Consider the following 57,671-nt stretch of genomic DNA (forward strand, 5'->3'; position numbering starts at 1 on the left):
GTGAAATCTTACAATTAAAAGTTAGTGATGTAATCGATGAAAATGAAAATGTTCGCCATTCCATTTTATTTTACAATGAAAAAGTGAAGAAACATAAATGGTTTGCTGTAAATGAAGACTTACAGCACGCAATCGAAGACTACATGAAAGAACGTAAAACTTGGAAACGTAATGAACCATTGTTAAAATCTCAAAAAGGAACAAAATCTATTACGAGACAACATGCATGGTACATTTTAAACAAAGCCGCAAAAGAAGTTGGATTAGAAGGGATTAGCTCACATACACTTCGAAAAACTTGGGGTTATTGTGCATACAAATCAGGTGTTGATATTGCGTTTTTACAACACTTCTTTGATCACAGTACTCCATCAAAAACTTTAAAGTATATCGGTATTGCTTAATAACTCTTATACATAAAAAAGGTTACCATTTTAAAATTTGGTAACCTTTTTTATATTTCATATTCTCTTTTCTTGTCTCTCCTATACTGTAGTGGTACTCTAATAATAAGGGGGAGAAATTATGAACACACTTACAATTGAATTACCAAAAGAAACGGCTGAAAAACTTGATTTATTAAAACAAGCTTATGAAAAGAAAACAGGTGCTTCTATCTCTGAGAGCACTCTCGTTCAAACACTTATCTCAAAAGAATTTATCCAAGCGATAACTCCTTTTGATTTACAACAATTCGTCAATGGAAAAGAACAGCATTAATCGCTGTTCTTTTTTTATCTCTATTTAAAATACACAAAGTTTTTTATATATTTTTAGAAAAACCATTGACAATGATAATGATAACCATTATCATTTATTATGAAGCCAACAATTGATGAATCAACCAAACGCTCAGTAACATTGTTACCCCTCTTTTTCATATAGAAAGGCACTGTACATTCCCCCTGTTTGTACAGTGCCTTTCTTGTTTATTATCATTCAAAAAAATTTAATTGCTCCGGCTTCGGCTCACCATATGTAATGTTCATCATTTTCATAAGCTGTTTCGCATTATCTGCTGCATCCCCACCTGAATTGTTGTTAAACAGTACGTATATATCCTTTGTTTTCTTTTTTAATTGCTCTAGTCGTTCAACCCATTCTTCGAGTTCTTTATTGTTGTAGCGATATAAACAGCGAACCGCTCTCCAATTTTCCCCTTTATCAAGCCAACCATGAACATTTCGACCGTGAAAACGTATTAATGCCATGTCTGAATTCGTAACCTCTAACACGAGTGGCACAGAACCTATCCCAGCCTGTGGTTCATCACAAATTGTATGAATCCATTTCTCCTGTTCTAGAAACTGTAACGTCTTATCTCTCATTTCTGGATAAAACCATGTTTGATTTCGAAATTCTATTGCACATGGTAAACCTTCCATTTTTTCTTTCGTATATCGAAGAAAATCTACATTTTTCTTTTTGCAATCAAACCATGGTGGATATTGAAATAAAATTGTTTTTAATTTATCAGCTTCTATTAAAGGAAGAATAGACTGTTTATACACATCAAACATCTCATCGAACGTAGAAAAAGGAATTTCACCTTTCATATGTCCTGTCATTCCTTGATACGCTTTTACGACAAAAGAAAAATCTTTCGGCGTTTCCATTGCCCATTTTATATAATTTCGTGCAGGTTGCATTGCGTAAAATGAACTATCCACTTCCACAATAGGAAAATACTCGCTATATGTTCGTAATTTATTTCTATTTTCATAGGGATTTATGTATAAAGAATCATGATCTCCCCATCCTGTCACTCCAATAAACAGCACATATACCTCTCCCTTTTAACTTCATCTTCAATTCACTTTCCAAACACTTTGCATCATGTAGCCTTTTCTTTAAGAGTATCCTTATAAAAATATGATATACTATATGGAAGAATTTTTAAAATGAGGGGTTATTTATTTATGCTTCCAAACGATGCTACTGTATCTCATGAAAAACGAATTGAAGAACTAGAAAATAAAGTACGTTTTTATGAAGAACTTGTGAATCAATTACCACATCATTTCACATACAAAAATCCACATATTGGTTTACGAATAAAGAAAACTAGAACGACTCATTCCATTCAAGAAATACCAAAAGAGAATAAAGAGGCTCATTTTCAACTTACTTGTGATTCATTATTTTTATTTGAACAACTTGAAAAACACTTTGTACATATTTTTGATGCCTTTTCACATCATGTAACCTTTATCGATAGTAAAGGGAATATTACTTTATGTAATCAAGTTGCTGCAGATGATTTCGGTGTGATACGAAATGATATTATCGGAAAACCGATTCAACAATTACTAAACTTGCCGGAAGAAAAAATTAAAGCAATTGAAACATTAAAAACGGGAACAGAAATATATAATGAAGAAGTTTTAGACAAAAACTATGGCATTATAAATAACCGAATTATTCGCGATTATAACGGGGAGATTTTTAGAGTTATTAGTGTCTTTCATTATTTAAATACAGAACGTGATGCTGAGAAGTTTTCGTTAGCAGGGCGAATCGCAGCTGGAATTGCACACGAAGTACGAAATCCTCTTACAACAGTACGAGGATACTTACAATTTTTACAAGAAAGCATTTCTCCATCAAATAAAGAGTTATTTAAAAACTTGCTTATCCCTGAATTAGATCGTGCAAATAATATTATTACAAAATTTTTAGCCATTTCAAAAACACGGGAATTTACAAGAGAACCGTTTCCCATCAATACATTTTTACGTGACTATATTCAACAGTTACTAGCTAGTGAAGTTTCCTTGCATAATATTTCAATTGATTATAACTTCTCTAATGAATTAGATGATATTTTAGTCAATATTGATCGACATGAACTTGTTCAAGTGTTTTTAAATCTATTTCAAAATGCCGTCGATGCTCAAGGCGACAAACCTCTTTCTATTCAAATTACTAGTTATCGCCTTAATAACTTCATTCGGATTACTTTCACAGATAATGGAATTGGTATTCCTCCAGCTATTCAAGAATATATCTTTGATCCATTCTTCTCAACGAAGGATTCGGGAACAGGACTGGGCTTGTCAGTAACAAAAAAAATCATCCAAAATCATAACGGCACATTAAAAATGACTAGTAATGAAGATGGTACAACTTTCACTATTTCAATTCCAATCTTACCTAAAACAACCCTTGAAAAATTAAATCAATGTAAATAAAGGACTATCCACGAACTACATGCCAATTGTTAAACACTCCCAACAATTAGCATGTAGTTTTTTATGTTGCACTTTTCTTTTTTACATTATATAAACCTTTCTCTATATCTTACTTATTTCTTTCTAGGTGGGCCAATTTCTTATTTTTTTAGAAATGGTAGTTTGTCCATCACGAATTTAGTATAAATTTCATTTTAATATATAGTAATGACTAATGATTCTATGAAAGAAAAGAATGAAAAGATGAACAATAAAAATAAAGGAAAAGTATTTTATGGTAATGATTGTTGCGAAGTCAGAGCTTGCAGTCATATTAACATTTCTAAGTCCGAACTTACAGAATTCGTTAGACTTCTTCAAGCTCTTGGCCAAGCTATTCTAGTTCAATATGGATTTGGTTGCCTAGGCGGAGGAACTACGGGGACTACTGGTGCTCAAGGGCCTCAAGGCGCTCAAGGACCTGCGGGCGATACAACTGCGACACTATCTGTCTTCCGAATTTACTAACCACAATTTCCGAAAATATTTTGGGAGGACTAAGCACATTTATAAGTAATAGATGTGATTTTGATTGTCTATTAAATCTCTCTTTTAATAAAAAGGAGCACTTGTTTGGGAGGATAAGTGCTCCTTCTTTACGTTTCTTTACCTCAAATTTACTCTATCTTAATCCTCATTTTGTATGATAAATAATGAAGTCAAAGATATGAAAGAGGGATGAAAAATGAGAGTTATGTCACCGATACGCATTTGGATTGCTCTTATGGTATGCATTATTTTATGTGTAGGATTTTTTTTAACTCTAAAATATTCCACTATTTCAAAAGCAGATAGAAAAACTGTTCCATACAAAATTTTGTATACGAAACAAAGCAACATCCCTTATTCCAATGCAACAAAAAATGAAAAGAAAGTTATAACGGGAATGCTTATTACGAAAGCTTCTAGTTCCGAAGCGTTACTTCAAATTGCTGAAACGATTAAAGATCAGTATACAAATAAAAAAATCGATGAAATTACACTTTCTATCCACAATGAAAATAATGGTAATTACGAAGAAGAATTACCTTACGAACCTATTAGTAAAGGAAAAATAATTGTCACATACGATTCTCAATCCTTTGGCAATACGAACATTATACTTAACGAGTAGTAACTAGTACGGAGAAGGGATAATTTCAATCGTTTAAAGTTTCATTTTGTTTTTCATACAAAAAAGAGGCGAATTTCATTATTCGCCTCTTTCTTTTACCAAAATGAAGGAATCCATTCTTTCACTTTATCAATCCACTCTTGTTGCTCTTTTTTTCTTTGTTGTTCCTCTTCTTTCCTTCTCTTCTCTTCTTCTTTTCTTCGTTTTTCCTCTTCTATTGTAGTCAATTGTTTTTTATAATCAGCCTCAGATATGAGCGATAACTGAAATGCTTTTTGAGCTGGATTTGCGTTCGCTTTTTTCATAATATCCCGGAACATTGTCGTCGTAATTTGACTACCACCCGGAACATAATGATCGCTATCTGTTTTATCATATCCTACCCAAATCGCACCTACCAAATCTGGTGTGTATCCAACAAACCATGAATCCTTTGCGCCGGTGCTTGGGCCATTTACAATTTGAGTAGTTCCTGTCTTACCGGCCGTATCAACATTATTAACTTTCGCCTTTTCGCCCGTTCCCTTTTCGACAACGCCTTTTAATAAATATGTCATCTTTTGAGAAATTTTCTCGCTTGTCACTCGTGTCTCTTTCTTATACCACTTTCCAATCGTTTCACCTTCCGCATTTTGTATCTCTCTAATCGCATGAGCTTCCACTTGAACACCATCATTTGCAAATGTACTATACGCTTGAGCCATTACAAATGGGGATGTTCCTACATGCATACCGCCTAAAGCGATTGGATACGTACGATCTTCTGGCACTAATGGAATACCAAATCGCTCTAAAGATTTCAATCCTTTATCTAATCCAATCTGTTCCAATAGCCAAACAGCCGAAACATTGTACGACTTTGCCACAGCTTCATACATTGTCACATCACCGTGAAAAGTATGATCGCTATTTTGTGGTTTATATTCTTTAATATTAAATGGTTCATCTTTCAATATATCGTATACTTCATACCCTTGCTCTAACGCGGGTACATATACAGCTAAAGGCTTTAACGTTGAGCCAGGTTGTCTTTTTAATTGGGTTGCATGATTAAACTGTAAAAACTGATACGGTCCTCTCCCTCCAACTAAAGCTGGTACACCACCTGTTTTTGGATTCATAAGAACTACACCCGTTTGCATCAGTTGGTCTGAGCCATTATCTTTGAAATAACTATCATTATTCACAACGTCTTCTACAGCTTGTTGTTTTTTCGGGTCAAGCTCTGTATAAATACGATAACCACCCGCTAAAATTTCATTTTGTGTCAATTCGTACTTGTCCATTGCTTCTCTAACAATATAGTCTACATATTGAGAATATTTTCCCTTGTATTTATCATCCACACCACGTTTTAATACAAGACCGCTCTCTTTTTCTTTATTATACTGTTCGTCAGAAATATACCCTTGCTCTTTCATTAAGCTTAATACGACATTACGTCTTTCAATTGACTTGTTAAAGTTTTTATAAGGTGAATATGCAGATGGTGCTTTAATTAAGCCTGCAATCGTTGCAGCTTCTGAAATTGTTAAATCTTTTACATCTTTATCAAAATAAGATTTTGCTGCCCTTTTTATACCCCAAGCACCTTCCCCAAAATAAATTTGATTCATATACATTTCAATAATTTCATCTTTTGTATAAGTACGTTCTATTTTTTTTGTTAAAAAGTATTCCTTTATTTTACGAGAAAATGTACGATCTTGTGTCAGAAATACATTCTTCGCAAGCTGCTGTGTAATTGTACTTCCCCCAGCTACAACTTCTCCTGCTGTAATATTTTTAAAAACCGCACTTATAATTCCACTATAATAAATACCATGATGGTTAAAAAACTCCTTATCTTCTACTGCAACAATTGCCTGAACCATAATATCAGGAATATCTTTTCTTTTAACGCCTTCTGTTTTCGAAGAAGCTAATTTAGTTGCGACCTCATTATTTGCATCATAAATTAAAGTCGGTTGTGGAACAGCTTGTTTTAGTTCAGATATGTCTTGAATGGAAATTATTATATTTACAGCAATAAATAGAGTAACGAATACACTTCCCAATACAATTAATGAATTACGAAGTTTCTTCCTCTTATTGAACCACTCAAGCATTTTTTTAAAATGAGTGTTCTTCAATTTCATTCGTTCACTTCCTTCATTTATTTACACTCTTCTTTTTAAAAGGAAGAATATACCGCCTTTTAAATTTATTATAATAACGTAGTCATTCCTATAGTGTAAAGCTTTTCTTTTACATTCATACTTTTTGCAAGAAAAGGACATTCTACAAGTAAGATATTCACTATTGGATATTAATATTATTAATAGAACAACGAGAGTTATGTTAAGTTTTTGTAAACTTTTCGATAAAATGTTTTAAAAAACGACAGTTTTTTGTTAGAATTGATTAGCCAATATATTTTACATATATTACTTTTGTGGGGGTAACAATAATGGTCTTTAAATCAAAAAAAGATAAATTTTCTGAAATGTTAATGAATGTTTCCGAAAATTTAAAAGAAGGCGCGCAGTTTTTCGTGGAGTATAAAATTAAAAATGCTAGCGATTTAAAAGAGTTTTCTATGCGCATGAAAGAGTATGAGTCAAAAGGTGACTCATTTATTCACGAAATCATTATGGAGTTAAACAAAGCGTTTATCACTCCGATTGAACGTGAGGACATCCTACAACTTGCAATGAGTATGGATGATGTATTAGACGGATTAGATCACAGTGCTGGTCTGTTCGAAATGTATTCTATTACAGAAGCAGATGAATACATGATTAAATTCGTAGAAGCAATTAATCAATGTGCGATTGAGATTGCAAACTCTGTTGAATTAATGTCTAACAAAAAATTAGTCGACATTCGTACAAATGCGATTAAGATTAAGGATTATGAATCACAGTGTGATGATATTCGCCGTCATGCGATTAAGAACTTATTCTCTCGTGAAAAAGATCCGATTAAGATTATTCAATTTAAAGAGATTTACGAAGAGCTTGAAGAAGTAGCTGATAGCTGTCAAAGCGTTGCAAACGTATTAGAAACAATTATTATGAAGAACGCGTAAGGAGTTTGATCATGGATACACTCTTGATACTGACCGTTTTAGTAGTCATTTGCGCTTTAGCTTTTGACTTTATCAATGGATTTCACGATACAGCAAACGCTATTGCAACGGCTGTTTCAACGAAAGCTCTAAAGCCTAGACATGCCATTATTATGGCGGCTATTATGAACTTTTTGGGCGCAATGACATTTACAGGTGTAGCAAAAACGATTACAAAAGATATCGTTGATCCATTCGCCTTACAAAATGGTTCTCTTGTAATTTTAGCTGCTTTGCTTGCGGCGATAGCTTGGAACTTAATTACTTGGTACTACGGTATTCCAAGTAGTTCTTCGCATGCAATTATCGGCTCAATCGCAGGTGCAGCAATTGCGGCCGCTGGGATTAGCTCGCTAAATCTTAAAGGATTTATTAAAATTATTGAAGCTTTAATCATTTCACCGATTATCGCTTTCGTTATTGGTTATACCGTATACAGTATTTTTAAAGTAGTATTTAAAAACTTTAACTTAACGAAAACGAATAAGAACTTCCGTATATTCCAGATTTTCACTGCAGCATTACAAGCCTACACACACGGTACGAATGATGCACAAAAAGCAATGGGAATCATTACGATGGCTCTTATGGCTAATAACTATCATACTTCTAGCGATATCCCGTTCTGGGTACAATTATCTTGTGCTATCGCAATGGGGCTTGGTACTTCTGTCGGCGGATGGAAAATTATTAAAACTGTCGGTGGACAAATTATGAAAATTCGTCCTGTAAATGGTGTAGCTGCCGATTTATCATCATCACTTGTTATTTTCGGTGCAACATTCATTCACTTACCGGTTAGTACGACGCACGTTATCTCTTCTTCTATTTTAGGGGTTGGTGCTTCTCACCGTGTGAAAGGGGTAAAATGGGGAACTGCAAAACGCATGTTAATTACATGGGTTATTACACTTCCTATTTCAGCTTCTTTAGCTGCTCTGTTTTACTACCTATTACATTTTGTTTTCTAATCAAAAGTCGTCTTCCTTATTTTTCTAGGAAGACGACTTTTTTGTGAACAAGCCTATTTCTCATTAAAAAGCGTGTATAATAATTGGTGGATAAGTTATTTAGAGGAGTTGGCAATTTTGGAATACATCATGTTACTTTTCATCGGACTAATCGCCGGAACAGTCGGCAGCCTAGTTGGGCTTGGAGGCGGAATTATTATTGTTCCGTTATTAATTGGATTACACAGTTTATCACCACAACTTGCAGTAGGGACTTCTATGGTAACAGTCGTTTTCACAGGACTATCTTCCACCCTTACTTACATGAAGCATAAGCGAGTAGATTATAAAAGTGGACTTATTTTATTTATCGGAAGCGGCCCTGGTGGTATTATCGGATCATGGGCAAATAAATTTTTAAACCAAGACACATTTTCTTTATACTTTGGGATTTTCCTTATATTCGTCTCAATTCTACTTATGCTTCGAGACAAATTAAAACCTCTTTCCCTCTCAAATACGTCTGTAATTAAGCGTTCTTTTATAGATAATGATGGAAATACTGTACACTACCAATTCCCACCGTTTCTTGCTATCTTTATCGCCTTTATAGTTGGGTTTATATCTGGATTATTTGGAATTGGTGGCGGTGCCTTACTTGTTCCAGCAATGATGCTTCTTTTTGCATTCCCAGCACATATTGCAGTAGCAACTTCAATGTTCATCGTATTTCTATCAGCAATTGTAAGTTCTGCAACTCACATCTCACTTGGAAATGTCAGCTGGATTTATGCATTAATCCTGATTCCGGGTGCATGGATTGGCGGAAAAATCGGGGCTTACATTAATACAAAACTAAGTGGTAACGCCGTAATTAATTTATTACGTATTACGTTGATTATTCTTGGAACTAGATTAATCATTATTTCCCTTTTATAACGTATTCTTTTTAGAATGCGTTTTTCTTATACACATGAATATAAAAATCCTCCGAGGAGAACAAATAAAATTAAACAAACACATAATAACATATAATTTGAAATATGTACTTTCTTCAAGTTGACCACTCCTATAACTGCGACTGTTATCTTTATGATAGCGAAAAAATAGTTCACTTGCAGTTACAGAGTGCTAACAATGCAAAATCAATTATTACAAATTTTATCCTTATATTTCATTTCTTTGTATATTCTATCGATTTAATAAAAAAAGATGTCATATTGACATCTTTTTTAATGAAGAAGTGACCACCCCATGAAGTCTTCATGTACTTGGCACGCCCTCTTATCGTTTCGATCATATAATTCAGCATAGCTATCTGTTTCTTCATCATAAGCCATCGTATAAATAATTTGGCCGTCTACTTCAACGGATAAAACGACTCCACCTTTCATCTCTTCTACATGAATGATAGCATTCGCCGGAATTCTCATATCCGTCATTCTCATCGCATCTAACAATATACTAAACCCCCTACAGCGTATTCATTGCTAGTACTATTACACACTAAATAGTATACTACTGTAATAGCATACATTTCGTCAATGAAATTGCTGTTGAAATAGCATATTGTCTATATACATATACGCTAAAATAGAAGAAATAGAAACATATTAATGGGGGGCTAACATTGATTCTACACAAAGGAGATGTACTATTCCGTCAAGGCGAGGACGGTCCTTTATACTTTATAAAAACAGGCTTATTAAAAGTAGTTCGGCTAGAAGAAGACGGAACACCATTTTTATTCAACATTATCGTTCCAGGTGAAACGATACCTCATCATTCTTTAATTTCACCGAAAGAATATCACGGTACAGCTATCGCTTTAATAAAAACAGAAGTGGAACCGATCACTAATAGTGAATGGTACGAGAGACTTCAAGCAAATCCCGAATCGTATGCTAACATCGCTATGCAATTGCAATCTAAATTAAGAATGATGCAACAACGAATTGATCAATTGACAACCGTCTCTCCGAAAGAACGTCTTCATCGTTTACAAGAATGGTTCGCCCTATATTTAGGTGACATTCCTATATATGAAATATTAACACAAACCGAAATTGGTCAACTGATAGGTATACGTCGTGAAACAGTAAACCGTTTATTACGAGAACAAATAAAAAACGAGGTAAAATAAATACCTCGTTTTTTTGCTTATTGTAAGCTTGTTGCTGGGCCGAAAAATTCATAATGAATATGCTCTTGTTTCACACTTAAATCAGTTAGTGCAGCATTTATATGCTTCATAAATGCTACTGGACCACAGAAATAAAACTCTGCTTCAGTTGTCGGAATAATAGTTTTTAACCATTCACTTTCAATGAAACCTTCTTTATCAAAGTTCTTCATTTCTAAATCTTTTTCAGTCGGTGCAGAATAACAAGTATATGCTTTAACTTGTTCATATTCATTTTCTACTGTCTTAACGTGTTCTTTCATTGCATGTGTATTACTATTTATTGCTGCATGAACAAAATATACATTACGTTTTGAATCTTGTTCAATTAACGTATTTAACATACTCATCATCGGTGTAATCCCTACTCCACCACTAATTAGTACAACTGGTAATGTTGAATCCATATTTAACACGAAATCTCCCGCTGGTGCACTTACTGGTAAAACATCTCCTTCTTTTACATGTTCATGTAAGTAATTAGACACTTTACCGTCTGGTGTATCTACACCTTTTTCTTTTTTTACACTAATACGATAATATTCTTTCCCAGGAGCATCGGATAAACTATATTGACGATTATGTGTATATGTCTCACCTTCAATATTGATTTGAATCGTTACATATTGACCTGGGATGAATGAAGAAACTTTCCCTCCATCTTCAGGTTTCAAATAAAATGACGTAATAACACCGCTTTCCTTCACTTTTTTAACAATCACAAAGTTGCGGAAGTCTTTCCATCCACCTTCTTTATGTGCAGCTTCTTCATACATCTCTGCTTCAATGCTAATGAATGCATCAGCAATGACACCATATGCTTCTCCCCATGCATTTAAAACTTCATCAGGTGCACCTGCGATCTCTTTAATGGCACGTAGTAAACATGTACCTACAATCGGGTAATGCTCTGCTTTAATACCTAAACTTCTATGCTTATGACCAATTTGTTTTACAACTGGAATAATAGCTTCTAAATTATCAATGTACGTTGCAGCTGCATAAACAGCATTCGCTAACGCTTGTTGTTGTCTTCCCTTTTTCTGATTTGTATGGTTGAAAATATTCAATAACTCCGGATGTTCCGAAAATAAAATTTCATAAAATCTCGTTGTAATTTCAACGCCTTTTTCTTGTAATAATGGTACTGTTGACTTTACGATTTCAATTGTTTTTGCACTTAACATTGTATCCCACTCCTCTATTTCCTTAACTGTTTTTAGTTTAACTGAATCTTATAATGCAGATTGTGATTTTAATCACTATTAACACGGTGTTTTTGTGAATAATATATGAACATTGTATTTACAAAAGAAAATAAGCTAACTAGAATTCTAGCTAGCTTATTATTTTGTTTGTATAGCTTGTTCAATTACTTTTATATCTTTCCCATCGCCAAACTCCGTATATCCCCAGATATTCGTTTCACCTCTATATTTATTTACGATAATATCCAAGTCATGATATACACGGTGGGCATACACTACATACTCAATATTTTGAAGTTCCACACCTTTTTTTACAATTTCATAGCTTCTATTTACATCACGTTTTATTTTTTCATTCTTTATTTCTGTATGTATATTTTTTAACGATGATTCTTGTTGTTGAAACCATTGCTTAAATTGATTCCAATCCCCGTCTGTATAATTCTCTGCTTTACCGTAATTTAAGAAATTATTATAGCTTTCATGTGTCATTCGAATAAAATTTAGCACTTTTGTCTCTTCTTGCACATCTTCTATTTGAGCTATTGTATTTACCTCAGCAGGCTTATTCGCATAATGTAACAGCACTTTCATAAGACTATAGCTTGCAATGATCATCACGATAATAATCCCGAATACACTTAACAATTTCTTCATATACAGAACTCCTTCTCTACTAAAAATATTACAATGTATGACTATACTTGTAACTTTCTCTCGTAGAAATATAATTCCTGTATAAATTCTTCCTATCATTTCGACAATATTTTTCTATACATTTCTCGTTGGCAAATGTTCTTGTAAAACAATATATCCTTCATAAGCTGTGTAACCGAGTATAGCCATTAATCCAATATAACAAGCAAATACTGTCCATTTCGTTTTCGCATCCACTTTATAATAGTTTTCTTGTTGTTCCTTTTCTGTTTTCCATTCATTTAATTTTCTTTCTGACGCTTCAAATGCTTCCCTTATGTGAATTGTATACTCATCTTTTTCATCTTCATATGGAACATAATCTAACGGTTCGAACTTCGGTAAAAGATACTCTAACACTTCCATTTTTTGAAGTTCACCTATTTGTAACTCTTTTTCCCGTTCTCTTTGTCTTAATGCATTCATCTCATGATGCATCACGTATATAGTCCGATGTACAGCACCCGTTTCTTTTAATTCCTCTTCAAGCCTAGTAACATATTCTTTCATCCCATCAATTTTATGCCCTAATTCCTTAATCGGCTCATCTCTCTTTATTACTCTATATAACTCCATACAACCGATAATAACAATAAATCCTCCCAAAATACTTTTAAAGTAAATTGAATAGCCAAGTAATAAAATAAGGCCTGCTCCCCAAATTTTAGTACTGACAACTGAAATAATTCGCCCACCATCTAGCGGCGAAACGGGAATTAAATTAAAGAAATTAATCATACTTCCAAGCAAAATAACAAGCGCCCAAAATGGCTCTTTCGTCATTATATAAAGCGGTATCGCGGGTAAAAATGACAGAAGTCCGAAAAGCGGACCCATATAGGCAATGTAAGCTTCATCTTTCGCATTTTTCGGCATCTCTTTCATTCCAATAAGGGCCCCCATAAATGGAATAAAGATTGCTGGCGATGTTGGGATCCCCTTTCTTTTCGCAGCCCATAAATGGCCCATTTCATGAACAAACAACAAATAAATGAGCGCCACTCCAAATTTCCAACCATATAGAACTGCGTATGCGCCAAGCGATAGAAACATACTAAATACCGTTGAAAACTTTGCTAATTTAAAAATTGCAAATACCCACTTTAACTTAGACAGTAAAAATAGACCTATCGCAACAATAATTCCCCATAATCCTTTTTTATTATTTTTCATATTCCTCTCCTTTATCTCTCATTAATGAATCATATTCATTCATTAAAGCTTGTTCTTTTCTCTATTATGACATATTTTTTTCTATTGTTAGAAATAATGTTTATATAATCCATTTTCAGCCAAAAATATAAATAAAAGGAGGTGTACAAAAATGAATTTACAATCTCTTATAATAGGTGCTCTATCGTTTTTAGCTTCAACTCTTATTTTTTATACCGTTAGTTACGTATTATTATTAGATTTTTTGCCCAATCACGTATTTATTGCCCTTGTCATCCTTTCCGCTCTTATGATTTCTTTTCTTATTACACGAAAATCAATGAATGAGCCATCTGCAAAAGCAAAGTAATAGAGAGGGGTGCTTTCCCCTCTCTATTATCATTTCCTAGGAAAGGTCATATAGATTTGACGAGTTTATATTCATTCCAATCCGTAAGGGCTAATTAAAGTCTCACTTTATCTTTGAAAATTCATTTTTTCACCATAATCTTTAACAATCTGAATTATATTGTGAAACACACCTATTTTTTCTTTTTTACTGTTTAATATTTTCAAATCATAACTTTCGTAATATGTTTCTAATGATTTTAATTGTGATTCTGAAGCGCTTTTTATCGGAACAGTAGCATGTAATTCATATTGCTTATACCCTTCCTTTACTTTTTCACCTAAAATCATTTCACTCTCTTTTGCTCCAATTAATTTTTGAACTTTTTCTGGAAAATTGAGTTGCAAATAATATTCTTGCTCCTTCACTAACTTATTGTATAGTGATTGTGAAATCGTATACCGTACCGTATAATTCACGTTTTGATCGCCTGTTTTAATATGAAACGCGGTAATCTGCAAATCTTTTTTTGTTACTTCCGTTAAAGGGCTTACCTGCATCTCATCTTCTTTTTGTTCTGAGACATTTGGAAATATATCCAAAAGCTTTTCCGTATCTTTTTCATTCAACATATACATAGCTTTCTTATATTGCACCCATCCTCGTCTATCTTCTCCCCTTAACCATGCATAATAAGTTTCTTTTTTCCCATCTCTACTAATTTGTATTTCATATTCAGGTTCACCGAAGCTTCCTGTTATTTCTTGTTTCTCAGCTTTATTCAAAATGTCTATTACTAACTTCGCTTCTGATTCCTGCAACTTTTTCTCTTTATGTTTTTTTTGTATAACGGTTACCCCTATTGTTTCTTTCACTTCATTCACCGTCTCTTCTACTTTTTTTGTTTCTTTTTTCGGTTCAACTTGACCACAAGCTGCTAGTAACATAACAAACAACAACAATACATATTTCCCTTTCAAATTAATCCTCCTCTTACGATAAGAAATCCTTATAATCTTCATACATAAAACAAAAACGTGACATCCTATTAAATACGCTATACTAATCATTGAAAGGAGGTCTTTATCATGCCCATTAATTTTCATGATGAAAATAATAAGTACACATATGCAACAAGAAACGCTCATATTTCTTGGGGTGAAATTGTAAAAAACATTACAGAAATACAAAACAAGCAAATAATTGATATCGGCTGTGGTGGTGGGATTTATACGAAAGAACTCGCTCTTATGGGAGCCAATAATGTTGTGGGACTTGATTTTTCAAAAGAAATATTACAAGCTGCAAAAGAAAATTGTAACAACTTTTCAAACATTTCATTCATCCACGGTGATGCACATAATATCCCATACCCTAATGAAACATTCGACATAGTTATTTCGCGTGCAGTTATTCATCATTTACAAGACATTCCTACATTTTTACGTGAAGCTTCTCGTATATTAAATAAAAACGGTGTACTTATTTTACAAGATCGAACAATTGAAGATTGTACAATTCCAGGAAGTCCCGAACACATTCGCGGATATTTTTTCTCTCTATTTCCAAAACTTATTGAAATAGAGTCAAAAAGACGTCCAAAAACCAACACTATACAGACAGAATTACAAAAGCATTCTCTTCATGTACTTCCCACACAAACACAATGGGAAATACGAAAAATACATGATTCTGTAGAAGCATTATTGCAAGATTTATCTCCTCGAACAGGTCGATCCATTCTATATGAGTTAACAGATGATGAACTTTCTCAACTTCGACAACATATACAGACCGCATTACAAAACGTCTCTCCTATTATTGAAAGAGATCGATGGACAATTTGGAGCGCCATGAAGTTGTAAGGAAGGAAGCCTCACAAAATAATGTGAGGCTTCCTTTCTTTCATAATCTAATTTTGCAACACTCTTGATATCCTCCACTTCTGGCCTGTGCACTTCCACACTTCGGACATACTAAATATCTAGACTGATTTGTCAACAAACTACCTTTTTGAAAGAGTAAAACTTCTGCTTGTTTAAACGAACGCGAATAATATAACCACATAAAACCAATTATAGCAATAATGCCAAATAATACTCCCATCGCAAGCATTTCAGTCACCTCTTTTGGTTTGTTCTTTCCAGCAAGTGGATTGTTGTATTATTCTCTATAAATTCAAACAATCCCTTCTTCACTCCTATAAATATCAATTTTCTCTATAAAATTTACAATTCTCCGCAAATTTTCACTCCCATTTTACAATTCATCATTTCCTTTACAACAACGAATATCACTTTCGATATTTCCGTATATAAATATATCTTTCAAAAAACATATTGACTTTCTAAAAAAAACATGCAACAATACTGTCAGAATACTTGAATAAAAATTCATTGACGAGAACGAGTACGTTATAGAACTGTTCCCCAGAGAGTTGGCGATTTGCTGAAAGCCAACGTTCAGCGCGTAACCGAAAATCATCTCCGAGAAGTAGAACCGAATGTTACAGTAAGTTCTTACCGGCCGTCCCCCGTTACAAGGAACACGTATCATGTTGTACGTTGCAAAGCCGTATACATATAGATTTATTTCTACATGTGTAAATTAGGGTGGTATCGCGGGTAAATATAACTCGTCCCTTTCTTTAGGGACGAGTTTTTTGTGTTCTTACAAATGAATTTAAAAAAGGAGGAAAAACAATGAACACTGTATCAAAAAAACATATTTTTTTCACGGGTCTTATGCTATTTTCTTTATTTTTTGGGGCAGGTAATTTAATTTTCCCTCCCATGCTTGGCCAAAATGCAGGTGAAAACTTTTGGCCAGCAATGATTGGATTTTTACTAACAGGAGTTGGCTTACCACTACTAACTGTTATCGCAATTTCTCTATCTGGAAATGGAATGCAGCAACTTGCAAGTCATGTTCATCCATTATTCGGAATTTTCTTTACAGTAATTGTATACATTGCTATCGGTCCATCTATGGGCATCCCACGTGTTGCAAATGTCGCTTATGAAATGGGTGTTAGTTCTTTCTTACCAGAAACAATCCGCTCTAGCAGCCTAGTGCTATTTTTATATACAATCATCTTCTTTACTATCGTATTTTGGCTGAGTTTGAATCCATCTAAACTTGTTGATCGTATTGGAAATGTATTAACACCTATTTTATTACTCTCTATTTTCTTATTGTTTGTTAAAAGTGTATTTACACCACTTGGGCAATCAGGACCAGCAATGCAAGAGTATCAAACTTCTCCAATCTTCAAAGGCTTTATGGAAGGCTACTTAACAATGGACACTATTTCAGCACTTGCATTCGGAATTATCGTTGTAAATGCAATTCGCTCTAAAGGTGTGAATGATCGTAAGTCCATTGCCATCGCCACAGCAAAAGCAGGGCTTATTGCCGCTACAGGGCTCGTACTTGTATACGGTGCACTCGGCTGGCTTGGGGCAACTAGCGTCTCGCTCGGATATGCAAAAAATGGCGGACAGCTACTTACTGTTATCGTACAACAATTATTCGGTCCATACGGTTTGCTCCTATTATCTCTTATCGTTACACTCGCTTGTTTAACGACATGCGTTGGACTCGTATCTGCGTGCAGCCAATATTTTTCAACATTATTGACTACATTTTCATACAAAACGTTCGCGAGTATCATTTGCGCATTAGGATTACTAGTTGCCAACTTAGGTTTAACGAAAATTATCGCAATCTCTGTTCCAATTCTACTTGTTGTGTATCCAATTGCGATTGTACTCGTACTACTATCATTACTTCATAAATACTTCGGTGGATATCGCTCTGTTTATGTAGGTGCTTTAATTGGAGCAGCTGTAGTGAGCGTATTTGATGGATTAAAACAAGGTGGTATTTCAGTTTCATTTATCACACCATATTTTGAATTTATCCCTTTATATAATGAAGGAATCGGCTGGCTAATACCAGCATTAGCAGGAGCTCTTATTGGTCTTGCAATGGCTAAGTTAAGCGGTACGAAAAAAGTTCCATTAGTAACCGAATCTCACGAAGTAAAAGCCTCCTAAAAAAACTCCCAAAAGGGAGTTTTTTACATTTGATACGCAGTATGATTAAAACTGCTTATTTTATAAGCCTTCGTATAATATTCAATATTCGTATCAACTGTTTCTACCTTGACAACATCATAGTGCTCTTCTTGCTTTACTAAAAATAAATAGTATTCCTCTGTAGCCTCAATAATCGCAATTTTATCTGTTTCAACATTATATTGTTCACAAAGCGCTTGTAATGCGTTCACATAATCCCCTAATTTTTTAGACTTATCCATTCCGAATATAGTTTGAACTAACATATACATTCTCCCCTTTATATGTACTGTTAACACCTCAATGATAACGCTTACATTATTTATCGTCAATAAAAACATTCAATAGTTTTAACGCCAAATCTATATTGTATCGAGCCAATAATCAGCGAGGAATTCCCCGCCAATTAAAGTTTCACTTTATCCCGCATTAACTGCCCGTAAAAGCCCGATTGGTGAGGGCTGATAATCAGTGGGGGAGGAACAACCTCCCCACTGATTAAAGTTTCACTTTATCACTTCGTTAATTGATGCCTAAATGCATAAATAACCGCCTGAGTACGGTCACTTACATTCAATTTATTTAATATATTACTCACATGTGTCTTTACCGTTTTCAGTGCAATAAATAACTCGTCCGCAATCTCTTGATTACTTTTTCCCTCTGCGATTAATAACAAAATCTCAAACTCTCTTTCCGTTAAATCATCATGCAAAGGTTGCTCTTTCTTTTGACGCATACGGGACATCATTTTCCCGGTAACTTTCGGCTCTAATACTGTTTCTCCATCATAAGTAGCTCGTACAGCATCAGCAATATCACTTGCTCTTGATGTTTTTAATAAGTAACTGGTCGCCCCAGCCTCAATAACAGGATACAATTTTTCGTCATCTAAAAAGCTTGTTACAACTACAATTTTTGCTTCTGGCCATTCTTGAATAATAGCACGTGTTGCTTCGACACCGTCCATCTCATCCATAACAAGGTCCATTAAAATAATATCCGGCCTTAATTGCAATGCTAATTCTGATCCTTTTCTTCCATTCTCAGCTTCCCCTACTACTTCAATATCTGGCTGTGTAGATAAATATGCCGATACACCCATACGAACCATTTCATGATCATCGACAAGCAATACTTTTATCATACTTCTCCTCCTCTCTCAATCATAATCGGTACTTTTACTTCTATTTGTGTACCTTTGGCCGGGAAACTAAGTACCTTGAGTGTCCCACCAATTTCATGAACACGCTCTTGCATCGATCTTAGGCCATATGAACCAGCCTTATTAACCCCTACTTCAAACCCAACGCCGTCATCAATGATTTTTAAAATCGCATATTGATCAATTTTTCGAAGGCGCACTTCTGTTTTCTTTGCCTTCGCGTGTCGCAACGTGTTTGATAGCGCTTCTTGCACAATACGGAATAAATGATCTTCTACACCTTTTTTTAATTCTATTGGCTCAATAAGCCATTCAATTTTCATATGTTGTTTTCGCGATAATTCCGTTAATAATTCCTCTATACCTTCTGTCAGTTTCTTACCTTCCAATTGTACAGGACGTAAATGAAGGAGCAATGCTCTCATTTCTGATTGAGCATTTACAACCATATTTTCAACAAGTTGCAATTGTTTTTTTGTCACATCTGGAAATTCAGTTATTTGTTCATTAATCGCTGACATCATCATCGACATTGCGAAAAGCTGCTGACTTACTGAATCATGCAACTCCCTTGCTAAACGATGCCTTTCTTGAGAAATCGCTTCTTGTCTCATCTCTTCATTCCAATGAGCTCGTTCATTCGTTACTTTTTGAAAGAGTCCAGCTTGCTCCTCTAATCGACGAGCCAGAACGATTACTTTTCGTTCCACTTCATGAAATTCATCATCTGCAGTAAACGAAACATCGCTCGGAAAATTCCCTCGCTCTACTTCAAATAGAAACGTATTTAATCCTTGTATACGCTGCTCTATATAGTAACCGATTGCATATCCTACAATTCCCCCGATAAGTAAACTTGTAGTCATAATAAACAAGCCAATTGGAACAGAAGCGATGGATTCCTTCCATAATAAATCATACACTTGTTGCTCGCTTTTCCATACATATACAATTGTACAAATGAGTGCGATACTAACAGAGGACAACATAGAATAACGAATATACATCCACGAAATATTTTTTTGTTTCTTCATTATACTTTCCTCACTTCCGTGTCGCCTACGACAAGCGAAGAAATAATTTTAATACGTCGAGGAGCCTCTTTATACTGCTCTGTTCTAAATGTAACATTGCGGTTAAACCCTGTCTCTTCATGACCTGGCAAGAGCACACGCCCGACAATAACAGAATGATTTAAAGAAAGTTCAATATCATATGGCACATATAAACGAATATTACCAACGACACCTCGAATAACAATTACCGTTTCCCCTTCTGGAATCATAGCAGTTGTTAAATCTATTTCCACATCACAAGCACCATATTGAACATTAATATCCTCAAGTTCATAAATATGATCCATCATTCGCACATTGCCTACAAACATATTTTTCAAATATGGTTCTGTACGATATATTTGCTTCTCTTCGTCTATCATCCCTTTTTCTTTAATTTCAACCTTCATTGCTTTTTGCTGATGCCCTTGTTGAATCAATTGATAACCAATTAAAGCTAAACAAGCAAATACGACAAGAACAAATGCTGCTGATGAAAATAAGAAGAATAAAAATACGATACCACCAACAAATAAAAATACATTTCCCCGTACATAACGATTCTTTTTACGATAATGCCTTCCAAACATAAGCATAATAAATGCAAAAATGAGACCACCTGGTTCAAAATGTCCAAGTATCATATCAAGAAAAAGACCGAACCCAAATATGATGAGGAGCATCCCCATTAATTGTGTCTTTGAAAAATGTTTCTTCATTTCAGCTCCCCCCTTCTTGTCACATATACATAGAAGAAAAGGCATTGCTTTCCAACACCTTTTCTCCTATCACTATATCATAAGCCTGTTTTATAATATACTACTATTATTTTGTTAACTCTTTCGTTAACGATACATCATTCTTTTCTTTCATTTCACGCTCAAGTTTTGCAATTTTCATATCAAATGTGTCACGCTCATGCTCTTCATTCATACGAGTTTCTAAGTCACGAATATGATCTTCAATCTCTTCAAATCGTAAGAATGGATTATTTTCATCCATTTTATGCATCGCAGTATTCATACGACGATTTGCATGTGCCATATTTTCACGTGCCATTAGTTCCATACGCTTTGCGTGCATTTCTTTTAATTTATTTTTCATTTCAGAAAGACGACGCTCTAACTCATCAATTTGCTCTACAACACCTGCATACATTTCTTCTAATCGAGTTACTTGCCCTTCATAATAAGCTACCTCTTCTAACGCACGTTCGTGCAATTGTAATTCACCTGATTCTTGAGCAATGATAGCTTGCTTTGATCTTTTATTAACGAAATAACGTGCTTGCTCAAGCTCACGAGCAAAGTTAGATTTTAATGTTTTATGACGCCCAATTAACTTCTCAATTTTTGTTATTTCACGCTCACTATCACGTAAATATTGGTTTAACATCGCAATTGGATTTTTTCTTTCCTTCTCATCTAACACGTTATGAAAATCAGCTAAAATTGCATCGCGTACACGTCCGAATAAAGATTGTTTCATTATAAATCTTCCTCTCTTCTACTTTAATTATAATTTGATTTATTGTTTTAGTTTTTCATTAATTTGTTCCACTCATCTTCAAAGTTGCTATATGATTTAGAACTTTCTGGAGCAGATTCAACAACTACATCTTTTTCTTTTTTCCACTCACGGTATCCGTAGTATAAAACCACTAAAGCAGCGATACCGATTAATGCTGGCGAATGAGAAAGTGCAATGGATAAACCGATTAAACCAACAATACCCCAAGCTAACTTTCCAAAAAATGATTTAGCTCGCACAAATGATTTATAGCTCCAATATACAACTCCTGCTCCGATTGCGAATCCTACAATACCAGCAAGACTACCAAGAGCAATTAAAGCCAAAATACCGGCTGCGATAAACGCTAGAAATTGTTTCATCTTGTGCTTGCCTCCCTTCGATTTGATACTCTTATCTTAACTATTTTTTCATCTTTCCATAACGAGCTTAAGAACCGTTTTCTACTCAGACTTAAGACCGAGTCATATTCAGCCCTTTACGCAAAAAAAACGTGCAGAGTCTATTCTCTGCACGTTTTTTAATTACTAACATTCATATTAAATTAAGCAGTTTTATGATACTCTTTTTTCTTAGCTACTTTCGAAAACCTTGGAAACCCAATTAAAATAGAAACAATCCCACATACTCCAACTAAAATTGGATAAAATGCATACGGTAACAATTCAACTGGAGATAACGCTGCAAATCCTGCTGCCGTTAACATTTGGGCACCGTACGGAATTAATCCTTGCACACAACATGAGAAAAGATCTAATACACTCGCTGATTTACGAGGGTCTATTTCATATTGATCTGCAATATTTTTTGCAAGCGGGCCTGTAAAAATAATTGAAATCGTATTATTCGCTGTACACATATTCGTCATACTCACTAAACCAGCAATACCAAATTCCGCTCCTTTTTTCGAACGAATATTACGTGTTAATACATTCATTAAATATTGAATACCACCATTATATTGGATTAATTCAACCATACCGCCAATTAATATAGCAAGTAATACTAACTCCATCATACCGCCCATTCCAGTCGTTACACTTTTAAAGAAACTTTCTAACGTGTAACTTCCATCTATAAGACCGATAACACCAGATAGTACAGTTCCACCAGTTAATACAATAAGTACATTCCAGCCAAGTAGCGCTGTAATAAGTACTCCTGCGTACGGTAAAATCTTTATCCAATCAAAGCTATGTGCTTTAATTTGCGTGTCACTTCCTGAAGTAACTATTACTAATAGCACAATTGTAATAATAGCCGCTGGTAACACAATTAAAAAGTTCGTTTTAAACTTATCTTTCATTTCTGTTCCTTGTGAACGAACAGCTGCGATTGTTGTATCTGAAATAAATGATAAATTATCACCAAACATCGCTCCGCCAACAACAGTAGCCATTGCAAGCGCAATTGAGATATCAGTTTGACCACTAATACCTACAGCAATCGGCGCTAATGCTGCAATTGTTCCCATTGAAGTTCCCATCGCTAATGAAATAAATGCACCAATAACAAAGATTCCAGCTACGATAAATCCTGGCGGTAAAATAGTTAATGCTAAATTAACAGTTGAGTCTACTCCGCCCATTCCTTTAGCAGTTTCAGAAAATGCACCTGCAAGCACAAAAATTAATACCATAATCATAATATCCGGATTTCCTGCACCTTTAGCGAACCGCTCTACTTTCACATTAAAACTTTCTTTACGATTCATCATTAAAGCGACTCCTACAGCAATTGAGATCGCTACAAGTATCGGCAATTTATAGAAATCACCTGTAATAATTCCAGAACCAATAAATAGCGCCAAAAATATCCCAAGTGGTAATAAAGCTAAACCATTTCCTCTCGTTTCTTTCAAAGTATCATCTCTCCCTAGTTTCAACCTTTTTCTAATGAATAACAAAAGACCTCTTCCGATGAGAAGAGGTCTTATACATCTATAAGAAACACTCTTCTCATCTTTCAAGCACACGCTTGCTGGATTTGGCACAGCACTCTGAAATCGAGTCCGCTGCCGAGGCATCGTAGGGCCAGTCCCTCCGCCTCTCTTTATAAGAAGGTTTCATATTTATTTTTTAATAATAATTTCTTTCCTAACTTTACTCGCTTACAAAACAAAAGTCAATTATTTTTTGTATAGATTTTTTTGGTAATTATACAAAAATTCGAATACAACAATCATTTTAACTTTTCTATTTCTTCTTTCAACATTGAAATCCAATAAAATTCATTATTTTTTATTGTTGCTAATATCCATTTCGTAGTGTACCAAGCTAACTCATACTCTTCCTTCGTGACATCACCACTTTTATAAGCATCCTCTAGCTCCTCTTCATCTAATACATACACCTTACCGGTAGGTAATAATACTACATCTAAATATAAATCATCAAAATACGGTAAACCACGATCGTCTATTTTATATTCTTTCGCCACATCGATATAATATTGCACTAATTTTTTCTGATCATCTAACATAGCGGTAATCGCAAAGTTTTTCCCGTCTATGAAATATTGAATCCACGTATACTGATCCGCTGCAATACAAAGTTCTTCACCATCATATTCTTTACAACTAGGCTCTCTCACCTTTTTTATATCCAGTATTCCGAGCATTCCCTCTTCCACTTGCTTAACCGTATAACTCTTTTCTATTAGCCTCTTCCACGAAGAACCGTCACCATATTTACGTTTCATTATGTCTGCTCCTCTTCTATATACAGAAAAGCTCCCACATATTATGTGAGAGCTTGTTCATATTATAATTAAGCCGCTTGACCCTTTTCAGAAATCTCTTTTAAATAAGCTTGTCCTTTTTCAGCGTCATATTGACCTTCCCACTTAGACATAACTACAGCTGCTAAAGAGTTTCCTACAACGTTAACTGCTGTACGAGCCATATCTAAAATACGGTCAATACCAGCAATGAACGCTAAGCCTTCAGGTGGAATACCTACTGTACCAAGTGTCGCTAATAATACAACGAATGATACGCCCGGTACACCTGCGATACCTTTTGATGTAACCATTAATACAAGCAATAATGTAATTTGTTGTGTAATAGATAAATCAATACCGTACATTTGTGCTAAGAAAAGAGCCGCAATTGCTTGATATAAAGTTGATCCATCTAAGTTAAATGAATAACCTGTCGGAATAACGAAAGATGTAATTGCTTTCGGACAACCGAATTTCTCCATTTTCTCCATGATCTTTGGTAAAACTGTTTCTGAGCTTGCTGTAGAATACGCTAAGATCAGCTCGTCTTTTAAAATCTTAAAGAATTGGAAAATGTTGATTCCAAATATTTTCGCTGTAAGTCCTAAGACAACTACGACGAAGAAGATCATTGCTCCATATACGACAATTAGTAATTTCCCTAATGGAATTAATGAAGCAAGACCAAATGTAGAAACTGTAACACCAATTAGTGCAAACACACCAAATGGTGCAAATTTCATAACTTGGTTTGTTACGTAAAACATTGCGTCAGCTACACCTTGGAAAAATTGAAGAACTGGTCTTCCTCTTTCACCAATTGCTGCTACACCTAAACCAAATAATACAGAGAAGAAGATAATAGCAAGCATATCTCCGTCAGCTAACGACTTCATAATGTTCGTTGGAACAATATTTACAAATGTATCTGCAAATGAATGACTTTGTACTTGTTCTGTCGTATGTGTATATTTCGAAATATCTGTCTTTGTTAACTGCTCCATATTTACGCCTTTTCCTGGTTGGAAAATATTCGCTATTAATAGACCAACAATAATTGCAATTGTTGTAATAATTTCAAAGTAAAGAATTGTTTTTCCGCCTAGTCGACCTAGTTTTTTAACATCGCCAACACCAGCAACCCCAACAACAATACTTGCTACAACAATCGGTACAACGATCATTTTAATTAATCGGATGAAAATATCACCAATTGGTTGTAAGTACTTCACAACAGCTGGATTATCAAAGAAAATCGCCCCAACCGCAATACCAAGCGCAAGCCCTATTAATATTTGCCATGCAAGTCCTATTCTTTTCATATTTGTTGTAACCCCCTCTTCGATGTGTCACTCTATCTCTCATTCTATCTCTATAAAACTAAGAAATTAAGAGTATTACATATTATTCGACAATTCACTACATTTTGTCCCTGTTAAAAATCATAAATCAAAAATTTAAATCTGACAACAAAATAACTTTGCCCGAACACAAATAATTTTCTTGACAAAAAGCAGACCCATGTCAGAAAACCTAACATGAGAACGATTCCTCACTAGTGTTTTATTAGCTTTCCAAGTAATATTTCACCTCATAAAAACGATTACTTTCCTTCTTCATTTTACAGATTAATTCCAAAATATACCTTTGTTACACATATGAATAAAATGTATGTACTATGACAATTACAGTTGAAAAATGATAAATTCCGACAAAACTTAGCAATTTTATAAAATTTTCTTTACATTATGATTACAACGATAGACACCCCTCTTCTTATGATATATAACATTCATAGGGAAAGGAGTCAGACAACAATGAAAAAGAAATTTGCAGCGTTTAGTGTTTTAGCAGCAGGAACGATTTTTGCTTCCCCGTTACTTTCACCTGCATACGCTGAAACGAATCAAGATAAATTATCTAACATTCAATCTGAATTAGAAGGCAAACAAAGTGACTTACAAAATAAATCAGTCGAGAAAGAACAAATAGAAAAAGAAATTCAAGAATTACAGAAGAAAATTGATGAATTAACTACTTCTATTAATAAAAACGAGACTGAATTAAATGATACAAAAAAAGAAATTAGCAAAACACAACAAGTAATTACTGACAAAAAGAAACATATAGAACAATTACAAACAAACATAGATACACGTCAGGAAGTTATTAAACAACGGTTACAATCTATGCAAGAAAAACCGCGTACCAATATCATTACAGAAGTATTAACAAACTCTACAAACATTGCTGACCTTGTTGATAATATGTACTCCGTAAGTTTAATATTAAACAACGATACAGATATTGTAAAAAAACAAACATCTGATCAAAATGCTGTAACGTCAGAAAAAGAGGCTGTTGAGAAAAAAGAACAACAACTGAAAGAATCTGAACAAAAACTAGAACAAAAACAGCAAGAATTACAAAATAACCAACAACAGCAACAAACTCTTATTAACGATCTACATACGAAAGTAGCAAAAGTAGATTCAGAGATTGAAGGATTAGAAGAATCCAAAGGCATTTTAGAAAATCAACGTCAAGCTGTTCAAAAAGCAATTGAAGAAGAAAAACGTGCCGAAGAAGCTCGTAAAGCGGAAGAAGCTCGCCAGGCAGAAGAGGCTCGCAAACAACAAGCTACTAAATCTGCTCAAGCAACTCAAGCGGCCCCAACACCACATGATACAAATATCGGTGGCTTTATCAAACCAGCAGCTGGATCAAAAACTTCCGGATTTGGTGTACGTTCTTTAGATAATCATAAAGGAATTGACATCGCTGCTTCGGGAACGGTTCCAATTATCGCCGCTGCAGATGGCGTTGTTATTCGTTCAGAATTATCATCTAGTTATGGAAACGTAGTGTATTTATCTCACCGTATAAACGGAAAAACATATACGACAGTATATGCTCATATGAATAGCCGTTCTGTATCGAATGGACAAACTGTAAAACAAGGCGATCAGCTTGGATTTATGGGGAACACGGGCCAATCATACGGACAACATTTACACTTCGAACTTCATCTTGGAGAATGGAATGTCGGCAAGACAAACGCAGTTGACCCATCTCCTTATATCGGATTATAAAAAACCTCGGTGCCTACCGAGGTTTTTTATTTACACTTCACACAATATAGGCATTCTACATAGACTATAACTAAATGCCTATAGTTTACGAGGTGATCAATATGAATACGCAATTACAACAAAAAATAGAAGAAGCTAGAGAGACGTATATTGGCCGGATATTTACATTTGGCGGCTCAGTATTATTTTTAATCGGTTCATTCCTTGCAGTCACTACAGCCTATAAAGCATATAATCGTTTATTACACTCATCAACATCCACATAAAAAAAGACGGGAGATTGGTATTATCCCCTATAGGTAGACAGTAAAAAAAGAGTCCATCTGATATGATGGACTCAATGCTGTTTTATCTGGAGGGGATTTTTTTATGGCAAGAAAAGGACAATCATTTCAAAAATATACAGAAGAACTAAAGCGAGAAGCAGTTCGTCTTCGATTAGAAGAGAGAAAATCATTGCGAGAAATTCGTGAACAACTCGGTGTGAAGAGCGATGCCCAGATTATTGAGTGGGTAAAACGTGCGCAACAAGGGGAGTCCTTTGATGATCAACGTGGTGTCTGGAATCGAAAGAATTTTAATAGTCTAGAAGAAGAAAATGCTTATTTGAAGGCACAGGTTGAGTATTTAAAAAAGCGCAATCCAAATCTACACGGGAAGGAATGGTCCTAAAGAAAGAACGATTTTCTCTTATCGATTCATTACGCCAAGCCTATCCACTCCGATGGTTGCTTCAAATCGCGGAAGTTTCTAAGGCTGGCTACTATAAATGGCGGAAATATCATAACGTGCAGCGTTTACGTCAGAAAAGGGATATGTGGCATAAAGAACATATTTTATCTATTCATCGTCAGCACCCTTACTATGGGTATAAACGTATGACTCGTGCTTTGGCTCGAGAAGGAATGGTAATGAATCATAAACGTGTTCGTCGTCTTATGAGAGAGCTGGGTATTCAATCTATCATTCGAAAAAAACGTCCGTTTTATGGAAGAAAAACATCTGTGGTATTTAAAAATCATTTGAATCGAGAGTTTCAAGCTGAAAAGCAAAATCAAAAATTCGTAACAGATATTACTTATGTACGAATCGGAGAACAATTTGCCTATTTGTCAGCTGTGTTAGATTTATACAACAATGAAATTGTTGCCTGGAAGCTATCTTCAAGAAATGATTTAGATTTGGTTTTAACTACATTACGTCAATTAGAAGGGAAGTCATTAACTACTAAGCCCCTTTTCCATTCAGATCAAGGGTTTCAATATACATCTAAATCCTACGCAAAACAGTTAGAGAAATTAGGATTTGTCGGTAGTCATTCTAGACGTGGAAACTGTTTTGATAATGCGTGTATCGAATCATTCTTCTCACATTTAAAAACAGAGAAGTTGTATTTAGTGTGCCCAAAAACATATGAAATGGCCTACCGAGCAATTCAAGAATATATTCAATTTTATAATACAGAAAGATTCCAAGAAAAACTTCACGGCCTTTCCCCGATAGAATATCGGGAAAAGGCCGTGGCATAATACTCTTTTTATTACTGTCTACTTGACAGGGAGATGACCAGATCCCCGCCTTTTTTTATGCAAACATTTTAAATACACCTATCGCATTTAAAAATACAATTATTACAGTTACTGGAATAACATAACGAAGTAAGAAGAACCAAATGTTAAATAACGTTTTCCCCTTCGTTTCCGTCACTTCTAATTCTTTCATCAATAACTCTTTACTCATTTTATTTGGTACAAATAATGAAATAGCTAGTACTCCTAACGGCAGCAATACGTTACTTACCGAAAAGTCAACTAAATCAAAGAATGTTTTCCCGAATATTTTCACGTCACTCATAATCCCAAATGATAAAGCTGATGGAATACCGACTGCAAAAATAAGAATACCAATTAATAATGATGCTGACGGACGCTTCTTCTCATTACCTTTCGCAACAGATGCTACTACAATTTCAAGCATTGAAATTGCTGATGTTAAAGTCGCAAAGAAGAATAAAATTAAAAACATAATAAAGAAAAATTGACCAAATGGTATTTTTGCAAATACTGCTGGAAGGACGATAAACAGTAGTCCTGGTCCTTCAGTCGGTTTAACTCCCAACGCAAAAATCGCTGGGAAAATTGCTAATCCTGCAAGTACTGTAACAAAAACCGTTAAACTTACAATAGATGTTGCTGATTTCGTTAAATGTTCTTCTTTCTTTAAATACGAACTATACGTTACCATTACCGAGGCACCTACAGTTAGTGAGAAGAAAGATTGTCCCATCGCGTATAAAATCGTATCTGCTGTAAGCTTTGAAAAATCTGGCTTTAAGAAGAACTCTACTCCAGCAAAAGCACCATCGAGTGTTAACGCACGAACAATAATCGCAATAAATAAAATAAATAATAGCGGCATCATGTACTTACTTGCCTTTTCTATACCTTTCTCTACACCTTTACTTACGACAAAAATTGTACAAAGCATAAAGATAAATTGTGCTCCAATCGCACTTAACGGATTTGAAATCGTTTCACCGAACAATTGTCCATAATCAGCTGCTCTATTCCAGAAACTTCCTGTCACACTATAATATAAATAAAGTAAAATCCATCCACCTACAACACTATAAAAAGATAGTACACTAAAACAAGTAACAACTCCCATACGACCAATCCAAGGATATACTTTGCTATTTGGCACTAGTACTTTATAAGCTGTAACGGCCTCTTTTTGCGTGCTACGTCCAATAACAAACTCCGCTATTAAAAGAGGCATACCTATAAATAAAGTTAATAGTAAAAATACAAGGAAGAATGCGCCTCCCCCGCCATTACCTGCAACATATGGAAATTTCCATATCGCACCAAGACCTACTGCGGCTCCGGCTGCTGCGAGTACAAAGCCTATTTTCGACGTCCATTGCTGTGTTTCTTTCATCATAAATTCTCCTTTTCTGAATATTTAAACTTTTGTTAATTATACACTTTCATTTCATACTCGCACACCTCCTTTAGAAAATAAAAAAGTCCCCTACACGCAAATATGCATGTAGAGGACGATATATGTAATATAAATACCGTGGTACCACCTCAATTGGATTGATAAATCCCACTTGTTCAAGTACAGGAATAATTCCGATACTCTATCCTTTTAACGGCGGAACCCGGGTTGCCTACTACAATGTTCAACATACCTCTCGCAAGCCCATTCTGTATATTTTATCGTACCAGGCTCCCACCTAACCCCAGCTCTCTGAACGCATCAAATATACGTACTCTTCTTGCTCATCGATTTTATCTATTGAAGTTACTTGTGATTATAAATTATATTTTTATATTTGTAAAGCTCACTTTATCTTTTATTATTTTAAAACCTTTTCCTCTAATTCTCGTAAAAAACTTTCTCTTTTCCCCTCGTTTTGCACATATACTGATTTCAACACTTCTTGGAGCAATATATTTCGCTCTCTCTTTTCTAACTGTAAATCTTTTAACTTCACCCTTACTTCATATAAAAAATCTAAATACGATTCATATATCTCATCATATTTATTTGCAATCTCATCTCGAATTTTTTTTGCGAGCTTCGGGCTCGCTCCCCCAGTAGAAACCGCTATATTAAGTAAACCACGATGAATTGCTGCCGGAAAATGAACATTACCACTTTCCGGATTTGTAATAACATTTACTAATTGATTCTCGGCGGCATCTTCAGCAACTTGTTCATTTAATATTGAATCACTACTCGCTGCAACAACTAAAAAAGCACTTTTAATATCACTTTTCTCATATTCTCTTTGATACCAACGAATTTTCTTTTCTTCCACAAGTTTTACTAAATTCACATCTAATTCTGGACTTATCACAACTATATCCGCACCCTGTTTGAGTAAAGGAATAATTTTAAATCCTGCAACTTTTCCCCCACCAATAACAACAACGCGTTTCTCATTAACTCGCACTGTAAGTGGATACATACTGATCTCCTTTCAATAACTCCGTCGTTTTCTGAATTAACATATCTTGAAACGCTTCATTCTTCCCTAAATATGGACTGATTTTTATCTCTCCCAATTCATATTGGCGCACTTCTTTCTCAATATGTTTCATAAGTAAACCTGTAAATAACAAGTAAGGCAGTACAACGATGTTCTTTTCTTTTTGTTCTACAACTTCCTTTAACTTCTCCTCAAATTTTGGCTCTGCAGCCGCTAAATAACAAACTTCTACTTTTTTAACCTTCTCTTTTGTTTGAAATAAAGAAGCAATCCAGTTTATATCTCTTAATACTTCAGGATCACTGCTCCCTCTTGCAACAAGAAGTAACGTCACTTCATTTTTATCTTCCTGTTCGATGCCACTTCCGCTATACACCGATTTAACAAGTGTTTCTGATACACCAAACGGATTACCATAGGTCACTTTAACATCCGAAAATTGATTAGTTAACTTTTCCAATTCAAAAGGGATATCTTTTTTTACATGCCCTGCCGCTAATAAAAAAACAGGGATAGCAATAATCTCAGTGGCCCCACGCTTCACACATGTACGAAAACCATCTTCAATAGAAGGATTCGCTAACTCTAAAAAACAAACTTCTTGAATAGTCGCTTCTATACGGCTCATACACGATGTAATAAATTGAATCGCCTCTTCTTTCGCTGTCTTCAAACGACTTCCATGACATATATATAAGACGGCTTTCATTTTACAACACTCCACTTACTTGATAAGCATTTTCTGTCTGCTTCTCAAACCAATGAATTTTTTCTCTAAAACGGACAACCTCTCCAATTACAATCATACTCGGATTTTGAATTTGCTCTTTTTTCGCAACATCTACAATTGTCCCTAACGTTCCAACAACTGTGCGTTGCATAGACGTCGTCCCCTGCTCAATAATAGCAGCTGGCGTACTTTTATCTTTTCCATGCTTCATAAGTTGCTCACATATGTAGGGCAAATTACTAACCCCCATATATACCGCTAAAGTCTCTACACCTTTCGCTAAACTCTCCCATTTCACTTCTTCTTCAGCACCTTCTTTCCTATGCCCAGTCACAATAGCAAAACTTGCACTTGCATCACGGTGCATCACTGGAATGCCCGCATAAGCAGGAGCAGCTATTCCAGCTGAAATACCAGGAATGATTTCAAATGGTACACCTTGCTTTGCTAATGCTTCAGCTTCTTCTCCCCCTCTACCAAACACAAATGGATCGCCGCCCTTAAGTCTCGTTACAACTTTTCCTTTTTTCGCATACTTAATAAGAAACGTGTTAATTGTCTCTTGCTTCATCGTGTGATAATTCGGGAGTTTTCCGCAATAAATTAAATCCGCGTCAGGCTTTGCGTGTGAAAGCAGCTCTTTATTCACAAGTCGGTCGTATAAAATAACATCTGCCTTCTCAATACATTTCAACCCTTTAACAGTAATTAAATCTGGATCGCCAGGACCCGCTCCAACAATATAAACCTTTCCCATCATCTCTCCTCATTTCTTCTATTAAAATGAAACTTCCATTCGTATATAAGAATGGAAGTTTTTATTTTTTCGTATTACTGATCTCTACTCATGGATAACAAATGCCCCACCTTTTCGAATCTTCTTTTTTTCAAACAAAGAAATCTCTTTTACCTCTGGCAACGGTAAAAAATGCTTTTCAAGCTCAATCTCCGCAAGCTTAAATGCCTGTTCTTCACTTTGAGCAACAACAACTATCGGAACAATATCACTCACTAATACAGCTTCAAATCGATATAAATCCATATCGTCCCTCCTAAGACGCTATTACTTCTTCTAGCACGTTATTTAACGCTATTTGTAATGTATCTACACCAACACGACCTGCAAAATCATAAAATGTTTCGGCTGGTAATTTATTCTCTTTGAAATAACTTATAAATGATGCAAGTACATCAGGTAGATCCTCGCCATCTATTTTTCCTTTTAACTTTTGATTGTAGGCACCGCCATCTAACAATGTTCCACCTACGTATATTTCAAACGCTTCAACAATGCCTTTTTCCTTCGTTTTCATTTTCACCCCTTGTAACCCAATGTCAGCAATTTGACGTTGACCACATGAATTCGGGCAGCCTACCATATGAATTCGAACTGGAACATCGAGTACAATTTGTGTATCTAAGTATTCTGCAATTTGACGTAATCTTTCTTTCGTTTCTACTAGTGCAAGATTACAATATTCAATACCGGTACATGAAACCGCATGACCAATAAATGATTTCGGGCTTGCAGATATCGCTTCAAACAGCGGTTCACTAAGTAATCCTTTTACATTTTCCGGAGGAACGTTCGAAATAATGAAATTTTGTGAATTACATGTACGAATTTGTCCATTTCCATATTGCTTTGCGATTCTTGCAACCTCAAACATTTCTTCTGCATGTAAACGACCTACCGGTACATTAAAACCTACATATTTTAATCCCTCTTGTTTTTGGTCTTGAACACCATAAAAATAGCCTGCATTCCATCCTTTGAGTGCACTTTCCCCTTTACTTTGTAAAGGCCCTGTATACTCTATTAGTTTCTCTTTAAATTTCTCTGCTCCCCAGTCCGCAACAAGAAATTTCAAACGCGCTAAATGACGTTTCTCACGATATCCAAAATCACGGAATATAGTAGCAATTGCAATCGCCACCGCCTTCACTTCTTCTGGTAAAACGAATACATCTAATTCCTCAGCTAAATACGGACGGGCTGATAATCCTCCACCTACTTTTATATGAAAACCAACTTTTTTCTCACCATCTATTTCTTTCGTAGCAGGTGTAAATGCAACACAGTTAATCTCTGCGTTTGCTGAGTTATAAATATTAGAACTAATAGACATTTTAAATTTACGTGGTAAATTAGAAAACTCTTCATTATGCTGGAAGTAATCGTATACTTCTTTTACAATATGCGTTGTATCAAATAGTTCATTTGCATCAATGCCAGCAAGCGGATTACCTGTAATATTACGCGTTATATCACCACACGCTCCAGCTGAAGACAATCCAACTCTCGCTAATCTATTAAAAATATCTGGAATTTGCTGAATTTCTAACCAGTGAAACTGAATCGCTTGTCTCGTCGTAATATCTATTACATCACGTCCATAATCTTCAGCGATAGAAGCAAGCACTTCTGCCTGTGCATTTGTAATAATCCCTGACGGAATATTTACCCGCATCATAAAATAACCAGCTTCTTTTGGACGTTGTAAATACAATCCTGCCCATTTAAAGGCATCCCACTCTTCTTTTGGAATAGATTCGAATCCATTTTCCGCATAGTAAGGAATATCATTAAAAATTTCTAAGCCATCTTTTTCTAATTTATTTTTCTCCGTCTGATTTAATTTTTCATTGTTAGCCCATACTTTTTCATAACTCATTGTTTATCCCCCTATATAAAACTACGCTCTTGTAAATACTTCACGATTTGTTCCGCACATTCTTCAATAGAATATTTGTGCGTTTCTACAATTAATTCCGCTTGTGCTGGCTCTTCATAAGGCGAATCAATACCTGTGAAATCCTTAATGTCACCTTTCCTTGCCTTTTTATAAAGCCCTTTCGGATCACGTTTCTCACACTCTTCAATCGGACACTTCACAAAAATTTCAATAAATTCATCTGCCGCTAATAAATCTCTTACTTGTTTACGGTCCACTCGAAATGGTGAAATAAATGCTGTAAGGATAACTGTTCCTTGATCTACAAATAACTTTGCCACTTCGCCAATACGTCTTATATTTTCCATGCGATCACTTTCAGAAAATCCTAAGTCTTTATTTAAACCGTGACGAATGTTATCCCCATCCAGCACATAATTTCCAATATTCCTTTCAAACAGTTTACGAGCGACCGCATTCGCTACTGTAGATTTACCCGAAGCTGATAAACCAGTAAACCAAATTACAAAACTATGATGTCCATTCTTCGCTCTTCTCTCATCTTTTGAAACCGAAGCTGTATGCCAAGTAATATTCGTATCCATCTCGTTCTCTCCCTATTCTGTTACTACTTCTTTTTTCAATCCTTTAATTAGCACTTCCACTACTTCTTTACGACTAAATGTACTTGGCGGAATCTCACCGTTTCTTAATAATTCTCTTACTTTTGTACCCGATAAAATAACATGATCTTCTTTTCCGTGCGGACATGTTTTCGTTGAAGCCATCGCTTCACATTTCGTGCAGTAAAAACTATGTTCAAAGAATAGTGGTGTAATTCCTAACTCTTCTATCGTAAAATTTGTGAAGATTTCTTGCGCTTCATACGTTCCGTAATAATCTCCTACTCCAGCATGATCACGCCCTACTATAAAGTGGGTACATCCAAAATTCTTTCTTACTAACGCATGAAATATCGCTTCCCTTGGTCCTGCGTAACGCATGGCAGCAGGAAATACACTTAAAAAGACACGATTTTTCGGATAATAGTTTTGAAGGAGTACTTCATAGCTTTCCATTCTTACATCAGCAGGAATATCATCCGATTTCGTTTCTCCAACGAGCGGATTTAAAAAGAGACCATCTACAATTTCAAGAGCAGACTTTTGGATATACTCATGGGCACGATGTACCGGGTTTCTCGTTTGAAATCCGACCACTGTTTTCCACCCACGTTTTTTAAATTCTTCCCTCGTTTCAATTGGGTCTAAATGATAAGAAGGAAATTGATTATTTTCAAAGCGTTTTGTTAGAATAATAGTTCCTCCAACGTAAACGTTTGATCGTTCATATAATTTTTCCACTCCTGGATGAGCCCCATCCGTTGTTTTATATACAAGTAACGCTTCTTTTTCTTTATCTGGTACAAAAATATCTTCTATTTGAATGACACCGTATATATTTCCATTGTTGACAAGCTTTACTTCCTCTCCAACTTTCAGGCTTTCTGCGACTTTTTCTGTTACAGGTAATGTAATCGGTATACTCCACACACTACCATTTGCTAAACGAAGCGTTTCTACAACTGAATCATAATCTTCCTTCCCTAAAAAACCAGTAAGGGGGCTATATCCACCTGTCGCCAATAGTTCTAAATCACTTAACGCAATATTGTCTAATTTAATTTCTTTTTCAATTTGTGATACGTCATATGTCTCATCTATACGGTTTACTAATTCGTTTACTATGCTCATTTTTCTATATCCTCTCTTAGCTTTATTTCAAGATTCATCTTATTGGTAATGAAGACCACATTCGGTTTTCACTTTCCCAGCCCATCTACCATCTCTTGAATCGCCACCATCCCCTACAGGTAACGTACATTTCTCACACCCAATACTTGGATAGCCAACATCATGCAACGGGTTATACGGCAAGCTATGTTTGTATACATATCGCCAAACTTCTTTCCACGTCCAATGAATGAGTGGACAAACTTTAATAGATTGAAAACGATGATCTTGATTTATAAACTTTGTATGCTTACGTGTTTCTGATTGTTCCCTTCTTAAGCCCGATATCCACGCTTTTTCCGCTGCTAATGATTTTTCTAACGGTAAAATTTTTCTAATCTTACAACAAAGATTCGGATTACTTTCCCATAATTTCTCACCATGCAACTTCTCTTGTTCATCAAGCGTAAGTTCCGGTTGTTTTTCTATAATATTTAATGAAGGAAATCGCCTCCGCACTTTTTGAATTAATTCATATGTTTCTTGAAAATGAACATTTGTATCTAAAAATACAACTTTAGCAGATGGATTTACTTGGTTTATAAGGTGCAGCAATACCATACCTTCCACCCCAAAGCTACATGCGTAGACGATTTCATCTTTATATTCTTTATAAGCCCACTTTAATACTGATAGCGCGCCTTTTGTTTCATCTTCTTCCGAAAACGAAACAACATTTTCTTCCCACGTTTCATACGTCAACATGTTTTTTCCCCCTGTAAAAGCAAAAAGACGGTTTTAACCTAATGAAAATAGGTTAAAACCGCCTCTAGTTTTTCTAGTCAGCGCTTTTCACTTTAAACGTACTTTTTCACTTTTCTCTAACTGAATTACTTTTCCATCTTGCACAACAATTGTAATTGAACCATATTTCATATCAGCAAGCATCGCTTCAATCTTCTCGGATACTTCATCAAAATGTTCCCGTACACCCACGCGAACAGCCCCCCTTTTTATTCATAAAAAAAATCTTTCCCATTTCGAAAAGACTGTTCGGTAATATATTTTACCTTATCTTTCAAAATGGATTCCATTTTGCTGGATTTAGCACCTTGCTTTCTATAAGCAGGTTGCCGAGCTTCTTCGGGCCAGTTCCCTCCGCTTCTCTTGATAAGCTTTGTATTTGTATTTTATCATAATTCTGATTTTTTTCAATCCTAGTTTTCCGATATATTTTAATTATTTTATTTTTACAAAAAAGGAATTGCCCATCCGAACAACCCCTTTTTCTATTTAGACAAGCTCTTTAATACGTATGCGATCGTTCCCAATAATATTTTCATATGTTTCGCGTTCCACAACTACTTGCGATGTTCCGCCTTTTGCAAAGACAACGGCTGGTCTTCGAATCCGATTGTAATTATTCGCCATCGAGTACCCGTATGCTCCTGTACAGGAAACTGCTAGTAAATCAGAAGAAGCGACTTTTGGTAAATGAATATCCCAAATCAACATGTCTCCACTCTCACAGCATTTCCCGGCAATCGAAACGAGTTCCTCATTCTCATCATTCCCTCGATTCGCTAACATCGCTTCATAACGCGCGCTATATAAAGCAGGTCTTAAATTATCTGTCATTCCACCATCGACTGATACATATTTCCGAATACCAGGAATATCTTTCACAGATCCAACTGTATAAATTGTTGTCCCAGCATCACCTACAATGCTACGTCCTGGTTCAATCCATATTTCTGGCAATGGATATTCACATACAGTAAATTGTTCTCTCACTGCACTTGTTACAGCTCGCACATATGTCTCAAGAGTTAATGGTGTATCTGACTCTGTGTAGCGTATTCCAAATCCCCCGCCTACATTTAACACTTTTACTACATAGTTTGTTTGCTCTCTCACTTCTACTAAAAATTGGCGAAGAACTTCAATCGCTCGAACAAAACCAGCTGTTTCAAATATTTGCGATCCAATATGTGAATGGATCCCTAGCACATTATAATTGGATTTTTGTAAAGCAAATCTAATTGCCTGCATCGCTTGACCGTTTGAAACGCCAAATCCAAATTTCGAATCATCTTGGCCTGTCGTAATATATTCATGTGTGTGCGCCTCTACTCCAGGCGTTACACGAATTAATATGTTCACAAACTTTCCATGTTGCATCGCTAAATCGTGTAAAACTTCTAATTCAAAGAAATTATCTACGACAAAACAACCGATATTCGCCTGAAGAGCCATCACTATTTCTTCTTCTGTTTTATTATTTCCATGAAAATGAATACGTGATGCCGGAAATCCTGCTTGGAGCGCAGTATATAATTCTCCCCCAGAGACAACGTCTAATGACATATTCTCTTCACGAGCTACTCGGCACATCTCCATGCACAAGAACGCCTTGCTTGCATATGCTACTTGATAAGAGAAACCACTTTCTTTAAAAGCACGATGAAATGCTCGGCATTTTCCTCGAATAGACTCTTCATCGTATACATAAAGTGGTGTTCCGTATTGCTTTGCTAGCTGCGTCGTATCGCACCCTCCAATTTCTAAGTGTCCTTGCCCATTAATTCGGCTTGTGCCGTGTAAATACATTTAAATTCCTCCCTTATTTCCTCTAAAACTCATAACCCCAATCTTCTATTCATTGCAGCACGCTTTTAGATAGACAAAAAACGCGCGGAACAATGTTCACACGCGTTTCTTATTAGGAAAAATATATATTGAAAAAATAAACGAGTTGTTATCTCCTCAAAATAAGAAACCGCATCAACATCTCCAAATAGCTCTCCATAAAATAAATCTTATGACAGTACTACATTTATTCAATGCAGTCCCAATATATGAATAAGATGGTTATTCTTATATTTCGGCAATAGTCCCTTTCAACCTATGATCACAGATTCCATTAAATCTCCCATAGCTTACTCTTTCCTATCGCGGCCTCTACCTTTGAGAGTAGATGAGGTAAGTCTATTTAATTTTCAAACATCTAATTGTTGCTATTAACAATACCAAAGGACCATTTTATTTGTCAAACAATTTTTTATATTGTTTTTTTGCAGTTTAATTTCGTATCGTCTGGTAAGCGCTTTACTAATACCTTTGTTACTTCCCATTCGCCTTCTTCGTTATTAAATGTAATCGTTACCTTCTCAAATGGTGGAGCAATTTTCCCAGCAACACGTTCATACTTTGTCACTTCAATACTTGCTTGAAATAAATATGTACCGCTATACACTTTTTTTAAACTAATAATTTTAGGACATTGATAAGGTTTCAAACTTCCATATTGTTTTTCAATTGCTTTATTTATTTTTGGAAATAAAACAGAATAAAGTGCATCTTCCATAAGAGGTGCATCATATTGGGCTACCGACACACTCGGTGAAGTAAAAAGTATAACACTACTGCATGCTATAAAATATAATAATTTTCGCATTATAACCTCCGTATTATCACGCGATTCTTTCTGCGTACAATAATTATCATACATAGAAATTCTGTTTTATTGTCTCCCACCACTCTTTTTCTACTCGATTATTATAAAAAAGCCCACAACCTTCTTTTATTTTCGTATAATGATACTCATAGTATAATAATCATAATAACAAAGGACTGTTCGTATATATAAAATGAGTCGTTAAGCAAACTGACTCTCAAGAACTGTCATGCTTTTTAGGAGAGGAGTATATTATGCTACAACATCTGTTTCCAAAACTGCGATTTGCACTCGTTGCAGTCGTTTTACTATGGATTAAAACATATATTGTGTACAAGCTAGCATTTGATATTAAAATTGATAATTTCTTTGAAGAATTCATGCTTTTTATCAATCCACTAGCTGCGTTACTTTTATTTTTCGGCTTAGCTTTACTTGCATCTAAGCACCGAAACCGAATTATAATTGGAATCAGTTTTATACTGTCATTTATTTTATTTGGAAACGCAATGTTTTATGGGTTCTATAACGATTTCGTTACTTTCCCAGTTTTATTCCAAACAAACAATATGGCTGATTTAGGGACAAGTATAAAAGAACTCTTTACGTACAAAACATTACTTTTATTTGCAGATGCAATTATTTTAATGTTTATTTCGCGTAAATTCCCATCATTTGGCGACAAAACACCACTTTCCCGCTCAGAGAAGCGAACTTTCTTTAGCGGTGTAACAGCTTTATTAGCACTACAAATTGTTGTATCAGTTATTTATAAACCACAAATGTTCTCACGCTCATTTGACCGTCAAACTGTCGTGAAGAATTTAGGTTTATACACATATCATCTATTTGATATTACGCTTCAATCCAAGTCCTCAGCTGAGCGTGTATTTGCAAGTGGGGATGGGTTTTCTGAAATTAAAAACTATACAGACTCAAAAGACAAACGAGTTGATAAAAACTTATTTGGAGCTGCAAAAGGTAAAAATGTAATTTTAATTTCAATGGAATCTACACAAAGCTTTGTTATTAATAAAAAAATAAATGGAAAAGAAATTACACCATTTTTAAATGAATTTATTAAGGATAGTTTCTATTTCGATAACTTCTATCATCAAACTGGACAAGGTAAAACTTCTGATGCTGAATTTATCGTTGAAAACTCACTTTATCCGCTAGATCGTGGTTCTGTATTCTTTACTCATGCAACAAATGAATACACAGCGACACCAGAACAATTAAAGAAATACGGATATTCTTCTGCCGTCTTCCATTCAAATGATAAAACGTTTTGGAATCGGGATGTAATGTATCCTGCGCTTGGATATGATCGTTACTTTAATTTAAATGATTACGCAGGAACGGAGCAAATGTCTGTCGGTTGGGGATTAAAAGATAAAGAGTTCTTTGAACAATCTATTCCAAAGTTAAAATCTTTACCGCAACCGTTCTATACAAAATTTATTACATTAACAAATCATTTTCCATTTCTTCTAAATCCGGAAGATCAATATGTTGATGAATTCAACTCGGAAAGTGGTGTTGTAAACCGCTACTTCCCAACTGTTCGTTACACAGATGAAGCTCTTAAATTATTTATTAAACAATTAAAAGAAGAAGGATTGTATGATAATTCCGTTATTGTCATCTATGGTGATCATTACGGTATTTCCGAAAACCATAACGCAGCTATGGCACAGTTCCTAGGAAAAGATACTATTACACCATTCGATTCTATGCAATTACAACGAGTCCCTCTTATTATTCATGTGCCTGGCCAAGAAGGAAAAGTTGTTTCTAAAGTATCCGGTCAAATTGATATTAAGCCAACGCTCCTTCATTTACTTGGTATTAAAACAAATAAATCCGTTGAATTTGGAACTGACTTATTTATTAAAGAGAAAGACCCGCTTATGGTAATGCGTGATGGTAGCTTTGTTTCTGAAGAGTATGTTTATACAAAAAATATGTGCTACAAAAGAAGTACGGGTGAAGAAGCTGACATGACGCTATGTCAGCCGTATATTGAAAAAGCAAAAACAGAATTAAAACTCTCCGATAAATTAATTTATGGAGATTTATTACGCTTCGATCCTAATAATCGATATAAAACTGGAACGATGACAACGAAATTTGAATAGTAAAGGAAGCAACTTTATACAAGTTGCTTCCTCTTTTTATTTTCACTTAATTTTCAAACCATCCTTCTATGAAATCTTTCACAAATTGGTAATTTCTTTCGTATGAGGAATAAATTTATGGTATGATAAAATAAGTAAACTTTCATACACTAATTAAGAATTTATTACAGAAAGCAAGGGATCAGATTTTGTATAGAGCAGCTATTCCAAACTTATTTACGCTCGGAAATTTATATAGCGGATTTTTATCAATCGGCTATGCATCTTTAGGATATTATAAATCAGCTGCTATTTTAGTACTTATCGGGATGATGTTAGATAGTCTTGATGGTCGTGTTGCTCGTTTATTACGTGTTGATTCACAAATGGGAAAAGAGCTCGACTCGCTTGCAGATGTCGTAACATTTGGTGCAGCACCAGCTGTTTTAATGTATTACACATCTTTCTCAAACTACGGAATCATCGGATTATACATAGCGGGATTATTCCCTCTTTTCGGAGCATATCGTTTAGCACGATTTAATGTAACACCATCTTCTACTTCAATGAAATATTTCACTGGAGTACCGATTACAGCAGCGGGAGGGCTTGTTGCTTTCTTAACATTATTTTCACATACCATTCCAAAAATCGTTCTTATTACCGTATTTGTAACGTTCGCATTTTTAATGGTGAGCCGCATTCGTATCCCAAGTTTAAAAGATGTACCAATTCCACGATATAGCATCATTATTACACTATTTTTAGTTGGAATCATTATTACAATGTATCAAACAGGATTTGGAAATTTTTCTGTTTTCTTATTTATTGCCATTCCACTATATATTTTGTACATGTTATCTCAATTCATTAGACAAAGACCGTCTAAAAAAGCGAATAAAGAAAAATAAGAAAACCTTCCGAGTCCGGAAGGTTTCTTTTTATTTTGTAACTAATACCTTTTGATTTACAGGTGTTACTGGCTCTTCACCGTTTAATACAGCTAAAATATTTCTGACAGCCATTTCAGCCATCGCATCACGAGTTTCAAATGTTGCATTCCCTACGTGTGGAGCAAGTACTACATTCTTTAATTCTTTTAACTCTTCTGTAATTTTCGGTTCAAATTCAAACACGTCAAGAGCTGCTCCTTCAATTTCATTCGTTTTTAATGCATGAGCAAGTGCTGCTTCATTCATAATTGGTCCACGTGAAGCATTTACAATATACGCTGTTTTCTTCATCATTTTAAACTGCTCTTCATCAATCATATGATGTAATTTTGGATTATAAGCACAGTTAATTGTAATAAAGTCTGCTGTTTGTAATAATTCTTCCAACATCACATACGTTGCCCCCAGCTCACTTTCAGCTTCAAGCTTACGATTTGGCCCTGTATATAAAACATCCATTCCAAATGCTTTCGCACGTTTTGCAACAGCCTTCCCGATTTCTCCAAGACCTATAATTCCGATTGTCTTACCATGAACTTCTCGTCCTAAGAAAAATAACGGTGCCCATCCGTTAAATCCAGTCGTACGACATAACGTATCCCCTTCAGGAATTCTACGCGCCGCTGCTAAAAGAAGTGCAAATGTTAATTCTGCAGTCGCTTCCGTTGATACTTTCGGTGTATTCGTAACTGCAATTCCTTTTTCGCCCGCATACTTGTAATCAATATTGTCGTAACCAGCACCATAGTTTGCAACAATCTTTAAATGAGGCGCTGCATCAATAACTTCTTTTGGCACCTTTGTCGAAAGTAAACTTAACAATGCATCTTTATCTTTTACACGCTCTGTTAATTCATCTATAGAAATTAACTCCTCTTTATCGTACATTTCTACATCATGATCTTTTAATAGTTCTAATCCAATTTCCGGAATTTTTCCCGCTACTAATATTTTTGCCACTACTAACACCTCTTCTATAGAAAATAAGATATCTCTTATATTTCATTGTAAGAAATCCACATATAAAAACCAAGGAATTTGATTATAGTTTTAAAAATCGACACTTTTCCATGAAAAAAGAGGAGATGCAACTCTCCCCTTTTCTTACGCTTTTTCCTGCGATTCTTTTCCAAGCTTCACATCAATCGTTCCTTCTGCAACCGTATCGCTAATTTGCTCCTCAATAACCGATTGAGATTCAGCATTCGTTTCAGAAGTATAGGCTTGTTGCTGTGCACCTTGTACATTTTGTTTATTTTGTTGTTTCGCCATTTCTTACCCTCCTTTTCATTCTTTCTTATTTTGAACAAAAAGGACGGTTTTCATTAAAAAATTGCGTTTCATTTTGAATTTGTTACTTCTTCTTCAAGCGACCTCATTACTCTTGCTCGCTTCGTAAATGTTGCAACCTGAGTAACACCGTGAGCTAGTAATGTTTGTACATTTTCTTGTACATAATTCCCTAAATCATTTGGATAATGGGCATCCGAAGAAATCGTAATTGGAACACCATACTTAGCTAATACTTGTAAATATAGTGGACTTGGGCACATTTCACGAACAGGATAACGATAGTATAATCCTGCATTTATTTCTGTTGCCGTATTCGTTTCTACTAACGCACAGGCAATTTCCTCATAATAAGAAAGCTGTTCATTCTCATCCAATCGATAATTAAATACCTTTATATTATCAAGATGAGCGATAATATCAAATAACTCGGTACGAATCGCACTCTCAACTGTTTTAAAAAACATATCATATAATGCGCGTAGGTCATGCTTCTCAAAATATTCTTTCGTATCTGGATTATCAAATCCCCAGCCATTTAGAAAATGAACGGAACCAATTATATAATCAAAGTCTCCTAGCGCTAATAATTCTTTTAACTCTCCTTCACAACCAATAAAATAATCCGCTTCAATTCCAAGTTTAAGTGTGACACCTCTTTTACTCCATCGTTCTTTCGCCTCTTCAATGACCTTTGTAAAATCATACAGTGAAACTACCCTTACTTGATCTAACCATTCCTTCTGTATACGACCGAGCTTAGAATCACTAATATCTACATATTTTTCATAATATCCTTTCGCTTCATGAAAACGATATAAATGATCAACAATCCCAACTTCTGTTATACCTTTTCGCACAGCTTCTTCTAAATAGAGGTCCATCCATTCTGTTGTAAATGGCCCTTCCTTCACACGCTTTTGCAAACGCTCTTGTGTTTTCATAAGCCAATCAATAGAATGCCTTTCTTGAAGCGGTTCATAACGTTCCAGCGCTTCATTTATTTTAGCAAGCCATCCTATTGAATACGGTCCTTCTTCTAAGTGAAGATGATAATCTACTTTCATATACATTCCCCCTTATAATGTATCTATTTCCCTTCTATCCCCAACTCTCGAAAGCTTTCCATTTCGTTCTTTCACCTCTCGCATGACATCTTCCAATGTAATATTTTTTTCAGCTAATAAAACGAAACAGTGATAAAATACATCAACCATTTCTTTCACTACTTCTTCTTTATCATTATTTTTACATGCGATAATTACTTCAGCACACTCTTCACCAATTTTCTTTAAAATTTTATCTTCTCCTTTTGAAAATAAATAATTTGTATACGATTCAGGAAGTGGGCTTTCCTTTCGTTCTTCAATTATTTTATACAGCAACTTAAAGGCATTTTCCATATGTATCCCCCTATATAATTTGATAGTGAAAACATGTCTTCTCTCCCGTATGACAAGCAGGTCCTACTTGTTTCACATTCACAACAATTGAATCTTGATCACAATCTAAATATAAAGATTGCACATATTGAAGATTCCCTGATGTTTCCCCCTTATTCCATAACGACTGCCTCGAACGAGAATAAAACCATGTTCTTTTCGTCTCTAACGTTTTTTCATATGCTTCTTCATTCATATAAGCTAGCATTAAAACTTCTTTCGTACCTTCTTCGATGACAATTGCTGGTATTAATCCTTTTGAAAAATTAGGTTTCATAACCGCACCTCAACATTTGCATCTCTTAATTTTCGCTTTACACTCTGCACTGTCGCCTCACCATAATGAAAGATGGATGCCGCTAACGCTGCATCAACTGTTGTCTTTTGAAAAACTTCTATAATGTGATCCGTATGACCACAGCCCCCTGATGCGATGACTGGAATGGAAACACTTTTTGAAATTTCTTCTGTTAAACGAAGGTCATATCCGCTTTTCGTTCCATCTGCATCCATACTCGTTAACAAAATTTCACCTGCCCCAAGTTTAACAACACGCTTCGCCCATTCTATGGCATCCATTCCTGTGTCAACTCTTCCGCCGTTGACGTATACGTTCCATTTACCTTCTGCTACTTTTCTAGCATCAATTGCCACGACAATGCATTGTGATCCAAAGTGTTCTGCCCCTTCTTCTATAAGCTTCGGGTTTCGCACTGCCGCTGAGTTTATTGAAACTTTGTCTGCTCCAGCTCTTAGTAAATTGTACATATCTTTCACACTTGAAATCCCCCCGCCAACCGTAAGAGGAATAAATACTTTAGCTGCTGTTTTTTCTACAACATCTATAATCGTTTTTCTTCCTTCATGAGTCGCTGTAATATCTAAAAATACGATTTCATCTGCCCCTGCCTCGTTATATGCTTCAGCTATTTCAACCGGATTACCGACATCTTGTAATCCTATAAAATTTACACCCTTTACGACTCGCCCTTCTTTCACATCTAGACATGGAATGATTCGTTTCGCTAACATAACTTCGTTACCTGTAACACTTCTTCTAAATCAATCGTTTTCTCGTAAAGCGCCTTTCCGATTATGACACCATATATATTCATATCATTTAACTTTTTCACATCTTGAATAGATGCCACTCCTCCAGAGGCGATGAGACGAATGCCCACACTTTTTTGAAGTATCGCTAATTGTTCAAAATTTGGACCTGTAAGCGTCCCGTCTTTCGAAATGTCTGTAAACACAATCGTTTGAACACCTAAACTTTCCATTTGTTTCGCTAAACTAACGTAAGAAATTTCAGACAGATCAAGCCAACCTCTCGTTGCTACGAAACCATTTTTCGCATCAATTCCAACAATGATTTTCTCTTTATATAGACGAACTGCTTCCTCTAAAAATGAATTATCATAAAGAGCTGCTGTTCCTAAAATCACCTTTTCTACACCTGCTGACAATAACTTCTCCACCGTTACAAGTGAACGAATTCCTCCTCCCACTTGCACAGGAATACGTACCGCCTTGCAGATTTTTTCAATGACGGGCAAATTTAACGACTCGCCAGCAATTGCACCATCTAAATCAACAATGTGTAGTATTTCCGCTCCAAGCTTTTCAAATATGATCGCCTGCGCTACCGGATCTTCATTCATCACCGTTTCTTTACTAAACTCTCCTTGATAAAGTCTAACGCATCGCCCTTCTTTTAAATCGATAGCTGGGAAGATTTCCATGCTTCTACCACTCCTTGAAAATTTTTTAATATTTGCATGCCAATTTCGCCACTTTTTTCTGGATGAAACTGTGCACCAAATACATTTCCTTTCGCGACAAACCCTGGTATTTGCATTCCATAATCACTTACTCCGCATACAATTTCATCTGGACAATCCGCGTAATATGAGTGAACATAATACACGAAAGAACCATCCACTAATCCATTCCAAAGCGGAAATTCTCTTTCCTTCCTTAATTCATTCCATCCCATATGAGGAATTTTATACGAAACTTTTAACTTTCGAATTTCACCTGGTAGTAAACCTAACCCGCTACAATCTTTTAGTTCCTCACTTCGTTCAAATAAAAGTTGCATGCCCAAACATATACCGAGGAGTGGTTTTCCTATGTCACAAACTTCTTTTAGTACACACACTAAATCTCTTTCTTTTAATACTTCCATCGCTTTCGGAAATGCACCTACTCCCGGTAGAATCACGCCATCGCTTCTCAATATCTCTTCTTTATCACTCGTTACAATGTACTCTGCCTCAATATATTTTAATGCTTGCTCTACACTGCGAATATTCCCCATTCCATAATCTATAATGGCAATCAATTACAACATCCCTTTCGTTGAATTTACACCAGTAATGTTGGCATTTTTTTCGACCGCTTCTCTAAGCGCTCTACCAAAAGCTTTAAATAATGCTTCAATTTTGTGATGTGTATTACTTCCGTATAGAACGCGCGCATGTAATGTAATATTGGCAGCATGTGCAACTGCTCTAAAAAATTCTTCCGTCAATTCTGTATCAAAATCCCCGAGCTTCGGATTTGTTAATTCCCCTTGAAATACACAATATGAGCGTCCACTTATATCAATTGCAACAAATCCTAAAGATTCATCCATCGGTACATACGCGGAACCGTAACGATTAATTCCTTCTTTATTTTGCAATGCTTCTTTCAAGCAATTTCCGAGTACAATTCCAACATCTTCAACGGTGTGATGTGCATCGACAAATACATCACCTTCTGCCTCAACTTGCAATCCAAATCTTCCATGTCTAGCAAATAAAGTCAGCATATGATCGAAAAAACCAACCCCCGTTTGAATAGATACACTCGTACTTTCATCAAGCTGCAAACTTAATTTAATTTTTGTTTCTGTCGTCTCACGTGCTTGACTGGACTGACGCATTATTTTTCCTCCTCAAACCTTATTTGGATTGCTCTCGCATGTGCATGTAACCCTTCTTTATTTGCAAGCTCTACAATATGATGCTGTACATTTTTTAATGCTTCCTCTGTATAAGAAATAAAACTTGATTTTTTCACAAAATCATCGACTGATAACGGAGAAAAAAATCTTGCCGTTCCGCTCGTTGGTAATACATGATTCGGTCCCGCCAAATAATCCCCGAGCGGTTCAGGTGCATATGGCCCAAGGAAAATAGAGCCTGCATGTTTCACATAATCTAGAGCATTCATCGGTTCTTTTATATGTAACTCTAAATGTTCTGGAGCAATTTTATTTGATAACTTTAGTGCCTCCTCTAAAGAAGCAACGATAAAGATGGCTCCATTTCTATTTATTGATTCACGTGCAATTTCACTTCTTGGTAACGTTTCTAACTGTCTTTCTACCTCTTTTTCTACTTCTTTAGCTAGTTCCATATTCGTTGTAATACAAATCGCCGTTGCTCTCTCATCATGCTCTGCTTGCGATAATAAATCCGCTGCGATATATTTTGCATTACCTGTTTCATCCGCGACAACTACAATTTCTGATGGACCAGCAATCATATCGATATTTACTATCCCGTATACTTCTCGTTTCGCTAGAGCGACGTACAAATTTCCCGGTCCAACTATTTTATCCACTTTCGGAATCGATTCCGTCCCGTATGCTAAAGCAGCAATTGCTTGTGCGCCACCTATCGTATAAATTTCATCTACTCCCGCAAGATTTGCAGCAGCTAATATATGAGGATCAATTCCCCCTTTCCTCGGCGGTGTTACCATTACAATTTTTTTCACACCTGCAAGTTTCGCCGGCAATACATTCATTAATACTGAAGAAGGATATGAGGCTGTCCCACCCGGTACATATACACCTACATTTTCTAATGGCCGAATAAGCTGCCCTCTAATTATGCCTTTACTTTCACAATCGAATATTGAATACTTCTTTTGCTTTTCGTGATACGAAACAATGTTTTTCTTCGCCTCTTTTAAAGCTTCTAAAAATGAATTCTCTACAAACATACTCGCTTGCTGTATTTCTTCTTCACTTACACGAAAATCTTTCATCTCTACACCATCAAACTTTTTTGTATAGAAAGATAAAGCCTCATCATTCCCTTCCCTTACATGTCTAATGATTTCTCTTACACTTCTTTGAACAGTTTCTTCTATTATATTAGCGTTTTCTCTTAGCACTTTTATTTTAGATAATGCCTCCTTAAAGTCTTCATAAATGATTTCCATTTTAAATCCTCCTATTTCCCTGATAAGATTTCTTGCTCCATCATATTTATAATGCTGAATATTCCGTCTTTTTTAGTTTTTAAGGCTGCCTTATTTACAATCATCCGAGCCGATATAAAGTACATTTCCTCAAATACAATGAGTCCATTCTCTTGTAATGTTTTTCCTGTTTCAACAATATCTACAATCGCATCTGCCAATCCAAGAAGAGGAGCGATTTCTACAGAACCTTCTATTTTAATAATTTCTACATCCTCTCCCTTATCATGAAAATAAGTAGAAGTAATATGTGGGTATTTCGTAGCGATTCTTTTCTTCCGGTAACTCTTCGGATTATACGTAGGAATAGAAGCAACACAAAACTTACAAATCCCCACTCCTAAATCCAGCATTTCATAAATATCTTTCTCGTTTTCCATTAAAATATCTTTTCCAACGATGCCAATATCAGCTACCCCATGTTCTACATAAGTAGCAACATCAACCGCTTTTACTAAAATAAATGAAACATTTGTATTTTTACTTTGAAATACAAGCTTCCGACCTTTATTTTTGAGCTCGGAACAATCAATTCCAATCTGCTCAAAAAGTGGAATGACATGTTTTTCTAATCTTCCTTTCGTTAACGCAATTTGAATGTTACGCATGAAGCCTCTCCTTCTTTCTGGACTACCCATTTCTCATTCCATACATATTCCACTAAGTATTCATTCTTTGCCTCAACGACCGTTCCTATTTTATTTTTTCTTGCGAATTGAAAGGTATCGCTTAAATTAGAGAATAGAGATAACCAAGCATTCTTCCCATCCTTTCGAAGTAAATTTCGTAGCCTTTCTGCTTCCGCTAATCTATTTAACTCATAATGAATCACAATATCAATTTGATTTCGTTCATATGGTTCTTGCTGCTCTTGCAGCGCCTTCACAATTTGATTTACTTGTACCGCGAGTCCAACAGCTGGCAGCATTTCTCCAAAATTGCCAATTAGCTCATCGTATCTTCCGCCACTAACGATTTCTTCTCCAATTTCATATATATATCCTTTGAAAATAACACCCGTATAGTAATCTAAGTGTTGAATCATGCCCAAATCAATTGATATGTAAGAACCATATCCTAACGTTTCAATTGTTTCATACATTTCTTTTATTCTTGCAATTGCCATTTTCATTTCATTACTTGAAGCAAGCTTTTCTGCTTCCTCAATAACTTCTAAATTTCCAAATAGCCTTGGCAATTTCTCAAGTAATCTTACTGTCTCATCGCATCGATCTAATTTCTTTTCTCCGATAAAATTTGAGAGGGCAGCATAATTTTTACTTTCTATATACGTTCTAAGTACCCTTTCTTCTTCATCATGGATGGAGAGTTTTTTTACAATACATTTATATAACTGTACTTGCCCAATCTCAATTGTAAAAGATTGCACCTTCAACTTTTGAAGTGCTTGAATGACACTTATTACACATTCAATTTCAGCTCTTACATTATCAATCCCGATAACTTCAATACCACTTTGTACGATTTCATTATATTTTCCAGAATGGGATTCATTCGCTCGAAATACATTCCCGCTATACGTCACTTTAAGTGGCGTATCCCATCTCTGTGTTCCAATAACTCTCGCTAAAGGAATTGTCATATCTGGACGTAAAACGATAATCCTTCCCTTTTCATCAAAAAATTTATACATCTTCTCTTCATCTATCGGTCTATTTTGAAATGCAAAAACATCATAAAATTCAATTGTAGGTGTTCTTATTTCCTCATAACCTCTCTCTAAAAAAGTAAGCCTTAATTTCTGTTCTACTTCTTCAATTAACGTACATTCTTCGAATAAATAATCTCTCGTTCCATTCGGGTTTGCTCGTTTCCATTTTGTCATCTAAATTTTCACACCTTTCCCCTTCTAATGTATGCCTATTTCATTCCCCTAAGCCGAAAATAAAAAGAGCCTTGTAGACAAAATACCTACAAGGCTCTTCAGTAGAGTGTAGGTACAACGGGAATAACCCTTGTACCTACACGTTTTCACGCTAGGTTCAAGGGTTTCATGTATGATGATGTAGTTGTGTAAGCATTGTAATAGATTGCACGATATTCATAATACTTACTCCCTTTCTCCTCTGATTTTCACATAGTATATAACAGTTAATTTTGAATGTAAATACATTTTTAATATTCCGTCATTTTTTTAATGTAAAGCCACTTTTCTTTCATACTCTTTTATTTCTTGTTCATATTGCATTGTAATACTAATTTCATCTAAACCATTTAATAACTTCTCTTTCCACATTTTCTCGATTGTAAAATGGAATCTATGCGTATTCGTTGTCATTATTTCATTTTCTAAATCAACTGTGATTTGTTCTCTCGCATCTGTTTTAGCAAGTTGTTCACGCATATCTTTATCCATTACAATCGGTAACATGCCATTTTTCATACAATTCATATAAAAGATATCGGCAAATCCTCCAGCGATAATAACGCGGAAACCATAATCAGCAAGTGCCCATGGAGCATGTTCTCTTGACGAGCCACATCCAAAATTATCGCCTGTGATTAATATACTGGCTCCTTTTCTTTCTTGTGCATTAAGCGGGAAATTAGGGTTTTCTTGGCGATTATTATCATATCGCCACTCATCAAATAAAAACTTCCCAAACCCAGTTCTTTCAATTCTCTTTAAATATTGCTTCGGAATAATTTGATCTGTATCAATGTTATCATTCATCAGTACTGCGGCAGTACCTTTATGAATACGAAATGGCTCCATCATAACTCTCCTTTCTAATATCAACAAAATGACCATATAACGCAGCCGCTGCCGCCATTGCCGGGCTAACTAAATGCGTTCGTGCTCCCTTTCCTTGTCTTCCTTCAAAATTGCGATTTGACGTAGAGGCACAATGTTCCCCTTCAGGCACTTGATCTGGATTCATACCTAGACACATTGAGCATCCGGGCTCTCTCCATTCAAATCCAGCTTCTTCAAATATGCGATGTAATCCTTTATGCATCGCTGCTTCTCTTACCCTTTGAGATCCAGGTACAACAAGTGCTCGCACACCTTCTTTTACTTTTTTACCTTTCACGACAGATGCAGCAATTTCTAAGTCAGAAAGCCTGGAATTTGTACAAGATCCAATGAAAACATGTTGAACTGGAATGTCATACGTACTTTGTCCGGGACTCAATCCCATATAAGAAAACGCTCTTTCGTCATTTGCATCATGCTTTTCTGGCAATTTCTCATCGATCCGAACACCCATACTAGGATTTGTTCCCCACGTAACGTACGGTGCTAAATCCGTAACATCTACTAGAATATGTAAATCATAAACTGCATCTAAATCTGTATAAAGTTCTGACCATTTTTTCTTAATAGATTCATAGTCTTTCGGTGCATATTTACGCCCTTTTACGTAAGCAACCGTTTTTTCATCTGGTGCAATAATGCCAGCCTTTGCTCCCCCTTCAATTGCCATATTGCAAAGCGTCATCCTCTCTTCCATATCCATAGCATGAATGGCCTCTCCGTAAAATTCCATTACGTAACCTGTTCCAACTGCTACTCCGTACTTTGAAAGAAGGTGTAAAATAATATCTTTCGCATAAACACCTTGCGGTAACTTTCCTTTTAACTCAATGCCCATTGCTTTCGGCTTTCGTTGCCATAACGTTTGCGTCGCCAATACATGTTCCACTTCACTCGTACCAATACCAAACGCTAGTGCGCCAAAAGCACCGTGTGTTGCTGTATGACTATCACCACAAACAATCGTTTTTCCTGGCTGTGTGAGTCCAAGTTCTGGTCCTATTACATGAACGATCCCTTGCTCTTCATCTCCGATATCCGCTAATGGCACCTGAAATTGTTTACAGTTTTCCCGAAGTGTATCTAGTTGCTGCTTCGCAATGCGGTCGGTAATATTCCAAACATCTTTCGTTGGAATATTATGATCCATCGTTGCAAATGTTAAATCTGGTCTGCGGACTGTTCGATTTGTAAGCCGCAAGCCTTCAAAGGCTTGCGGTGACGTTACTTCATGAACAAGATGTAGATCGATATATAATAAATCCAATCCATTTTCATTAGTCGCAACTACATGTCTTTCCCAAAGCTTATCTAGTAACCTTTTCCCCATTATCTTCCTCTCCCTACTAACGCTTGCTCTTCCATTTCTTGAATAACTGCCTTTGTAAATGAAGTTGTCGTTTCAGTCCCCCCGATATCTGCTGTACATTTTCCTGATTTAAGGACTGCAGAAACTGCTTCTTCAATTGCATATCCTTCTCTCGTTAATCCGAACGATTGCCCAAGCATCATTGCAACAGAACGCATCATCGCAATTGGATTCGCCTTATTTTTCCCCGCAATATCCGGTGCTGATCCGTGAATAGGCTCGTATAATGAAGGCCCCTTTTCAGCGTGACTTGCTGATGGAAGCATTCCTAATGATCCAGCTAATACTGAAGCCTCATCACTTAAAATATCACCAAATAAATTTTCCGTTACAATAACGTCAAATCTTCCTGGATTCCGAATTAATTCCATAGCTGCTGCATCTACTAAAATGTGTTCTACTTCCACATTTGGGTAGCGAAGTGCTACTTCTTCTGTCACAGTTCTCCATAATTTACTAGACTCTAAAACATTCGCTTTATCAATAGATGTTACTTTTTTCTTCCGCTTATTCGCTAATTGAAAAGCATACGAAACGATACGTTCAATTTCATGGCGATGATACGTAAGTGTATCTGTCGCCACTTCTTCCGTTCGCTCTTTCGGATAAGAAAAATAAATTCCACCTGTTAATTCACGAACGACAACGAAATCAATTTCATCAGCGTTTTTTAATGGTGATAAATGTGCAGTTGCACTTTCTACCGTTACAGGGCGAACATTCGCAAATACACCGAGTCCTTTTCTTAATGCTAATAATCCTTTCTCAGGCCTTTCTTTCGCACTATCCCACCTTGGTCCACCTACTGCTCCAAGTAAAACCGCATCACTCGCTAAACAGGCGGCAAGTGTTCGCTGTGGTAATGGTTGCCCAGTTAAATCGATAGCAACACCACCAAAGTACTCATCTTGCAAATGAAAATGATGTCCATATAGCCTTTCTACCATATGCAATACTTCCTTCGCACTTTCCATTACTTCTGGACCAACACCATCACCAGCTAAACAAACGATACGTTTTTCCATTTTTAACACTCCTTTTAACTGAATTTTCAGAACTTTAATTTGATAGGTGAGGAAAGCTTCTCTCACCTATCAAATATTTATTTCACAAGCGCTATAAGAGATTTTAATTTCCCTGCTGCATGGACATAAGCTCTCGCCGACGCTTCCAATACGTCTTGCGCAACTCCGAAACCTGATATTTGGTGACTACCTTCTTTTAATTCAACATGAACGTGAGCAAGTGCATCTTGACCTTGTGTAATAGATTGTATGCGATAATCTGCCAATTCACATTCTAATCCTAAAATTCTTTGAATCGCATTGTATATCGCTTCAATACTACCAGAACCAGTGGCTGCATCTTCATATACATTTCCTTCCTCATCCTTCAGCACAACTGTTGCGCATTGTGTACTATTTGATACGAAATGCACTTGTAATTGCGTAATGTTATATTGCTGAGCTGCAAATGCTGCTTCACCAAGCATAAGTGCGCGTAAATCTTCTTCAGTAATTTCCTTTTTACGATCAGCCAACTTTTTAAATGCTTCGAATGCCGCATCTCGCTCTTCATTTGTAAATTCATAACCAAGCTCTTTCATTTTTTCCGTAAACGCATGACGGCCAGAATGTTTCCCAAGTACAAAGAGATTTTGAGATTCTCCTATAAGCGCTGGTTCGATAATTTCATAAGTTGTTACTTCTTTTAAAACCCCGTCTTGGTGAATGCCCGATTCATGAGCAAATGCATTCGCTCCAACGATTGCTTTATTTTTCGGTACAACCATACCCGTTAACCTGCTTACTAATATACTCGTCGCCTTAATTTCTTTTAAAGTCATTGAAGGCTCTGCTTTATAAAAATCTTTTCTAATATGAAGAGCTACCGCAACTTCTTCTAACGCTGCATTCCCTGCTCTTTCTCCAATGCCATTAATCGTTCCTTCTACTTGCAATGCTCCTCCTTCAACCGCAGCTAACGAATTTGCTACTGCCATACCAAGATCATCGTGACAATGACAAGAAAAAATCGCTTTTTCATATGATGGAACGGATTCTTGTAAGTATTTAAAAAGAGAATAATACTCTTCTGGATTCGTATATCCAACTGTATCCGGAATATTAATTACATTCGCTCCTGCTCGAATTGCAATTTCTACTGCTTCAGCTAAAAATGCTCTCGATGTTCTTGTCGCATCTTCTGCAGAAAATTGTACTGTCGGAAATAATGATTTTCCAAGCGTAACCGAGCGATGAATACTATTTAACACATCTTCTTTTGACATACAAAGTTTATATTTCATATGAATATCACTCGTAGCTAAAAATACGTGTAGACGAGGAGATACAGCACCTTTCACAGCTTCATATGCTCTTCGAATGTCACTTTCTTTCGCTCTAGCTAAACTCATAACCGTAGCATTTTGAATTGTATTCGCAATACGTTTTACCGATTGAAAGTCACCTTCGGAAGCTGCCGCGAATCCAGCTTCCATTACATGAATACCAAGCCTCTCTAATTGCCTAGCAATTTGTAATTTCTCTTGTTCATTTAAATTTACTCCTGGTGATTGTTCGCCATCACGAAGCGTTGTATCCATGAACAAAACCTGCTTCATATTATTTAACCCCTACCTTTACTCGCGGCTGTACGAAAGGCATCATTTCACGTAATTTACGTCCAACTACTTCGATTTCATGTTTATTCTCTTTCTCATTTGTCGCATGGAAATTTGGTCTTCCTGCTTTATGCTCTGCAATCCAGCCTCTTGCAAATGTACCATCTTGAATTTCTGCTAATACTGCCCCCATCGCTTTCTTCGTATCTTCAGTAACAACGCGTGGTCCTGATACGAAGTCTCCCCACTGCGCTGTATCTGAAACTGAATATCTCATATTTTCAAGTCCACCTTCGTACATAAGGTCAACGATTAGCTTCAGTTCATGTAAACATTCAAAATATGCAAGTTCAGGCTGATATCCTGCATCAACTAACGTTTCAAACCCTGCTTTTACAAGTGCAGTCACTCCGCCGCAGAGTACAGCTTGCTCTCCAAATAAATCTGTTTCTGTTTCTTCTTTAAACGTCGTTTCTAGTACACCAGCTCTCGTTGCTCCAATTCCGTCAGCATAAGAAAGTGCTTTTTCAGTCGCAACTCCTGTTGCATCTTGATATACTGCAAATAATGCAGGAACAGCCCCGCCCTCGGCGAACGTACGGCGTACG

The 57,671-nt window shown here is 35.7% G+C and carries 63 protein-coding genes, 3 riboswitches and 2 other annotated features (2 of these 68 cut by a window edge); of the genes, 17 read left to right on the plus strand and 46 right to left on the minus strand.

Features of this window, described 5'->3' with window-relative positions:
• Both B9A45_RS22505 and B9A45_RS22510 read left to right on the plus strand, forming a co-directional pair.
• Window positions 1-404 carry the 3' portion of a tyrosine-type recombinase/integrase gene (locus B9A45_RS22505; protein WP_000806236.1) on the plus strand. 127 nt of this gene lie to the left of the window's left edge, so the window shows 404 of its 531 coding nt (coding positions 128-531); its start codon lies off the left edge, out of view; its stop codon occupies window positions 402-404.
• 121 nt (window positions 405-525) lie between these two features.
• Entirely contained in the window at window positions 526-720 is a 195-nt protein-coding gene (locus tag B9A45_RS22510) for a DUF3924 domain-containing protein (protein WP_001094860.1), read from the plus strand.
• Between the two features lie 215 nt (window positions 721-935).
• Here the strand turns inward: B9A45_RS22510 and B9A45_RS22515 are convergent, their stop codons facing one another.
• Window positions 936-1,781, minus strand: coding sequence for a DUF72 domain-containing protein (locus B9A45_RS22515; protein WP_000897354.1), 846 nt, complete (start codon window positions 1,779-1,781; stop codon window positions 936-938).
• Window positions 1,782-1,919: 138 nt separating this feature from the next.
• Here B9A45_RS22515 and B9A45_RS22520 point away from each other — a divergent pair, with 138 nt between their 5' ends.
• The 3 genes from B9A45_RS22520 (at window position 1,920) to B9A45_RS22530 (ending at window position 4,344) form a co-directional block, all read left to right on the plus strand.
• Window positions 1,920-3,191 (plus strand): ATP-binding protein, encoded by a 1,272-nt coding sequence (locus tag B9A45_RS22520; RefSeq protein ID WP_000937240.1) that lies wholly within the window; start codon window positions 1,920-1,922, stop codon window positions 3,189-3,191.
• A gap of 222 nt (window positions 3,192-3,413) precedes the next feature.
• Window positions 3,414-3,698 (plus strand): hypothetical protein, encoded by a 285-nt coding sequence (locus B9A45_RS22525; protein WP_002100864.1) that lies wholly within the window; start codon window positions 3,414-3,416, stop codon window positions 3,696-3,698.
• 217 nt (window positions 3,699-3,915) lie between these two features.
• Window positions 3,916-4,344 carry a hypothetical protein gene (locus B9A45_RS22530; RefSeq protein WP_001265589.1) on the plus strand — a complete coding sequence of 143 codons (429 nt, stop codon included), beginning with the start codon at window positions 3,916-3,918 and terminating at the stop codon, window positions 4,342-4,344.
• Window positions 4,345-4,439: 95 nt separating this feature from the next.
• Here B9A45_RS22530 and B9A45_RS22535 read toward each other — a convergent pair whose 3' ends face one another.
• Window positions 4,440-6,482, minus strand: a complete 2,043-nt coding sequence (locus B9A45_RS22535) for a transglycosylase domain-containing protein (protein WP_000769232.1) — start codon at window positions 6,480-6,482, stop codon at window positions 4,440-4,442.
• A gap of 311 nt (window positions 6,483-6,793) precedes the next feature.
• Between B9A45_RS22535 and B9A45_RS22540 the strand changes: the two genes are divergently transcribed.
• From B9A45_RS22540 to B9A45_RS22550, 3 genes are all read left to right on the plus strand, one after another.
• A complete protein-coding gene (locus tag B9A45_RS22540) occupies window positions 6,794-7,414 on the plus strand; it encodes a DUF47 domain-containing protein (protein ID WP_000231449.1) in 621 nt (206 codons plus the stop codon).
• An 11-nt stretch (window positions 7,415-7,425) separates the two neighbouring features.
• Entirely contained in the window at window positions 7,426-8,424 is a 999-nt protein-coding gene (locus B9A45_RS22545; protein WP_000380273.1) for an inorganic phosphate transporter, read from the plus strand.
• A gap of 117 nt (window positions 8,425-8,541) precedes the next feature.
• Entirely contained in the window at window positions 8,542-9,342 is an 801-nt protein-coding gene (locus tag B9A45_RS22550; protein WP_000455759.1) for a sulfite exporter TauE/SafE family protein, read from the plus strand.
• Window positions 9,343-9,635: 293 nt separating this feature from the next.
• On the opposite strand, the gene B9A45_RS22560 is transcribed toward B9A45_RS22550, so the two are convergent.
• Window positions 9,636-9,863, minus strand: coding sequence for a hypothetical protein (locus tag B9A45_RS22560; RefSeq protein ID WP_000883009.1), 228 nt, complete (start codon window positions 9,861-9,863; stop codon window positions 9,636-9,638).
• A 170-nt stretch (window positions 9,864-10,033) separates the two neighbouring features.
• On the opposite strand from B9A45_RS22560, the gene B9A45_RS22565 reads away from it, so the two are divergent.
• On the plus strand, window positions 10,034-10,546 hold the full coding sequence (locus B9A45_RS22565) for a Crp/Fnr family transcriptional regulator (protein WP_000600581.1): 513 nt from the start codon (window positions 10,034-10,036) through the stop codon (window positions 10,544-10,546).
• Window positions 10,547-10,563: 17 nt separating this feature from the next.
• On the opposite strand, the gene hmpA is transcribed toward B9A45_RS22565, so the two are convergent.
• The 3 genes from hmpA to B9A45_RS22580 form a co-directional block, all read right to left on the minus strand.
• Window positions 10,564-11,772, minus strand: coding sequence for an NO-inducible flavohemoprotein (gene hmpA / locus B9A45_RS22570; protein WP_084065124.1), 1,209 nt, complete (start codon window positions 11,770-11,772; stop codon window positions 10,564-10,566).
• Between the two features lie 159 nt (window positions 11,773-11,931).
• Entirely contained in the window at window positions 11,932-12,450 is a 519-nt protein-coding gene (locus tag B9A45_RS22575) for a hypothetical protein (RefSeq protein ID WP_000735526.1), read from the minus strand.
• Window positions 12,451-12,564: 114 nt separating this feature from the next.
• Window positions 12,565-13,662 (minus strand): site-2 protease family protein, encoded by a 1,098-nt coding sequence (locus tag B9A45_RS22580; protein WP_000794491.1) that lies wholly within the window; start codon window positions 13,660-13,662, stop codon window positions 12,565-12,567.
• Between the two features lie 151 nt (window positions 13,663-13,813).
• Between B9A45_RS22580 and B9A45_RS22585 the strand changes: the two genes are divergently transcribed.
• A complete protein-coding gene (locus B9A45_RS22585; RefSeq protein ID WP_084065127.1) occupies window positions 13,814-14,011 on the plus strand; it encodes a hypothetical protein in 198 nt (65 codons plus the stop codon).
• Window positions 14,012-14,118: 107 nt separating this feature from the next.
• On the opposite strand, the gene B9A45_RS22590 is transcribed toward B9A45_RS22585, so the two are convergent.
• On the minus strand, window positions 14,119-14,970 hold the full coding sequence (locus tag B9A45_RS22590; RefSeq protein ID WP_016109664.1) for a hypothetical protein: 852 nt from the start codon (window positions 14,968-14,970) through the stop codon (window positions 14,119-14,121).
• A gap of 108 nt (window positions 14,971-15,078) precedes the next feature.
• On the opposite strand from B9A45_RS22590, the gene B9A45_RS22595 reads away from it, so the two are divergent.
• Window positions 15,079-15,855: a class I SAM-dependent methyltransferase gene (locus B9A45_RS22595; RefSeq protein ID WP_016109663.1), complete on the plus strand. Its 777-nt coding sequence runs from the start codon at window positions 15,079-15,081 to the stop codon at window positions 15,853-15,855.
• 40 nt (window positions 15,856-15,895) lie between these two features.
• Here B9A45_RS22595 and B9A45_RS22600 read toward each other — a convergent pair whose 3' ends face one another.
• Window positions 15,896-16,105 (minus strand): hypothetical protein, encoded by a 210-nt coding sequence (locus B9A45_RS22600; RefSeq protein WP_000880630.1) that lies wholly within the window; start codon window positions 16,103-16,105, stop codon window positions 15,896-15,898.
• A 272-nt stretch (window positions 16,106-16,377) separates the two neighbouring features.
• Window positions 16,378-16,636 (plus strand) — a binding site (T-box leader).
• Between the two features lie 56 nt (window positions 16,637-16,692).
• Here B9A45_RS22600 and brnQ point away from each other — a divergent pair.
• A complete protein-coding gene (brnQ, locus tag B9A45_RS22605; RefSeq protein ID WP_016109662.1) occupies window positions 16,693-18,048 on the plus strand; it encodes a branched-chain amino acid transport system II carrier protein BrnQ3 in 1,356 nt (451 codons plus the stop codon).
• Between the two features lie 23 nt (window positions 18,049-18,071).
• On the opposite strand, the gene B9A45_RS22610 is transcribed toward brnQ, so the two are convergent.
• The 9 genes from B9A45_RS22610 to gltP all read right to left on the minus strand — a co-directional run bounded on the left by B9A45_RS22610 (window position 18,072) and on the right by gltP (window position 25,862).
• Entirely contained in the window at window positions 18,072-18,410 is a 339-nt protein-coding gene (locus B9A45_RS22610) for a DUF3922 domain-containing protein (protein WP_002061028.1), read from the minus strand.
• 173 nt (window positions 18,411-18,583) lie between these two features.
• The gene (locus B9A45_RS22615; RefSeq protein ID WP_000598707.1) at window positions 18,584-19,216 is read right to left on the minus strand and encodes a response regulator; all 633 of its coding nucleotides are present in this window, start codon (window positions 19,214-19,216) and stop codon (window positions 18,584-18,586) included.
• Window positions 19,213-20,268, minus strand: a complete 1,056-nt coding sequence (locus B9A45_RS22620; RefSeq protein ID WP_000744326.1) for a sensor histidine kinase — start codon at window positions 20,266-20,268, stop codon at window positions 19,213-19,215. Before B9A45_RS22620 ends, B9A45_RS22615 begins: the two co-directional genes overlap by 4 nt.
• Window positions 20,268-21,008 carry a cell wall-active antibiotics response protein LiaF gene (gene liaF, locus B9A45_RS22625; protein WP_000716096.1) on the minus strand — a complete coding sequence of 247 codons (741 nt, stop codon included), beginning with the start codon at window positions 21,006-21,008 and terminating at the stop codon, window positions 20,268-20,270. Before liaF ends, B9A45_RS22620 begins: the two co-directional genes overlap by 1 nt.
• Before the next feature lie 106 nt (window positions 21,009-21,114).
• Window positions 21,115-21,777, minus strand: a complete 663-nt coding sequence (locus B9A45_RS22630) for a PspA/IM30 family protein (RefSeq protein WP_000814134.1) — start codon at window positions 21,775-21,777, stop codon at window positions 21,115-21,117.
• A 47-nt stretch (window positions 21,778-21,824) separates the two neighbouring features.
• Window positions 21,825-22,181 (minus strand): lmo0954 family membrane protein, encoded by a 357-nt coding sequence (locus B9A45_RS22635; RefSeq protein ID WP_000808641.1) that lies wholly within the window; start codon window positions 22,179-22,181, stop codon window positions 21,825-21,827.
• 182 nt (window positions 22,182-22,363) lie between these two features.
• Window positions 22,364-23,680: a Na+/H+ antiporter NhaC family protein gene (locus tag B9A45_RS22640; protein ID WP_000665486.1), complete on the minus strand. Its 1,317-nt coding sequence runs from the start codon at window positions 23,678-23,680 to the stop codon at window positions 22,364-22,366.
• Window positions 23,681-23,774: 94 nt separating this feature from the next.
• Window positions 23,775-23,880: riboswitch (SAM riboswitch) on the minus strand.
• A 120-nt stretch (window positions 23,881-24,000) separates the two neighbouring features.
• A complete protein-coding gene (locus tag B9A45_RS22645; protein ID WP_084065129.1) occupies window positions 24,001-24,519 on the minus strand; it encodes a ribonuclease FAU-1 family protein in 519 nt (172 codons plus the stop codon).
• A 68-nt stretch (window positions 24,520-24,587) separates the two neighbouring features.
• On the minus strand, window positions 24,588-25,862 hold the full coding sequence (gene gltP, locus B9A45_RS22650) for a glutamate/aspartate:proton symporter GltP (protein ID WP_000821131.1): 1,275 nt from the start codon (window positions 25,860-25,862) through the stop codon (window positions 24,588-24,590).
• Window positions 25,863-26,357: 495 nt separating this feature from the next.
• On the opposite strand from gltP, the gene B9A45_RS22655 reads away from it, so the two are divergent.
• The 3 genes from B9A45_RS22655 to B9A45_RS22660 all read left to right on the plus strand — a co-directional run bounded on the left by B9A45_RS22655 (window position 26,358) and on the right by B9A45_RS22660 (window position 29,161).
• Entirely contained in the window at window positions 26,358-27,632 is a 1,275-nt protein-coding gene (locus tag B9A45_RS22655; protein WP_000726071.1) for a murein hydrolase activator EnvC family protein, read from the plus strand.
• A gap of 101 nt (window positions 27,633-27,733) precedes the next feature.
• Window positions 27,734-27,898: a hypothetical protein gene (locus tag B9A45_RS32285; RefSeq protein ID WP_001096002.1), complete on the plus strand. Its 165-nt coding sequence runs from the start codon at window positions 27,734-27,736 to the stop codon at window positions 27,896-27,898.
• A 103-nt stretch (window positions 27,899-28,001) separates the two neighbouring features.
• Window positions 28,002-29,161 (plus strand): IS3-like element ISBth8 family transposase gene (locus tag B9A45_RS22660; RefSeq protein ID WP_087874946.1). Its coding sequence is split into 2 segments (ribosomal slippage): window positions 28,002-28,260 and window positions 28,260-29,161, totalling 1,161 coding nucleotides; the frame shifts between segments, so codons are not numbered across the junction.
• Window positions 29,162-29,216: 55 nt separating this feature from the next.
• Here the strand turns inward: B9A45_RS22660 and B9A45_RS22665 are convergent.
• From B9A45_RS22665 to B9A45_RS22725, 12 genes are all read right to left on the minus strand, one after another.
• The gene (locus tag B9A45_RS22665; RefSeq protein ID WP_000665442.1) at window positions 29,217-30,572 is read right to left on the minus strand and encodes a sodium-dependent transporter; all 1,356 of its coding nucleotides are present in this window, start codon (window positions 30,570-30,572) and stop codon (window positions 29,217-29,219) included.
• Between the two features lie 111 nt (window positions 30,573-30,683).
• Window positions 30,684-30,932, minus strand: a binding site (T-box leader).
• 64 nt (window positions 30,933-30,996) lie between these two features.
• Entirely contained in the window at window positions 30,997-31,611 is a 615-nt protein-coding gene (locus B9A45_RS22675; RefSeq protein WP_084065132.1) for an NAD(P)-binding protein, read from the minus strand.
• On the minus strand, window positions 31,586-32,341 hold the full coding sequence (locus tag B9A45_RS22680) for a sirohydrochlorin chelatase (RefSeq protein ID WP_000648885.1): 756 nt from the start codon (window positions 32,339-32,341) through the stop codon (window positions 31,586-31,588). Before B9A45_RS22680 ends, B9A45_RS22675 begins: the two co-directional genes overlap by 26 nt.
• A 1-nt stretch (window position 32,342) precedes the next feature.
• Window positions 32,343-33,119: a uroporphyrinogen-III C-methyltransferase gene (cobA, locus tag B9A45_RS22685; protein ID WP_084065134.1), complete on the minus strand. Its 777-nt coding sequence runs from the start codon at window positions 33,117-33,119 to the stop codon at window positions 32,343-32,345.
• An 84-nt stretch (window positions 33,120-33,203) separates the two neighbouring features.
• Window positions 33,204-33,404 (minus strand): DUF3906 family protein, encoded by a 201-nt coding sequence (locus tag B9A45_RS22690; RefSeq protein WP_000366919.1) that lies wholly within the window; start codon window positions 33,402-33,404, stop codon window positions 33,204-33,206.
• A 10-nt stretch (window positions 33,405-33,414) separates the two neighbouring features.
• Window positions 33,415-35,037, minus strand: coding sequence for a nitrite/sulfite reductase (locus B9A45_RS22695; protein WP_084065137.1), 1,623 nt, complete (start codon window positions 35,035-35,037; stop codon window positions 33,415-33,417).
• An 11-nt stretch (window positions 35,038-35,048) separates the two neighbouring features.
• A complete protein-coding gene (gene cysC, locus B9A45_RS22700; protein ID WP_084065140.1) occupies window positions 35,049-35,642 on the minus strand; it encodes an adenylyl-sulfate kinase in 594 nt (197 codons plus the stop codon).
• A 12-nt stretch (window positions 35,643-35,654) separates the two neighbouring features.
• A complete protein-coding gene (gene sat, locus B9A45_RS22705; RefSeq protein WP_084065143.1) occupies window positions 35,655-36,791 on the minus strand; it encodes a sulfate adenylyltransferase in 1,137 nt (378 codons plus the stop codon).
• Window positions 36,792-36,830: 39 nt separating this feature from the next.
• Window positions 36,831-37,535 (minus strand): phosphoadenylyl-sulfate reductase, encoded by a 705-nt coding sequence (locus B9A45_RS22710; RefSeq protein ID WP_000959013.1) that lies wholly within the window; start codon window positions 37,533-37,535, stop codon window positions 36,831-36,833.
• A gap of 87 nt (window positions 37,536-37,622) precedes the next feature.
• A complete protein-coding gene (locus B9A45_RS22715; RefSeq protein ID WP_000538896.1) occupies window positions 37,623-37,766 on the minus strand; it encodes a YezD family protein in 144 nt (47 codons plus the stop codon).
• A 72-nt stretch (window positions 37,767-37,838) separates the two neighbouring features.
• Window positions 37,839-37,947: riboswitch (SAM riboswitch) on the minus strand.
• 116 nt (window positions 37,948-38,063) lie between these two features.
• Window positions 38,064-39,380: a diaminopimelate decarboxylase gene (lysA, locus tag B9A45_RS22720; protein WP_000280649.1), complete on the minus strand. Its 1,317-nt coding sequence runs from the start codon at window positions 39,378-39,380 to the stop codon at window positions 38,064-38,066.
• Between the two features lie 180 nt (window positions 39,381-39,560).
• Window positions 39,561-39,742, minus strand: a riboswitch (Lysine riboswitch).
• 89 nt (window positions 39,743-39,831) lie between these two features.
• Window positions 39,832-40,227 (minus strand): DUF3888 domain-containing protein, encoded by a 396-nt coding sequence (locus tag B9A45_RS22725; RefSeq protein WP_001228824.1) that lies wholly within the window; start codon window positions 40,225-40,227, stop codon window positions 39,832-39,834.
• 254 nt (window positions 40,228-40,481) lie between these two features.
• On the opposite strand from B9A45_RS22725, the gene B9A45_RS22730 reads away from it, so the two are divergent.
• Together B9A45_RS22730 and pssA are read left to right on the plus strand one after the other, a co-directional pair.
• Entirely contained in the window at window positions 40,482-42,368 is a 1,887-nt protein-coding gene (locus B9A45_RS22730) for an LTA synthase family protein (RefSeq protein ID WP_016109657.1), read from the plus strand.
• Window positions 42,369-42,556: 188 nt separating this feature from the next.
• Window positions 42,557-43,258: a CDP-diacylglycerol--serine O-phosphatidyltransferase gene (pssA, locus tag B9A45_RS22735; RefSeq protein WP_000285417.1), complete on the plus strand. Its 702-nt coding sequence runs from the start codon at window positions 42,557-42,559 to the stop codon at window positions 43,256-43,258.
• A gap of 30 nt (window positions 43,259-43,288) precedes the next feature.
• On the opposite strand, the gene B9A45_RS22740 is transcribed toward pssA, so the two are convergent.
• The 17 genes from B9A45_RS22740 to ilvC form a co-directional block, all read right to left on the minus strand.
• Window positions 43,289-44,260, minus strand: coding sequence for an NAD(P)-dependent oxidoreductase (locus B9A45_RS22740; protein WP_084065145.1), 972 nt, complete (start codon window positions 44,258-44,260; stop codon window positions 43,289-43,291).
• Between the two features lie 144 nt (window positions 44,261-44,404).
• The gene (locus B9A45_RS22745; protein WP_001118880.1) at window positions 44,405-44,572 is read right to left on the minus strand and encodes a YozQ family protein; all 168 of its coding nucleotides are present in this window, start codon (window positions 44,570-44,572) and stop codon (window positions 44,405-44,407) included.
• 68 nt (window positions 44,573-44,640) lie between these two features.
• Window positions 44,641-45,657 carry a histidinol phosphate phosphatase domain-containing protein gene (locus B9A45_RS22750; RefSeq protein WP_000861846.1) on the minus strand — a complete coding sequence of 339 codons (1,017 nt, stop codon included), beginning with the start codon at window positions 45,655-45,657 and terminating at the stop codon, window positions 44,641-44,643.
• 12 nt (window positions 45,658-45,669) lie between these two features.
• The gene (gene hisE / locus B9A45_RS22755) at window positions 45,670-45,993 is read right to left on the minus strand and encodes a phosphoribosyl-ATP diphosphatase (RefSeq protein ID WP_000426351.1); all 324 of its coding nucleotides are present in this window, start codon (window positions 45,991-45,993) and stop codon (window positions 45,670-45,672) included.
• Between the two features lie 10 nt (window positions 45,994-46,003).
• On the minus strand, window positions 46,004-46,309 hold the full coding sequence (hisI, locus tag B9A45_RS22760; RefSeq protein ID WP_000803961.1) for a phosphoribosyl-AMP cyclohydrolase: 306 nt from the start codon (window positions 46,307-46,309) through the stop codon (window positions 46,004-46,006).
• On the minus strand, window positions 46,306-47,064 hold the full coding sequence (hisF, locus tag B9A45_RS22765; RefSeq protein WP_000880117.1) for an imidazoleglycerol phosphate synthase cyclase subunit: 759 nt from the start codon (window positions 47,062-47,064) through the stop codon (window positions 46,306-46,308). Before hisF ends, hisI begins: the two co-directional genes overlap by 4 nt.
• Window positions 47,058-47,777, minus strand: coding sequence for a 1-(5-phosphoribosyl)-5-[(5-phosphoribosylamino)methylideneamino]imidazole-4-carboxamide isomerase (gene hisA, locus B9A45_RS22770; RefSeq protein WP_000402299.1), 720 nt, complete (start codon window positions 47,775-47,777; stop codon window positions 47,058-47,060). Before hisA ends, hisF begins: the two co-directional genes overlap by 7 nt.
• Complete coding sequence (gene hisH, locus B9A45_RS22775) at window positions 47,750-48,379, minus strand: imidazole glycerol phosphate synthase subunit HisH (protein WP_000560336.1); 630 nt, start codon at window positions 48,377-48,379, stop codon at window positions 47,750-47,752. The genes hisA and hisH overlap by 28 nt, the downstream gene beginning before the upstream one ends.
• Window positions 48,380-48,964, minus strand: a complete 585-nt coding sequence (gene hisB, locus B9A45_RS22780) for an imidazoleglycerol-phosphate dehydratase HisB (protein ID WP_001249951.1) — start codon at window positions 48,962-48,964, stop codon at window positions 48,380-48,382.
• Entirely contained in the window at window positions 48,964-50,253 is a 1,290-nt protein-coding gene (gene hisD, locus B9A45_RS22785) for a histidinol dehydrogenase (RefSeq protein ID WP_000402913.1), read from the minus strand. The genes hisB and hisD overlap by 1 nt, the downstream gene beginning before the upstream one ends.
• Before the next feature lie 11 nt (window positions 50,254-50,264).
• A complete protein-coding gene (gene hisG / locus B9A45_RS22790) occupies window positions 50,265-50,900 on the minus strand; it encodes an ATP phosphoribosyltransferase (RefSeq protein WP_084065148.1) in 636 nt (211 codons plus the stop codon).
• A complete protein-coding gene (locus B9A45_RS22795) occupies window positions 50,876-52,138 on the minus strand; it encodes an ATP phosphoribosyltransferase regulatory subunit (RefSeq protein WP_025967054.1) in 1,263 nt (420 codons plus the stop codon). The genes hisG and B9A45_RS22795 overlap by 25 nt, the downstream gene beginning before the upstream one ends.
• 309 nt (window positions 52,139-52,447) lie before the next feature.
• The gene (leuD, locus tag B9A45_RS22800) at window positions 52,448-53,029 is read right to left on the minus strand and encodes a 3-isopropylmalate dehydratase small subunit (protein WP_000433189.1); all 582 of its coding nucleotides are present in this window, start codon (window positions 53,027-53,029) and stop codon (window positions 52,448-52,450) included.
• Window positions 53,007-54,401 (minus strand): 3-isopropylmalate dehydratase large subunit, encoded by a 1,395-nt coding sequence (gene leuC, locus B9A45_RS22805; RefSeq protein WP_000518102.1) that lies wholly within the window; start codon window positions 54,399-54,401, stop codon window positions 53,007-53,009. The genes leuD and leuC overlap by 23 nt, the downstream gene beginning before the upstream one ends.
• The gene (leuB, locus tag B9A45_RS22810; RefSeq protein ID WP_000415384.1) at window positions 54,401-55,465 is read right to left on the minus strand and encodes a 3-isopropylmalate dehydrogenase; all 1,065 of its coding nucleotides are present in this window, start codon (window positions 55,463-55,465) and stop codon (window positions 54,401-54,403) included. The genes leuC and leuB overlap by 1 nt, the downstream gene beginning before the upstream one ends.
• Window positions 55,466-55,542: 77 nt before the next feature.
• Window positions 55,543-57,063: a 2-isopropylmalate synthase gene (gene leuA / locus B9A45_RS22815; RefSeq protein WP_000815753.1), complete on the minus strand. Its 1,521-nt coding sequence runs from the start codon at window positions 57,061-57,063 to the stop codon at window positions 55,543-55,545.
• Between the two features lies 1 nt (window position 57,064).
• Window positions 57,065-57,671: the 3' portion of a ketol-acid reductoisomerase gene (ilvC, locus tag B9A45_RS22820; protein WP_001151747.1), read on the minus strand. The gene runs 404 nt beyond the window's last position; 607 of the gene's 1,011 nt are visible here — the last part of the coding sequence; the start codon falls outside the window, past its right edge — the gene reads right to left on this strand; it ends in the stop codon at window positions 57,065-57,067.

This window comes from Bacillus sp. JKS001846 (genome assembly GCF_900176455.1).
In the GTDB taxonomy this organism is placed as follows: Bacteria; Bacillota; Bacilli; order Bacillales; family Bacillaceae_G; genus Bacillus_A; species Bacillus_A cereus.

What these genes read in the sequence shown, in the direction of transcription:
- cysC (WP_084065140.1), bottom strand. Translation starts at nt 35,642, where the DNA reads ATGGATACGAATATTACTTGGCATACAGCTTCGGTTTCAAAAGATGAG.
- gltP (WP_000821131.1), bottom strand. Translation starts at nt 25,862, where the DNA reads ATGAAAAGAATAGGACTTGCATGGCAAATATTAATAGGGCTTGCGCTT.
- lysA (WP_000280649.1), bottom strand. Translation starts at nt 39,380, where the DNA reads ATGTATTTACACGGCACAAGCCGAATTAATGGGCAAGGACACTTAGAA.
- B9A45_RS22745 (WP_001118880.1), bottom strand. Translation starts at nt 44,572, where the DNA reads ATGGCGAAACAACAAAATAAACAAAATGTACAAGGTGCACAGCAACAA.
- B9A45_RS22545 (WP_000380273.1), top strand. Translation starts at nt 7,426, where the DNA reads ATGGATACACTCTTGATACTGACCGTTTTAGTAGTCATTTGCGCTTTA.
- brnQ (WP_016109662.1), top strand. Translation starts at nt 16,693, where the DNA reads ATGAACACTGTATCAAAAAAACATATTTTTTTCACGGGTCTTATGCTA.
- leuD (WP_000433189.1), bottom strand. Translation starts at nt 53,029, where the DNA reads ATGGAGCCATTTCGTATTCATAAAGGTACTGCCGCAGTACTGATGAAT.
- B9A45_RS22525 (WP_002100864.1), top strand. Translation starts at nt 3,414, where the DNA reads ATGAAAGAAAAGAATGAAAAGATGAACAATAAAAATAAAGGAAAAGTA.
- B9A45_RS22730 (WP_016109657.1), top strand. Translation starts at nt 40,482, where the DNA reads ATGCTACAACATCTGTTTCCAAAACTGCGATTTGCACTCGTTGCAGTC.
- hisB (WP_001249951.1), bottom strand. Translation starts at nt 48,964, where the DNA reads ATGCGTCAGTCCAGTCAAGCACGTGAGACGACAGAAACAAAAATTAAA.
- B9A45_RS22710 (WP_000959013.1), bottom strand. Translation starts at nt 37,535, where the DNA reads ATGTTGACGTATGAAACGTGGGAAGAAAATGTTGTTTCGTTTTCGGAA.
- hisI (WP_000803961.1), bottom strand. Translation starts at nt 46,309, where the DNA reads ATGAAACCTAATTTTTCAAAAGGATTAATACCAGCAATTGTCATCGAA.
- leuA (WP_000815753.1), bottom strand. Translation starts at nt 57,063, where the DNA reads ATGAAGCAGGTTTTGTTCATGGATACAACGCTTCGTGATGGCGAACAA.
- leuC (WP_000518102.1), bottom strand. Translation starts at nt 54,401, where the DNA reads ATGGGGAAAAGGTTACTAGATAAGCTTTGGGAAAGACATGTAGTTGCG.
- leuB (WP_000415384.1), bottom strand. Translation starts at nt 55,465, where the DNA reads ATGGAAAAACGTATCGTTTGTTTAGCTGGTGATGGTGTTGGTCCAGAA.
- B9A45_RS22585 (WP_084065127.1), top strand. Translation starts at nt 13,814, where the DNA reads ATGAATTTACAATCTCTTATAATAGGTGCTCTATCGTTTTTAGCTTCA.
- B9A45_RS22725 (WP_001228824.1), bottom strand. Translation starts at nt 40,227, where the DNA reads ATGCGAAAATTATTATATTTTATAGCATGCAGTAGTGTTATACTTTTT.
- B9A45_RS22750 (WP_000861846.1), bottom strand. Translation starts at nt 45,657, where the DNA reads ATGAAAGTAGATTATCATCTTCACTTAGAAGAAGGACCGTATTCAATA.
- B9A45_RS22645 (WP_084065129.1), bottom strand. Translation starts at nt 24,519, where the DNA reads ATGAAACGTAAATATGGTGACGGTTCTTCGTGGAAGAGGCTAATAGAA.
- B9A45_RS22795 (WP_025967054.1), bottom strand. Translation starts at nt 52,138, where the DNA reads ATGACAAAATGGAAACGAGCAAACCCGAATGGAACGAGAGATTATTTA.
- B9A45_RS22540 (WP_000231449.1), top strand. Translation starts at nt 6,794, where the DNA reads ATGGTCTTTAAATCAAAAAAAGATAAATTTTCTGAAATGTTAATGAAT.
- B9A45_RS22610 (WP_002061028.1), bottom strand. Translation starts at nt 18,410, where the DNA reads ATGTTTTTATTGACGATAAATAATGTAAGCGTTATCATTGAGGTGTTA.
- hmpA (WP_084065124.1), bottom strand. Translation starts at nt 11,772, where the DNA reads ATGTTAAGTGCAAAAACAATTGAAATCGTAAAGTCAACAGTACCATTA.
- B9A45_RS22690 (WP_000366919.1), bottom strand. Translation starts at nt 33,404, where the DNA reads ATGGATTTATATCGATTTGAAGCTGTATTAGTGAGTGATATTGTTCCG.
- sat (WP_084065143.1), bottom strand. Translation starts at nt 36,791, where the DNA reads ATGAGCATAGTAAACGAATTAGTAAACCGTATAGATGAGACATATGAC.
- B9A45_RS22680 (WP_000648885.1), bottom strand. Translation starts at nt 32,341, where the DNA reads ATGAAAGCCGTCTTATATATATGTCATGGAAGTCGTTTGAAGACAGCG.
- B9A45_RS22595 (WP_016109663.1), top strand. Translation starts at nt 15,079, where the DNA reads ATGCCCATTAATTTTCATGATGAAAATAATAAGTACACATATGCAACA.
- B9A45_RS22580 (WP_000794491.1), bottom strand. Translation starts at nt 13,662, where the DNA reads ATGAAAAATAATAAAAAAGGATTATGGGGAATTATTGTTGCGATAGGT.
- B9A45_RS22655 (WP_000726071.1), top strand. Translation starts at nt 26,358, where the DNA reads ATGAAAAAGAAATTTGCAGCGTTTAGTGTTTTAGCAGCAGGAACGATT.
- B9A45_RS22665 (WP_000665442.1), bottom strand. Translation starts at nt 30,572, where the DNA reads ATGAAAGAAACACAGCAATGGACGTCGAAAATAGGCTTTGTACTCGCA.
- B9A45_RS22675 (WP_084065132.1), bottom strand. Translation starts at nt 31,611, where the DNA reads ATGTATCCACTTACAGTGCGAGTTAATGAGAAACGCGTTGTTGTTATT.
- hisD (WP_000402913.1), bottom strand. Translation starts at nt 50,253, where the DNA reads ATGGAAATCATTTATGAAGACTTTAAGGAGGCATTATCTAAAATAAAA.
- B9A45_RS22535 (WP_000769232.1), bottom strand. Translation starts at nt 6,482, where the DNA reads ATGAAATTGAAGAACACTCATTTTAAAAAAATGCTTGAGTGGTTCAAT.
- B9A45_RS22635 (WP_000808641.1), bottom strand. Translation starts at nt 22,181, where the DNA reads ATGAAACAATTTCTAGCGTTTATCGCAGCCGGTATTTTGGCTTTAATT.
- liaF (WP_000716096.1), bottom strand. Translation starts at nt 21,008, where the DNA reads ATGAAGAAACATTTTTCAAAGACACAATTAATGGGGATGCTCCTCATC.
- B9A45_RS22620 (WP_000744326.1), bottom strand. Translation starts at nt 20,268, where the DNA reads ATGAAGAAACAAAAAAATATTTCGTGGATGTATATTCGTTATTCTATG.
- B9A45_RS32285 (WP_001096002.1), top strand. Translation starts at nt 27,734, where the DNA reads ATGAATACGCAATTACAACAAAAAATAGAAGAAGCTAGAGAGACGTAT.
- hisF (WP_000880117.1), bottom strand. Translation starts at nt 47,064, where the DNA reads ATGTTAGCGAAACGAATCATTCCATGTCTAGATGTGAAAGAAGGGCGA.
- hisG (WP_084065148.1), bottom strand. Translation starts at nt 50,900, where the DNA reads ATGCGTAACATTCAAATTGCGTTAACGAAAGGAAGATTAGAAAAACAT.
- B9A45_RS22600 (WP_000880630.1), bottom strand. Translation starts at nt 16,105, where the DNA reads ATGCTTGCGATGGGAGTATTATTTGGCATTATTGCTATAATTGGTTTT.
- B9A45_RS22630 (WP_000814134.1), bottom strand. Translation starts at nt 21,777, where the DNA reads ATGAAACAATCTTTATTCGGACGTGTACGCGATGCAATTTTAGCTGAT.
- B9A45_RS22695 (WP_084065137.1), bottom strand. Translation starts at nt 35,037, where the DNA reads ATGAGTTATGAAAAAGTATGGGCTAACAATGAAAAATTAAATCAGACG.
- hisA (WP_000402299.1), bottom strand. Translation starts at nt 47,777, where the DNA reads ATGGAAATCTTCCCAGCTATCGATTTAAAAGAAGGGCGATGCGTTAGA.
- B9A45_RS22615 (WP_000598707.1), bottom strand. Translation starts at nt 19,216, where the DNA reads ATGATAAAAGTATTGCTTGTCGATGATCATGAAATGGTTCGTATGGGT.
- hisE (WP_000426351.1), bottom strand. Translation starts at nt 45,993, where the DNA reads ATGGAAAATGCCTTTAAGTTGCTGTATAAAATAATTGAAGAACGAAAG.
- B9A45_RS22575 (WP_000735526.1), bottom strand. Translation starts at nt 12,450, where the DNA reads ATGAAGAAATTGTTAAGTGTATTCGGGATTATTATCGTGATGATCATT.
- B9A45_RS22530 (WP_001265589.1), top strand. Translation starts at nt 3,916, where the DNA reads ATGAGAGTTATGTCACCGATACGCATTTGGATTGCTCTTATGGTATGC.
- cobA (WP_084065134.1), bottom strand. Translation starts at nt 33,119, where the DNA reads ATGGGAAAGGTTTATATTGTTGGAGCGGGTCCTGGCGATCCAGATTTA.
- B9A45_RS22520 (WP_000937240.1), top strand. Translation starts at nt 1,920, where the DNA reads ATGCTTCCAAACGATGCTACTGTATCTCATGAAAAACGAATTGAAGAA.
- B9A45_RS22510 (WP_001094860.1), top strand. Translation starts at nt 526, where the DNA reads ATGAACACACTTACAATTGAATTACCAAAAGAAACGGCTGAAAAACTT.